This window comes from Streptomyces sp. NPDC040410, from assembly GCF_055595715.1.
In genome coordinates, this window is record NZ_JBVIVK010000017.1 from 1 (window position 1) to 57,671 (window position 57,671).

General features: G+C 70.8%; 30 protein-coding genes and 2 pseudogenes (1 of these 32 running past the window's edge). 21 read left to right on the forward strand and 11 right to left on the reverse strand.

Annotated elements, in window-relative coordinates:
- The 5 genes from ACZ562_RS28655 to ACZ562_RS28675 form a co-directional block, all read right to left on the reverse strand.
- A partial coding sequence (locus ACZ562_RS28655; RefSeq protein ID WP_471184833.1) for an amino acid adenylation domain-containing protein occupies positions 1 to 14,432 on the reverse strand: 14,432 nt, incomplete at its 3' end.
- Between the two features lie 334 nt (positions 14,433 to 14,766).
- Entirely contained in the window at positions 14,767 to 15,249 is a 483-nt protein-coding gene (locus ACZ562_RS28660; protein WP_471184835.1) for a hypothetical protein, read from the reverse strand.
- A 496-nt stretch (positions 15,250 to 15,745) separates the two neighbouring features.
- The gene (locus ACZ562_RS28665) at positions 15,746 to 16,939 is read right to left on the reverse strand and encodes an ABC transporter permease (protein WP_471184838.1); all 1,194 of its coding nucleotides are present in this window, start codon (positions 16,937 to 16,939) and stop codon (positions 15,746 to 15,748) included.
- Positions 16,936 to 17,703: an ABC transporter ATP-binding protein gene (locus tag ACZ562_RS28670; RefSeq protein WP_471184841.1), complete on the reverse strand. Its 768-nt coding sequence runs from the start codon at positions 17,701 to 17,703 to the stop codon at positions 16,936 to 16,938. The genes ACZ562_RS28665 and ACZ562_RS28670 overlap by 4 nt, the downstream gene beginning before the upstream one ends.
- Entirely contained in the window at positions 17,700 to 19,013 is a 1,314-nt protein-coding gene (locus ACZ562_RS28675) for a peptidoglycan-binding protein (protein WP_471184843.1), read from the reverse strand. The genes ACZ562_RS28670 and ACZ562_RS28675 overlap by 4 nt, the downstream gene beginning before the upstream one ends.
- Before the next feature lie 355 nt (positions 19,014 to 19,368).
- Here ACZ562_RS28675 and ACZ562_RS28680 point away from each other — a divergent pair, with 355 nt between their 5' ends.
- The 4 genes and pseudogenes from ACZ562_RS28680 to ACZ562_RS28695 all read left to right on the forward strand — a co-directional run.
- A complete protein-coding gene (locus ACZ562_RS28680; protein ID WP_471185105.1) occupies positions 19,369 to 21,339 on the forward strand; it encodes an ABC transporter ATP-binding protein in 1,971 nt (656 codons plus the stop codon).
- Position 21,340: 1 nt separating this feature from the next.
- The gene (locus tag ACZ562_RS28685) at positions 21,341 to 21,553 is read left to right on the forward strand and encodes an MbtH family protein (RefSeq protein ID WP_471184846.1); all 213 of its coding nucleotides are present in this window, start codon (positions 21,341 to 21,343) and stop codon (positions 21,551 to 21,553) included.
- Positions 21,554 to 21,555: 2 nt separating this feature from the next.
- Positions 21,556 to 22,503, forward strand: a complete 948-nt coding sequence (locus tag ACZ562_RS28690) for a TauD/TfdA family dioxygenase (RefSeq protein ID WP_471184848.1) — start codon at positions 21,556 to 21,558, stop codon at positions 22,501 to 22,503.
- An 88-nt stretch (positions 22,504 to 22,591) separates the two neighbouring features.
- A pseudogene (locus tag ACZ562_RS28695) lies at positions 22,592 to 22,849 on the forward strand (helix-turn-helix domain-containing protein); the annotation flags it as partial.
- Between the two features lie 74 nt (positions 22,850 to 22,923).
- Here the strand turns inward: ACZ562_RS28695 and ACZ562_RS28700 are convergent.
- Positions 22,924 to 24,002, reverse strand: a protein-coding gene (locus tag ACZ562_RS28700; protein WP_471184851.1) for an IS630 family transposase whose coding sequence is annotated in 2 segments (ribosomal slippage) — positions 22,924 to 23,522 and positions 23,522 to 24,002 — 1,080 coding nt in all. Because the reading frame shifts where the segments join, the coding sequence is not laid out codon by codon here.
- 690 nt (positions 24,003 to 24,692) lie between these two features.
- On the opposite strand from ACZ562_RS28700, the gene ACZ562_RS28705 reads away from it, so the two are divergent.
- From ACZ562_RS28705 to ACZ562_RS28730, 6 genes are all read left to right on the forward strand, one after another.
- Positions 24,693 to 25,169, forward strand: coding sequence for a VOC family protein (locus ACZ562_RS28705; protein ID WP_471184853.1), 477 nt, complete (start codon positions 24,693 to 24,695; stop codon positions 25,167 to 25,169).
- A gap of 194 nt (positions 25,170 to 25,363) precedes the next feature.
- Positions 25,364 to 25,723: a hypothetical protein gene (locus ACZ562_RS28710; protein ID WP_471184856.1), complete on the forward strand. Its 360-nt coding sequence runs from the start codon at positions 25,364 to 25,366 to the stop codon at positions 25,721 to 25,723.
- Between the two features lie 81 nt (positions 25,724 to 25,804).
- Positions 25,805 to 26,713, forward strand: a complete 909-nt coding sequence (locus tag ACZ562_RS28715; protein ID WP_471184859.1) for a pyridoxamine 5'-phosphate oxidase family protein — start codon at positions 25,805 to 25,807, stop codon at positions 26,711 to 26,713.
- 42 nt (positions 26,714 to 26,755) lie between these two features.
- Positions 26,756 to 26,947 carry a ferredoxin gene (locus ACZ562_RS28720; RefSeq protein WP_391692298.1) on the forward strand — a complete coding sequence of 64 codons (192 nt, stop codon included), beginning with the start codon at positions 26,756 to 26,758 and terminating at the stop codon, positions 26,945 to 26,947.
- The gene (locus ACZ562_RS28725) at positions 26,911 to 28,161 is read left to right on the forward strand and encodes an NAD(P)/FAD-dependent oxidoreductase (RefSeq protein WP_471184862.1); all 1,251 of its coding nucleotides are present in this window, start codon (positions 26,911 to 26,913) and stop codon (positions 28,159 to 28,161) included. Before ACZ562_RS28720 ends, ACZ562_RS28725 begins: the two co-directional genes overlap by 37 nt.
- 16 nt (positions 28,162 to 28,177) lie before the next feature.
- Positions 28,178 to 28,309, forward strand: a complete 132-nt coding sequence (locus ACZ562_RS28730) for a hypothetical protein (RefSeq protein WP_471184864.1) — start codon at positions 28,178 to 28,180, stop codon at positions 28,307 to 28,309.
- 42 nt (positions 28,310 to 28,351) lie between these two features.
- Here ACZ562_RS28730 and ACZ562_RS28735 read toward each other — a convergent pair whose 3' ends face one another.
- Positions 28,352 to 37,930 carry a non-ribosomal peptide synthetase gene (locus tag ACZ562_RS28735; RefSeq protein ID WP_471184867.1) on the reverse strand — a complete coding sequence of 3,193 codons (9,579 nt, stop codon included), beginning with the start codon at positions 37,928 to 37,930 and terminating at the stop codon, positions 28,352 to 28,354.
- 429 nt (positions 37,931 to 38,359) lie between these two features.
- On the opposite strand from ACZ562_RS28735, the gene ACZ562_RS28740 reads away from it, so the two are divergent.
- From ACZ562_RS28740 to ACZ562_RS28750, 3 genes are read left to right on the forward strand one after another with little or no spacing between them, the layout of a single operon-like run.
- Positions 38,360 to 39,667, forward strand: a complete 1,308-nt coding sequence (locus ACZ562_RS28740; RefSeq protein WP_471184868.1) for a cytochrome P450 — start codon at positions 38,360 to 38,362, stop codon at positions 39,665 to 39,667.
- Complete coding sequence (locus ACZ562_RS28745) at positions 39,657 to 41,384, forward strand: fatty acyl-AMP ligase (protein ID WP_471184871.1); 1,728 nt, start codon at positions 39,657 to 39,659, stop codon at positions 41,382 to 41,384. Before ACZ562_RS28740 ends, ACZ562_RS28745 begins: the two co-directional genes overlap by 11 nt.
- 37 nt (positions 41,385 to 41,421) lie before the next feature.
- Positions 41,422 to 41,712 (forward strand): acyl carrier protein, encoded by a 291-nt coding sequence (locus tag ACZ562_RS28750; protein WP_471184872.1) that lies wholly within the window; start codon positions 41,422 to 41,424, stop codon positions 41,710 to 41,712.
- A gap of 999 nt (positions 41,713 to 42,711) precedes the next feature.
- On the opposite strand, the gene ACZ562_RS28755 is transcribed toward ACZ562_RS28750, so the two are convergent.
- A complete protein-coding gene (locus ACZ562_RS28755; RefSeq protein ID WP_471184874.1) occupies positions 42,712 to 43,413 on the reverse strand; it encodes a TetR/AcrR family transcriptional regulator in 702 nt (233 codons plus the stop codon).
- A 200-nt stretch (positions 43,414 to 43,613) separates the two neighbouring features.
- On the opposite strand from ACZ562_RS28755, the gene ACZ562_RS28760 reads away from it, so the two are divergent.
- Complete coding sequence (locus tag ACZ562_RS28760; protein WP_471184875.1) at positions 43,614 to 45,089, forward strand: purine-cytosine permease family protein; 1,476 nt, start codon at positions 43,614 to 43,616, stop codon at positions 45,087 to 45,089.
- Positions 45,079 to 46,752, forward strand: a complete 1,674-nt coding sequence (locus tag ACZ562_RS28765; protein ID WP_471184878.1) for an amidohydrolase — start codon at positions 45,079 to 45,081, stop codon at positions 46,750 to 46,752. The genes ACZ562_RS28760 and ACZ562_RS28765 overlap by 11 nt, the downstream gene beginning before the upstream one ends.
- Positions 46,753 to 46,959: 207 nt before the next feature.
- On the opposite strand, the gene ACZ562_RS28770 is transcribed toward ACZ562_RS28765, so the two are convergent.
- Together ACZ562_RS28770 and ACZ562_RS28775 are read right to left on the reverse strand one after the other, a co-directional pair.
- The gene (locus ACZ562_RS28770) at positions 46,960 to 48,138 is read right to left on the reverse strand and encodes a hypothetical protein (protein WP_471184881.1); all 1,179 of its coding nucleotides are present in this window, start codon (positions 48,136 to 48,138) and stop codon (positions 46,960 to 46,962) included.
- A gap of 467 nt (positions 48,139 to 48,605) precedes the next feature.
- Positions 48,606 to 49,172: an O-methyltransferase gene (locus ACZ562_RS28775; protein WP_471185107.1), complete on the reverse strand. Its 567-nt coding sequence runs from the start codon at positions 49,170 to 49,172 to the stop codon at positions 48,606 to 48,608.
- An 876-nt stretch (positions 49,173 to 50,048) separates the two neighbouring features.
- Between ACZ562_RS28775 and ACZ562_RS28780 the strand changes: the two genes are divergently transcribed.
- The 4 genes from ACZ562_RS28780 to ACZ562_RS28795 all read left to right on the forward strand — a co-directional run bounded on the left by ACZ562_RS28780 (position 50,049) and on the right by ACZ562_RS28795 (position 53,867).
- The gene (locus ACZ562_RS28780) at positions 50,049 to 50,690 is read left to right on the forward strand and encodes a uridine kinase family protein (protein WP_471184883.1); all 642 of its coding nucleotides are present in this window, start codon (positions 50,049 to 50,051) and stop codon (positions 50,688 to 50,690) included.
- A gap of 238 nt (positions 50,691 to 50,928) precedes the next feature.
- Positions 50,929 to 51,099, forward strand: a complete 171-nt coding sequence (locus ACZ562_RS28785; protein WP_471184886.1) for a hypothetical protein — start codon at positions 50,929 to 50,931, stop codon at positions 51,097 to 51,099.
- A gap of 733 nt (positions 51,100 to 51,832) precedes the next feature.
- The gene (locus ACZ562_RS28790) at positions 51,833 to 52,243 is read left to right on the forward strand and encodes an Hpt domain-containing protein (protein ID WP_471184889.1); all 411 of its coding nucleotides are present in this window, start codon (positions 51,833 to 51,835) and stop codon (positions 52,241 to 52,243) included.
- Positions 52,244 to 52,283: 40 nt separating this feature from the next.
- Positions 52,284 to 53,867: a diguanylate cyclase domain-containing protein gene (locus tag ACZ562_RS28795; protein WP_471184891.1), complete on the forward strand. Its 1,584-nt coding sequence runs from the start codon at positions 52,284 to 52,286 to the stop codon at positions 53,865 to 53,867.
- 252 nt (positions 53,868 to 54,119) lie between these two features.
- Here the strand turns inward: ACZ562_RS28795 and ACZ562_RS28800 are convergent, their stop codons facing one another.
- A complete protein-coding gene (locus ACZ562_RS28800) occupies positions 54,120 to 56,246 on the reverse strand; it encodes an amylo-alpha-1,6-glucosidase (RefSeq protein WP_471184894.1) in 2,127 nt (708 codons plus the stop codon).
- 121 nt (positions 56,247 to 56,367) lie between these two features.
- Here ACZ562_RS28800 and ACZ562_RS28805 point away from each other — a divergent pair, with 121 nt between their 5' ends.
- Both ACZ562_RS28805 and ACZ562_RS28810 read left to right on the forward strand, forming a co-directional pair.
- Entirely contained in the window at positions 56,368 to 57,432 is a 1,065-nt protein-coding gene (locus ACZ562_RS28805; RefSeq protein WP_471184897.1) for a LacI family DNA-binding transcriptional regulator, read from the forward strand.
- Between the two features lie 149 nt (positions 57,433 to 57,581).
- A pseudogene (locus ACZ562_RS28810) lies at positions 57,582 to 57,671 on the forward strand (extracellular solute-binding protein) (its annotated part continues 309 nt past the right edge of the window); the annotation flags it as partial.

Here is a 57,671-nt window from a genome sequence, read left to right on the forward strand (position 1 = left end):
ACGACCACCCCCACACCCGCATCCGCGAGCATGAACTCGACCCGCTCAGCAGGAAGCCCCGCGTCCACCGGCACATAAGCCGCCCCGGCCTTCCAGACACCCAGAATCCCGACGACCATGCCCGCACCGCGCGGCAACCGCAGCCCCACCACCGACTCCGGCCCAACCCCCCGGCTCCGCAGATAGTGCGCCAGCCGATTCGCCGCCGCGTCCAGGTCGCCGTACGACACCTCGACGCCCTCACTCACCACCGCCACCGCATCCGGAGCCGACGCAGCCCACCGCTCGAACAGCTCCAGTACCGAGTCCTCGGTCGCCGGGGCCTCGGTGTCGTTCCACTCGACCAGCAGGCGGGACCGTTCACTCGGGTCAAGGACGGGTACGCGGTCGAGCGCTGTGTCCGGACCGCCGTCAGATGTGCCGGTGATGGCGCTGAGGACGTTCTCCGTCGTCGTCTGGAGCAGCCGTCCGACCTCGGTCGCGTCGATCGGGGCGGCGGCTTCGACGTTGAAGCTGACGCCGTCCGACCCGAGGTCGCTGACGGCGACCGTCAGCGGATAGTTGGTCCGGTCCCGTGCGGCGACGGTCTGGACGCCTTCCAGGAGCTGGGGCCGGCCGCCGTCCGTGCCGTTGCGGCTGCCGTGGTGCCAGTAGTTGAAGAGGGAGGTGAAGAGGGGGGTGTTTCCGGCGATTCCGCTGGCCTGCTGCGCGACCGCCAGGGGCGCGTGCTCATGCTCCAGCAGGGCCGCCAGCTGGTCCCGCATCCCGTTCACCGCGGCTCGCACACCGACTCCGCCGGTCCGTACCCGCACCGGCAGCGTGTTGATGAACGGGCCCAGCACCCGGTCCGCGCCCACACCCGCGTTCATCCGACCGAACAGCACGGTCCCGAACACCACGTCGTCCCGCCCGGAAAGTGCCGCCACCACCCGGGCCCACACCACATGGAGCACCGTCGCCGGGCTCACACCCAGTTGCCGGGCCACTCCTTGCAGCCGGTCAACGGCTTCCTCGGACAGGGGGAACGACCCGGTGGTCACACCGCTGCCGTCACGACGCACATCGAGCAGCCCGTACGGTGCCGTCGGCTCGGTGACATCGCCCAGCAGCCCGGCGAAGAACCGCTCGTGCTCGGCACGCGGCACCCGCCGGGTCTGCGCCACGAAGCTCCGGAACGGCATTGCCGGCGTCAGGTGCTCGGTCTCGCCGGTGAGCACCGCTCGCAGTTCGCGCAGCAGCACATCCTTGCCCAGGTGGTCCTGGAGCATGTGGTGCATGCGCACCAGGGCCAGCCAGCGGCCTTGCGGCAGTGGGGTGAGGTGGAGGTCCATCAGCGGGGCCCGGCCCAGGTCCATCGCCAGTCCCGCCGCGCTCAGCAGGGCGTCCGACGCGGCCGCGGAGTCGTGGTGGTCGATGTCGAGGATGTGCTCGACGGTCGGCAGTCCGGCGTGCCGCCAGACGACCTGGACGGGTTCCCGCAGGCCCTCCCACACCACGCCGGTCCGGTAGATGTCGTGCCGGTCCACCACCTGCTGGAGCGCCTGGATGAATTCGTCCAGTCGGGATCGTGAGTCGAACTCCATGGTCCGTGCGGTGACATAGACGTCCGCGCCGTCATCCGCCATGAGGTGGTGGAAGAGCATGCCCTCCTGTAACGGCGCCAGCGGATAGACGTCCGCCACGTTCGCCGCGCCGCCCTCGACCGAGGCCACCACCCGGTCGATCTCGGCCTGCTCCAGCTCCACCAGCGGCAGCATCTCGGGCGTGATGTGCTGCGCGTCCGCCGGGATCAGGTTCTCCGGCACCTCCACCGGGCCAGCCCCAACCGCGCGCGCCAGCCCAGCCGGAGTCGGTGACTCGAACAACGCCCGCACCGACACCGGCACACCACGGGCACGCAGCCGCTCCACCAACGACACCGCCAGCAGCGAATGCCCACCGAGCCGGAAGAAGTCGTCCTCCACCCCGACCGACTCCACGCCCAGCACCTCCGCGAACACCGCGCAGACGATCTCCTCCTGCACGGTGACCGGAGCCCGACCCGCACCCGTGGCGTACGCCGGCTCCGGAAGCGCCCGCCGGTCCAGCTTCCCGTTCACCGTCAGCGGCAGCTCATCCAGACTCACGAACGCCGCCGGCACCATGTACTCCGGCAACCGCGACGCCACCAGGTCCCGCAACCCGTCCACGTCCTGCCCCGACGGCACGACATAGGCCACCAGAACATCTTCGCGAGCCACCACCGCGACCTGGGTGACATCGGCATGCGTGAGCAGTACGGCCTCGATCTCACCCGGCTCGATCCGGAAGCCACGCATCTTGACCTGCTGGTCCGCCCGCCCGGCGAACATCAACTGCCCGTCCGACGTCCACCGCGCGAGGTCGCCGGTCCGGTACATCCGCCGGCTGGCATCGAACGGGGACGCCACGAACCGCTCGCCTGTCAGCCCCGGACGATTGACGTATCCGCGCGCCAGCCCGGCACCGGCCACATACAGCTCACCCGTCACGCCCACCGGCACCGGCTCAAGAGCGTCGTCCAGCACATACACACGCGTGTTGGCGATCGGCCGCCCGAACGGCACCGGGCCCGCACGCTCACCATCGACCTCCCCGATGGCCGCGATGACCGTGCTCTCGGTCGGCCCATACGCATGTACCAACCGCCGCCCCACCGACCAGTCCCGCGCCACCGCCTCACTGATCGCCTCTGAGCCGACCACCATCGGACCCACATGCGCCAGATCGGCCGGCTCCAGCACCCCCAGCAGCGACGGCACGACGCTCGCGGAACGGACACCCTCCAGCTCCGCCAACCGCCGCGGCTGCTCGCGCTGCTCATCGCTGGCGATCCACAACGCCGAACCCGACGACAACGCCACCGCCACATCCAGCACCGACGCATCGAAACTGAAGGAGGCGAACTGCAAGACACCCACACCCGGACCAGCACCCATCACCGGCCCGAACACCGACACCAGATTCGCCAGCGAGGCGTGCGACACCCCCACACCCTTCGGCGTCCCCGTCGAACCCGACGTATAGATCACATACGCCAAGTCCCCAGCCACACCGGGAGCCGCATCCGACTCCCCCGACTGCTCCAGCTCCTCCGGCCCGACGACCACACCCACGCCCGCATCCGCGAGCATGAACGCAATTCGCTCTGCGGGCAGTTGAGTGTCGATCGGCAGATATGCAGCCCCCGCCTTCCACACACCCAGAATCCCAGTGATCATCTCCGGGCCGCGCGGCAACCGCAGCCCCACCACGGACTCCGGCCCGACACCCCTGCCCCGCAGATAGTGCGCCAGCCGATTCGCCGCCGCGTCCAGGTCCCCGTACGACAGCTCCACACCCTCGCTGACCACCGCAGCCGCGTCCGGAGCCGTGACGGCCCACCGTTCGAACAGCTCCACCACCGAGGCGCCCGGCACCTCCGCCGCCGTGTCGTTCCACTCCAGCAGCAGGCGGTTCCGTTCGCGCGGGTCCAGTACGGGGACGCGGTCGAGTGCGGCGTCCGGGCCGGTGTTGAGGGCTTCCAGGACGTTTTCCGTGGTCGTCGCCAGCAGTCGTCCGACCTCGTTCGCGTCGATCGGCGCCACGGCCTCGACGGTGAAGCTGAAGCTGTCCGGTCCGAGGTCGTTGACCGCGACGGACAGGGGGTAGTTGGTCCGCTGGCGGACGAGGACGCTGCGGACGCCGTCGACGGATTGCTGTTCGGCCGTCTCGCCGCCACCCAGGCCGCGGTCCGCGTAGCGGTAGTTGAAGAGGGAGGTGAAGAGGGGGGTGTTGCCCGTGATGCCGCTGGCCTGCTGCGCGAGGGCCAGGGGTGCGTGCTCGTGTTCCAGCAGTGCGGCGAGTTGCTCCCGCATGGCCTGCACTGCGGCCCGTACGCCGATTCCGCCGGTTCGTACGCGGACCGGCAGGGTGTTGATGAACGGGCCGAGTGCCCGGTCGGCGCCTACGCCGGCGTTCATCCGGCCGAACAGCAGGGTGCCGAACACCACGTCGTCGCGGCCGGAGAGGACGGCCAGTACGCGGGCCCACACCACGTGCAGGACGGTCGCCGCGCCGACTCCCAGCTCGCGCGCCGATTCCCGTAGGCGTACCGCCACCTCGGGCGGGAGGGGGACGACTTTCCGCACCACACCGCTGCCGTCGCCGCGTACGTCGAGCACGTCGAAGGGCGCGGTCGGTTCGGTCACATCGCCCAGCAGCGCGGCGAAGAAGCGTTCCTGTTCCGGGCGGGAGACTCCTCGGGTCTGGGCCACGAAGTTGCGGAACGGCAGTGCCGGAGCCAGTTGTTCGGCCTGGCCGTCGAGTACCGCGCGCAGTTCGCGCAGCAGCAGGTGGGTGCCGAGGTGGTCCTGGAGCAGGTGGTGCATCCGCAGCAGCCCCAGGCAGCGGCCTTCGCCGACCTCCGCCACATGCAGATCCATGAGGGGGGCACGCCCGAGGTTCATCGCGGATCCGCCGGCGTCCACCAGGGCGTCGACCCATCGTGCGGGCTCGTCGGAGTCCACATCGAGGATGTGTTCGACGACTGACAGTTCGACGTGTCGCCACACGACCTGGACGGGCTGCGGCAGGCCCTCCCACACGACGGCGGTGCGGTAGATGTCGTGCCGGTCGACCACTCGCCGCAGTGCCTGGGCGAACTCGTCCAGCCGGGCACGGGACGCGAACTCCACGACCCGGACCGTGAGGTACACGTCCGTTCCGGAGCCGGCCACGAGGTGGTGGAAGAGCATGCCTTCCTGGAGCGGCGCGAGGGGGTACACGTCGGCGATGTTGGCGGCGCCGCCTTCGACGCTCGCGACAACCCGGTCGATGTCGGCCTGCGACAGTTCGACGAGGGGGAGCATGTCGGGCGTGATGTGCTGCGCGTCGGCCGGGATCAGGTTCTCCGGGACCTCCACCGAGCCGACGGCCGCCGCACGGGCGAGCCCGGCGGGCGTGGGCGACTCGAACAGGGCCCGTACCGACACCGAGACACCTCGGCCGCGCAGCCGCTCGACCAGGGACACCGCGAGCAGGGAGTGCCCGCCGAGGCGGAAGAAGTCGTCCTCCACGCCGACGGAGTCCAGGCCCAGTATGTCGGCGAAGGCGGCGCAGAGGATCTCCTCCTGCACGGTGGCGGGGCCGCGTCCCTCTCCCGCGGCGTACTCCGGGGCGGGGAGGGCCTTGCGGTCCAGCTTGCCGTTCGCGGTCAGCGGCAGTTCGGGCAGGACGGCGACGGCGGCCGGGATCATGTGGTCGGGGAGGTGGCCGCGCAGGTGGTGGCGGAGGGCGTCCGTGTCGAGGTCCGTGGTGTCGGTGGCGGGCACCACATAGGCGACGAGGCGTTTGTCTCCGGGGGTGTCCTCGCGTACGACGATCGCGGCCTGGGCGAGGTCGGGGTGGGTGAGGAGCGCGGTCTCGATCTCGCCGGGTTCGATGCGGAAGCCGCGTACCTTGACCTGGTCGTCCGCCCGGCCGTGGAAGACCAGTTGGCCGTCGGTGGTCCACTTGACCAGGTCGCCGGTGCGGTACATGCGCTGACCGGTGTCGAAGGGGCTGGCCACGAACCGCTCGCCGGTCAGTCCGGGGCGTCCGACATATCCGCGTGCCACTCCGGCGCCCGCGACGTACAGCTCGCCCGTGACGCCGACGGGGACCGGCTGGAGCGTCTGGTCCAGGGCGTACATACGGGTGTTGGCGAGGGGGGTGCCGATGGGGACGGCACCGTCGGTGACCGAGGTGGCCGTCAGTTCGGTGGTCGCGACGCCGACGGTCGTCTCGGTGGGGCCGTAGTGGTTGAAGACGCGGCGGCCCGCGGCCTCGGCGGCGGAGATCAGTTCGCGTACCCAGCCCGCGGCGGCGGCCTCGCCGCCCAGCACCACTGAGCCCGCGGGCAGCAGCGGTTCGTATCCGACGGCCGCCGTGAGGGCGGCCAGGTGCGACGGGACCACCTTGTAGGCGTCGATCGACCGTCCGGCGAGGGCGTCGGCGAGCGCCGCCGGGTCGGTCACCGTGTCCGCGTCCAGTACGTGGACCTGGCCGCCGGTGGCGAGGCCGGCGAAGACCACGGTGTTGCCGAGGTCCGTGACCTGGGCCTGGAGCAGCGCGTAGCGGGCTTCCGGGTCCGTCCAGCCGAGCCGGGTCGACACGGATGTCACATAGTTGGCCAGTGATCCCTGGGTGACTCCGACGCCCTTGGGCAGGCCGGTCGATCCGGAGGTGTAGACGACGTACGCGAGGCCGGCCGGGTCCGTCGCGGCTCCGGGCGGGGTGGCGGGGTGGTGGTCCAGGAGTGCGGCGGTCTCCGGGGCGTCCAGGGCGACGGTCGGCACGGGCAGGCCGGCCGGGGTCTGCCGGGTGCCGAGGACCAGGCGGGTGCCGCTGTCGTTCAGCAGGAACGCCGTGCGGTCCAGGGGCAGTTCGGGGTCGACAGGGAGATAGGCCGCGCCGGCCTTCCAGACCGCGAGGGTCGCGGTCACCATCTGTGTGCCGCGCGGCAGGGACAGCGCCACCACGGACTCCGGGCCCACGCCCAGTGCCCGCAGATGGTGGGCGAGGCGGTTGGCCGTCGTGTCCAGTTCGCCGTAGGAGATCTCGGTGCCGTGCGCGGTCAGGGCCGTGGTGTGGGGGTGGGCGGCTGCCTGCTGCTCGAACCGTTCGATCACGGTGGGGGCCGGGCTGTCGGTCGCGGTGTCGTTCCAGGTGTGCAGGACGCGGTGCCGTTCGTCGGCGTCGAGGACGTCCACGCCGGACAGGGGCGTGTCGGGGGTGGCGGTGACGGTGTCGAGTACCCGGGTGAACCAGTCGGCGAGCCGTCCGGCCGTCTGGGCGTCGAAGAGGTCGGCCGCGGCGTTCACGGTGCCGTGCAGGCCGGCCGGGTGGCCGTCGGCGTCGTAGGTCTCCCGGAGGTGGATGTCCAGGTCGAAGCGGGCGGCGTTGGCGGAGCCGTCGAGCGGTTCGGCCTGGATGCCGGGCAGTTCGAGGATGCCCGGTTCCTGGTTCCGCAGGGTCAGCATCACCTGGAACAACGGGTGCCTGACCAGGGAGCGTTCGGGTGCGAGGGCCTCGACGAGGCGTTCGAACGGTACGTCCTGGTGGGCGAACGCGCCGAGGCTCGCCTCCCGCACCCGGGCCAGCACCTGCCGGAACACGGGGTCTCCGGACAGATCGGTGCGGATGACGAGGGTGTTGACGAAGAAGCCGACCAGGTCGTCGAGGGCCTCGTCGGTGCGGCCGGCCACCGCCGTGCCGACCGGGATGTCCTGTCCCGCGCCGAGGCGGGAGAGGGTCACGGCCAGAGCGGCCTGGACGACCATGAAGGCGGTGGCGCCCTCGGCCCTGGCCAGCTCCGCGATCCGCCGGTGGGTCCCGGCCGGTACCCGTACGGGCATCAGGTGTCCGGTGTGGCTCGGGGCGGCCGGGCGGGAGCGGTCGGCGGGCAGGGTCAGCTCTTCCGGGGCGCCGGCCAGGGTGCGGCGCCAGTACTCCACCTGGGAGGACAGCGGGCTGGTCGGGTCGTTCTCGTCGCCGAGCAGTTCACGCTGCCAGAGCGCGTAGTCGGCGTACTGCACCGGCAGCGGCTCGAACGCGGGCTCCTCGCCGCGCGTCCGTGCCGCGTAGGCCGTGGACACGTCGCGGCCGAGGGGGGCGTGGGACCAGCCGTCGTTGGCGATGTGGTGGAGGACGAGGACCAGGGCGTGGTCGTCGGCGCCCAGTTCGAACAGCCAGGCGCGGACGGGTACCTCGGCCGACAGGTCGAACGCGTGGCGGGTGGCCTGTTCCACCGCCGCGGGGAGCGCCTCGGGCGTCACCTGGGACACCGTCAGGTCCCAGTCGAGGGCGTCCGCGTCGAGGATGTGCTGGTACGGGTGGCCGTCGACGGTGCGGTAGACCGTACGCAGGGGTTCGTGACGGGCGAGGACGTCACGCAGGGCCGCGGTCAGGGCCGTGGTGTCCAGTGCGCCGGTCAGTCGCAGGGCGACGGGCATGTTGTAGGTCGGGCTGGGCCCTTCCATCTGGCCGAGGAACCACAGGCGTTGCTGGGCGAACGACAGCGGCGGGAGCGCGGGGCGGGTCGTGGCGCGCAGCGGGAGGCGGGTCTCGTCCCGGGTCTCCTCGTGGCCGGGGCCGGTGAGGCGTGCGGCGAGTCCGGCCGGTGTGGGGGCCTCGAACAGGGTTCTGATGCGGACCTCCGCGCCGAGCCTGTTCCGGATCCGGGACAGCAGCCGGATCGCGAGCAGGGAGTGTCCGCCCTGGTCGAAGAAGCTGTCGTCGACACCGAATGTCTCCAGGCCGAGGACCTGCGCGAAGATCTCGCAGAGCGCGGTCTCGGTGGCGTCGGCGGGGGCGCGGCCCGCGCCGCCGGCGGTGGTGTCGTCGGGGTCGGGCAGTGCCTGGCGGTCGAGTTTGCCGTTCGGGGTGAGCGGGAGTGCGGGGAGGACGACCACGGTGGCGGGCACCATGTGGGCGGGCAGCCGCTGGGCCGTGAAGTCGCGGAGGTCACCGTCCGCGGCTTCGGTCGCGGTGAGGACGACGTAGGCGATGAGCCGGGCGTCGCCGCCGGCGGCTTCGGTGCGGGCGACGACCGCGGCGCGGGAGACGGCGGGGTGTTCCAGCAGGGCCGCCTCGACCTCGCCGGGTTCGACGCGGTAGCCGCGGATCTTGACCTGGGTGTCGGCGCGGCCGATGAACACCAGCTGCCCGTCGGAGGTCCATTTCACCAGGTCGCCGGTGCGGTACATCCGCTCGCCCGCGGAGCCGTAGGGGCAGGCCACGAACCGTTCTCCGGTCAGTGCGCGCCGGCCCGTGTAGCCGCGGGCGAGTCCGGTGCCGGAGACGTAGAGTTCGCCGGCCACGCCGGCCGGGACGGCGGTGAGTACGTCGTCGAGGACGTACAGGCGGGTGTTGGCGAGGGGTCTGCCGATCGGGACGACTCCGTTGGCGACGGTCGCCGGGGTCAGTTCGGCGGTGGCCACGCCGATGGTGGTCTCGGTGGGCCCGTAGTGGTTGAACACGCGCCGGCCGGCCGCGGCTGTGACGAGGTCGCGCAGCCACGTGACGGGTGCGGCCTCACCGCCGAGTACCAGGGAGCGGGCGGGCAGTACGGCGTCCTCTCCGGTGTCCGCGGACAGGGCGGCCAGGTGGGAGGGGACGGCCTTGACGTGGTCGATGTGCCGTTCGCGCAGATAGCCGGTCACCGCGGCCGGGTCGGTCACGGCGTCGGAGTCCAGGACGTGGAGCTGCCCGCCGGTGGCGAGGCTGATGAAGACGACGGTGTTGCCGAGGTCGGTCACCTGGGGCTGGAGCAGGGCGTAGCGGGCGCCCGCGCCGGTCCAGTCGAGGCGTTGCGACGCCGACGCCACATAGTCGGCGAGGGCCCCTTGGGTGACCATCACTCCCTTGGGGGTGCCGGTGGAACCGGAGGTGTACATCACGTAGGCCAGGCAGCCGGGGTCGACCTCGGCGGGTGGCACGGGGGTGGCTTCGGCCGGGCCGGTGAGGGCCTCGTCGATCCAGGCGACCGGCACGCCGGGGGAGCGGTCGGCGACGGCGCGCCCGGAGTCGCGGTCCGTCAGCAGGGCTCGGGCGCCGCTGTCGGCGAGCATGTAGGCGGCGCGCTCGGGCGGGAGGTCGCGGTCGATGGGCAGATAGGCGGCGCCGGTCTGCCAGACCGCGAGGATCGCCGTGATCATCTCGGCGCCGCGGGGCAGGCACAGGCCGACGACGGATTCGGCGCCGACGCCCAGTGCGCGCAGGGAGCGGGCGAGCCGGCCCGCGGACGCGTCGAGTTCGCGGTAGGTCGTCTCGATGCCGTCGGCGACCAGGGCGGTGGCGTCCGGGGTGGCTGCCACTTGGTCCCGGAACAGATGGACGACGGCCGGGGGGACGCCGGGGACGGTGGTGTCGTTCCACTGGTGGAGCACCTGGTCGCGTTCGGCGGGGTCGAGTACGTCGACGGCGTTGAGCCGGATGTCCGCGGTCGCGGTGACCGTGTCGAGCACGCGCAGGAACCAGTCGGCCATCCGGTGGGCGGTCTCCGCGTGGAACAGGTCGGCGGACAGGGTCACCTGGGCGCGGAGTCCCGCCGGGTGTCCTTCGTCGTCGAAGGTCTCGCCGAGGGTGAAGTGCAGGTCGTAGCGGGAGGGGGGTGCCGCCGCGGCGTCCAGGTCGGGCGTGGTGCCGGTGGCCGGGTGGGCACCGGGCAGGGTCAGTTCGGCGCGCTCGACGTTCTGCACGGTCAGCATCGTCTGGAACAGCGGGTGCCGGGCGAGGGTCCGGGTGACGGCGAGTTCTTCCACGAGCCGCTCGAACGGTACGTCCTGGTGGGCGAGCGCGCCGAGGCTGGCCGCCTTGACCTGCGCGAGGATCTCCCGGAAGTCCGGGTCGCGGGACAGGTCGGTGCGGATGACCAGGGTGTTGACGAACGATCCGACCAGGTCTTCGAGGGCCGCGTCGGCGCGTCCGGCGACGGGGATGCCGATGGTGATGTCAGGGCCTGCGCCGAGCCGGGACAGCAGTACCGCCAGGGCGGAATGGAGCGCCATGTACGGGGTGACGTTCTCGGCGCGGGCGAGCCGCAGCAGCCGCCGGTGGATCTCGGCCGGGACGTGGAACGGGACCCGGTGTCCGCGGTGGCTCGGCTCGGCGGGCCTGGGCAGGTCGACGGGCAGCGCCAGTTCCTCGGGCGCTCCGCCCAGGGTGCGGCGCCAGTACTCGACCTGGGCGGACAGCAGACTGCCGGGGTCGGAGGCGTCGCCGAGGAGGTCGCGCTGCCAGAGGGCGTAGTCGGTGTACTGCACCGGCAGCGGTGCGAACGCGGGTTCCTCGCCGCGCGACCGGGCCGTGTACGCGGCCGACAGGTCACGGCTCAGCGGTCCCATCGACCAGCCGTCGGAGGCGATGTGGTGCAGGACCACGACGAGGAGCCGTTCGTCCGCTCCGGCGTCGAACAGCCAGGCGCGGAGCGGGAGTTCGGCGGACAGGTCGAAGGTGTGCCGCATCGCCCGGCCCGCGGCGTCGGCCAGCCCGCCGGGCTCGACCGGTACGACGTTGAGGTCCCAGTCGAGGTCGTGCGGGTCGAGGATCTGCTGGTACGGCTCCCCGTCGACGGCCGGGAACACCGTCCGCAGCGATTCGTGCCGGGCGATCACATCGCGGAACGCGTCGGCGAGGAGCGCGGCGTCCGTGCCGGCGCCGAGACGGATCGGTGCGGAGATGTTGTAGGTGGAGCCGGTGCCTTCGAGCTGGGCGAGGAACCACAGCCGGCGCTGCGCGAACGACAGCGGGATGCGTGCGGGGCGCTGTGCCGTGCGCAGCGGGGTACGGGTGCGTCCGGCGCCGTCCGTGGCCAGCCGGGCGGCGAGCCCGGCCACCGTCGGTGCCTCGAACAGCAGCCGCAGCGGCAGCTCGGCCCCGAGTGCGGCACGGATGCGGGAGATCAGGCGGACCGCGAGCAGTGAGTGCCCGCCGAGCGCGAAGAAGCCGTCGTCGACGGCGACCGACTCGACGCCGAGGACCTCGGCGAAGGCCGCGCAGAGGCGCTCCTCTTCGACGGTGGCGGGCGCGCGTCCCGCTCCCGTGGTGTATTCGGGCGCCGGGAGGGCCTTGCGGTCGAGTTTGCCGTTGACGGTGAGCGGCAGGACGTCGAGGGCGACGAAGGCGGCGGGGACCATGTACTGCGGCAGCCGCGCGGCTGTGAAGGCCCGCAGGGCGTCGGGGTCGGTGTCGCCGTCGGGGACGAGGTAGGCGACCAGCCGCTGGTCGCCCGGGGTGTCCTCGCGGGCGATCACCGCGGCCCCGGTGATGTCCGGGTGGGTGAGCAGTACGGCCTCGATCTCACCGGGCTCGATGCGGAAGCCGCGGACCTTGACCTGGTCGTCGGCGCGGCCGAGGAAGGTCAGCCGGCCGTCGGTCGTCCACTTCACCAGGTCGCCGGTGCGGTACATGCGCTCGCCGCCGGTGCCGTAGGGGTTGGCGACGAAGCGTTCACCGGTCAGCGCGGGGCGGCCCAGGTAGCCGCGGGCCAGCTGGATGCCGGCCAGATAGAGTTCTCCGCCCACTCCGGGCGGCACGGGCGTCAGGTGCTCGTCGAGCACGAAGACACGGGTGTTGGCGACGGGTGCGCCGATGGGGACGGCTCCGTCGTCCTGGGCGGGGTCGCAGGCCCAGGCGGTGACGTCCACGGCGGCCTCGGTGGGCCCGTACAGGTTGTGCAGCCCGGCGCCGGGGAAGGCCGCGAAGAAGCGGGTCTGGGTGGCCAGGGAGAGTGCCTCGCCGCTGCACACCACGGTCCGCAGTCCGGGCAGGGGGCCCACGTCGGCTTGGAGGAACGCGTCCAGCATCGAGGGCACGAAGTGCGCCACACCGATGTCCTGGGCGCGGATCACATCGGCCACGTAGCCGGGGTCCCGGTGTCCGCCGGGCCGTGCCACCACCAGCGTCGCACCCCACACCAGGGTGCCGAGCAGTTCCCACACCGAGACGTCGAAGACGGCCGGTGTCTTGTGCAGCACCCGGTCCCCGGCGCCCAGCCCGTAGTGGTCCCGCATCCACACCAGCCGGTTGACGATGCTCCGGTGCGACACCAGCACGCCCTTGGGCCGTCCCGTCGACCCGGACGTGTAGATCACATAGGCCGCGCCGTCCGGGTGGGGCGCGGGCAGCGGATCCGCGCCCTGGGGGTCGTAGGCGCAGTCGGCCGCCACCTGTGCCACGGTCGGCGCGTCGTCCAGCACCACCGCGGGGGCGGCGTCCTCCAGCAGCAGCGCCACCCGCTCCGCCGGATACTCGGGGTCCACCGGCAGATACGCGGCCCCCGCCTTCAGTACGCCCCACAGCGCCACCAGCAGTTCCACACCGCGTTCCAGCACCACGGCGACGGTCGCTCCCTCGCCGGCGCCGCGCCCGGCGAGGTACCGGGCCACCCGCCCGGCCCGCGCGTCCAGGTCGCCGTAGGTCAGCCCCACCCCCTCGAAGATCACCGCGACCGCGTCCGGGGTCTGGCGCACCCGGGCCTCGAACAGCGCGGGCAGCGTCAGCGGCTCGACGGCGGTCGCCGTGTCGTTCCACTCCGTCAGCACCCGGTGCCGCTCGCCGGCGTCCAGGACGTCCACGGCGTGCAGCCGGAGGTCCGGATCGACGGCCACCGCCTCCAGCACCCGCTCGAACCGCCGGGCGATCCCCTCGGTCGTCGGGACGTCGAACAGGGAGTCGGCGGCGATGAGATGGCCGGTGAGGCCGTCGGGGCGGCCCTGCTCGTCGTACCGCTCCTCGATCATCGCTTCGAGGTCGAACCGGGCCACCGGCAGATTCGACGGCAGTGCCTCGACGGTGAGTCCGGGGAGGTCCAGTACGGCCTGGGCCGCGTTCTGCACGGTCAGCATGACCTGGAACAGCGGGTGCCGGTTCAGCGACCGCTCGACCGTCAGGTCCTCCACCAGCCGCTCGAACGGCACGTCCTGATGGGCGAACGCCCCGAGGCTCGCCTCCCGCACCCGGGCCAGCACCTGCCGGAACTCCGGATCGCCGGACAGGTCCGTGCGCATCACGAGCGTGTTGACGAAGAAGCCGATCAGATCGTCCAGCGCCTCGTCGGTCCGGCCCGCGACCGCCGACCCGATCGGGACGTCCGTCCCGGCACCGAGCCGGGACAGCGTCACGGCCAGCGCCGCCTGCATCACCATGAACGGGGTGACGCCCTCGGCGCGCGCCAGATCCGCCAGGAGCCGGTGGGTGTGCGCCGGCACCCGCACCGGCACACGATGCCCGGTCCGGTCCGCGGCGGTCCCGCGCGGCCGGTCCGCGGGCAGGGTGAGTTCCTGCGGGGCGCCCGCCAACGCCTGCCGCCAGTAGTCCAGTTGGGCGGACAACCGACTGGTCGGGTCGGACTCCTCGCCGAGCAGCTCCCGCTGCCACAGCGCGTAGTCCGCATACTGCACCGGCAGCGGCTCCCAGCCGGGTGCCTCGCCGCGCAGCCGGGCCGCGTACGCCTGGGACAGGTCGCGGCCCAGCGGGAGATGCGAGGAGGCGTCGGTGGCGATGTGGTGCAGCACCAGCAGCAGTACGTGCTCGTCCGGCGCCTGGGTGAGCAGCGCGGCACGGACCGGTACGTCGCGGGACAGGTCGAAGGGGGTGCGGGCCGCGGTCAGCGCGGCTCCGGCCACCTCTTCGGGCGCGGTGGGCCGTACCGCCAATTCCCAGTCGAGTTCCGCCGGATCGAGAATTCGCTGATACGGCTCGCCGGCCTCGGTGGGAAATACGGTGCGCAGGGATTCATGGCGTTCCAGTACGTCCCGTAGCGCCGCGGCCAATGCGGTGGTGTTCACCTCTCCGTGCAACGCCAGGGTGATGACGTTGTTGTAGGCGAGGCCCGAATTCTCCAGCTGGGAAAGGAACCAGAGCCGGCGTTGGGCGAACGACAACGGGATCATCAATGCCTCTCCTTTGTGCGTCGAACTCCACGCCAAGGCTCCGCATGGGCACCAATGTGCGCATTTCCGCGCTCCCCCGGCCCAGTCGGCCCGGTCATTTCAACGCATCTCCGGGCGGCGAACAAGGCTGAACAGGGGTGGTGACCGCAGTTGCGGCGGAGAAGGGAGGCATTGCAGAGGCAGCCTGTTCAACTGGGCGAATGCGGCGGTTGAACGGACCGGGGCGCGACACAGGGGCGCGAACGGGGCCGGCCGCCGCCTCACCGGAGGGATCCGGGAGGGCGGCGGCCGGGAGCCGTCATGGGCAGGGTCCCGAGAGGGCCCCGCGTCGCCGTCAGCCCCCTTGGTTGCTGGGGTACTTCGCGTTGCAGGTGGAGTAGGCGGCGACCAGGTCCTCCTGGGTGTCGGCGCCCTCCTTCAGGGTGATGCGGGTGGTGCCCGGCTCCGGGTCCTTGGCGCTGATGCCCTCCTGGCGCAGGCACTCCGCCTTCTTCACCGCGGTGTCGTAAGCCTCCTCGTCGACCTCCTCGGCGCCCTGCGGCGGGGCGAACCGGGCGCAGGCGGCCTGCGCCGCGTCGATCACCGCGGCCGATCCCTGGGCGGCCTCGAACTGCGGCTTCCCCCCTTCTTGCTCCTCCGGGGCATCGGGCACGTCCATGCCGTGCTCCCGCAGACACTTGATGAACTTCTGCTGGCGTCCCACGTCCTCCGGCGACGTGGGAGAGGCCGCGTTGGGCGTGTCGTCGCCGCCGCACGCGGTCATCCCGAAGATGGCGGCGGCCACGAGAGCCAGCGAGGCGAAAGCGTGTGTCTTCATGTCCACCAGAGTGGCTGCCGCGAGGTTTCCCCTCGGTGACCGCGGGCGTTAACCGGCCTCTTACACGCGCTGGTACTCGGAGAGGGGGTCCGCTCACGCGGGTGGGCGGACGGGGGCTGGGGGGCGGTACGCGGCTGCGCAGGTACGCGGATGCGGCCCGCGCAGGGGCGCAGGTACACGGACGCGGGCTACGCGGTCCGCAGGTACACGGACGCGGGCCCGCGCAGGGGCGCAGGTACGGCCCCGTCGGTGCGCTGGCAGGCCGATGCCGGCCGCGTCGGTACGCCGAAGCCGCTCGCGCCCGTACACGGCCTCGGGCGCGGGCTGTCCGGTGGCCGCGCCGGCGTCCGGGCTCGGGTACACCACGGCCGCCGCCGGCCTCCGTCACCCGCCCCACGCCCGGTCGCCGCGCGGGCCCACACAAGCGGGGTGCCCCCGCGTCCGCTCGGCCGGACGTGAGGGCACCCCTGGGTGACCGGTCGGGGGGGAAGACCGGTCAGCTGGTGGCCAGAGCCTCGGTGGGGGTGAGCTTCGCGGCCCGGCGGGCCGGATACACCCCCGCGAGTGCTCCGATGGCGAACGCCGCCAGCGCGCCGCCCACGATGGCCGTCCCGGGCAGGACCAGTGGCCAGTCCCGGTAGAAGGCGTAGCCGAGACACGTGGCCAGCCCGATCCCGACCCCGGCGATCCCGCCGAGCGCTGACAGGGTCACCGACTCGGTGAGGAACTGGAGCCTGATCTGCCCACGGGTCGCGCCCAGCGACCGGCGCAGCCCGATCTCCTGGCGTCGCTCCAGCACCGAGATCACCATGATGTTGGCGATGCCGACGCCTCCGGCGAGCAGCGCGATGGCGCCCAGACCGAAGAACAGCGAGTTGAAGGTGCGCTCCGCGGCGGCCTGCGCGGTCAGCGCGTCCGAGGGCCGGGAGACCATCACCTCGTCCGGGTGCTGGGGATTGACGGTGTACGAGAGCACCGCGCGCACCGCCTCCACCGAACTCTCGGTGGACCGCTCGTAGAGCGTGGTGACCCGGCCGTCGAAGCCCATCCGGGTGGCGTAGTCCCAGCCGATCAGGGCGGAGCGGTCGATCTCGGGGGCGAGCGCGACATCGTCGAGGACGCCGACGACCAGGAACCACTGCCCGTCGATGTAGACATGTCCGCCGGCCCGGTCGATCCCGAGCCGTTCGGAGGCGGTGGAGCCGAGGACCACCGCCGGGTACTGGCTGGTGGCGGCGTTGAGGAAGGCGCCGGAGGCCACCGTGCCGTTGAGCGTGCCCAGCAGATTGGTGCGGGTGGCCTGCACCGCGACACCGCTGGTCGTGTCCGAGTCGATCTTGTCGGTACGGCGGGCGGTGGCGTCCTCGACCATTCCGGTGGCGGAGACCCCTGTCACGCCGGGGACGCGGGAGACCATGCCCTCGGCGCCGGCGGGCAGCTTCGACTGCTTGCCGGTGAGGGTCGTGCCGGGTTCGACGGTCAGCAGGTTGGTGCCGAGCGCCTCGATCTCGGCCATCAGCGCGGCCCGGCTCACCGTGCTGATGCCCACGAGACCGATCATGGCGGCGACGCCGATGGCGATGCCGAGTGCCGACAGCACCGCGCGCAGCGGCCGGCCGCGCAGACCGTCGAGGCCGACGGCGGCCAGGTCGCCGGCCCGCAGCCGGGCCGGTTCCGGTAGGGCTTTCATGCCGGTACTCCCGTATCGGCCTGGATCCGGCCATCGCGGATCTCCAGGCGGCGCGGCAGTGACGCCGCGACATCGAGGTCATGGGTGATCACCACGATGGCGGTGCCGTCGCGGTTGAGTTCGCGGAGCAGTTTCAGCACCCCGGCGCCGGAGGCGGTGTCGAGGTTGCCGGTGGGCTCGTCGGCGAGCAGCAGCGGCGGGTTGCCGACCACAGCGCGGGCAATGGCGACGCGCTGCTTCTCACCGCCGGAGAGCTGGTGCGGACGGTGGTCGAGGCGGTGCCCGAGGCCGACCCGCCGCAGCGCCGCACGTGCTCGTCTGCGGCGCTCGCGCGGGGCGATGCCGTGGTAGAGGAGCCCGGTGGCGACGTTGTCCATCGCGGACAGGTGCGGGGTGAGGAAGAACTGCTGGAAGACGAATCCGATCCAGTGGGAGCGGACCGTGGCGAGCGTCCGGTCGGGCAGTTTCGCCGCGTCGTGCCCTTCGATGAGGACCCGGCCGGTGGTCGGCCTGTCAAGGGTCCCCATCATGTGCAGCAGGGTCGACTTGCCGGATCCGGACGGGCCGAGGATCGCGACGAGTTCGCCCGCGCGGACGGTGAGCGAGGCCCCGCGCAGGGCCTTCACACCGCCGGTGTACTCCTTGCTGACGTTGTCCACCTCGATGACGGGGCTCTCGGCCGGACCGAGGCCCCACGGGTGGTTCCGCGCGTCGCGGGACTGCTCGACGGTCGCCGCCCCGGCGGTGCTGGCGCGATCGGTCATGACTTGGGCACCTGCACCTTCATGCCGGCCTTCAGGTTGCCCTTCACCTCGACCTTGTCGCCCTCGAAGATGCCCAGCTTGACCGGCACCGAACGCACCGTGCCGTCGTCGTCGACGACCTTCACCTCGTACTTCCCCTCGGACGAGGCCAGCAGTGCGTTGATCGGTACCGCCAGCACGTCCTTGTGCTCCTTACTGGTGAACCCGACGGTCGCCGGTGCGCCGTCGAGGCTGCCCGCGCCGTCCTTCTTGTCGAGCGTGATGTAGACGGGGACAGTGGCGTTCTCGGTGCCCTCGCCGGTCTGCGACTCGGAGTTGGTGTCGCCGGCGGTGGCCACGGTGCCGATCGAGCCGACGGTTCCGGTGGTCTTCTCACCGCCGGGCAGTGTCACCTCGACCTTCGCGCCCTTCTTGGCGAGACCCTCGTCGGTGACGGGCAGATCGACGGTGATCCGCCGGGCGGTGCCGCTGACGGTGAGGACCGGGCCGGACGCCCGGCTGCCGAGCGTGGCCTCGACCTTGGTCACCCGGATCTCGTTGGACTGCATCACCACATCGCCGGGCTTGACGATGCCGGTCTCGGAGACGCCGAGGTCCTCCTGCCACTCCTTGACGGCTCTGGCGGTCGCGGCGGTGAACTCCTCGTTCAGGGTGAAGGAGCCGCCGTAGCCCAGCTCGGTGAGGTTGCGCTCCAGCTCCTCCACGTCCTCGCCGTCGGACATGCCGTACTCGAGGTTCCGCCAGAACGGGGTCGCCCCGTAGAACAGCGGCACATCGTGGCCGTCGACGCCGTACACCCGGTCACCGCGCTGGATCACATGGCCGGTGCGGGGCAGCGCGGTGATGCGCCCGGTGCTCTCGGCGAGCACCGAGCGGCTGCCGGAGTAGCCCAGCTCACCGTCCACCTGCGTGGTGTTGACCATGTCGGTGGTGACGACCTTGGCGGTGGGCAGCGTCGAGGTGTCCGTCGAGCCGCTGCTTTTGTCGTCCCGAGCCACGTACACGGCGCCCGTCGCACCGATGACCAGTACGGCGGCGCCGCCGACCCATGCCCACCACCGGCTGCGCCGGCGCCTGGGCGGCGGCTCGTCGTCCTCGGGGTCCTCGCGCTTCTCCAGATCCCGAACGGCATCGGACACCTCGCGCTCCTCGCGCTTCTCCAGGTCCCGTACGACATCGGCCACCTCGCGCTCCTCGCGCCTGGCCAACGCCCGCCCGGCCTCGGGCTCCTCCCCGGGCCGCTGCTCCGGCTCCTGCCCGGATTCCGCGTCCCGCTGCCGCACCGGGGGCGTGGCCTCAGACTCGATCATGGCTAAGCCTCCGTGTGTTTCCCCCGGCATCACAGCGGGCCGGACCGGAAATAAGGCCGCCGGTCGCCGGAGCCGTGGGAGTTGACAAAATCTGCATGCCTTCAGCGTGGACCGTCACAGGTTTCCCTGCGGTTACCGTGTCCCTTCACCCCCGCCTTATGGGGCGGATTACGGCGGCCGTTCAACTGTGCCGATGCCGAGGTTGAACAGCCCGCGGCGGGCCCGGCGAGGGCATCGTCCGGCATCTCGCGGCACCGTTACGGCTTATGGCCGCTGTGCACGCTTTCACAGCTTTCCCCTTCGCCGGTACGGTCGCTGACCGTCAGTCCCGGCCAGAAAGGAAGATTTCGTGGCCATGATGGGCGGCCCGCGCATGGGCCCGACGCCACTGGGCGTCGACAGCTCGATCACCAAACAGAGAATCAAGCCCGGCACAGTGCGTCGCATCGTTCCCTATGCCCTGCGCTACCGCTGGTCGTTGGCGGTGATCATGCTGATGACGGCCGTGAGCGCGACCATCACGGCATCCAGTCCGCTGCTGCTCAAGGTGATCATCGACGACGGGATCGCACAGCGCCGCGAGGGGCTGGTGGTGGCTCTCGCGCTGGCCATCGCCGGGCTCGCGCTGGTCGATGTGGCCGCCGTCTTCGTACAGACCTGGTTCTCCGGACGGGTGGGCCAGGGCATCGTCTACGACCTGCGCTGCCGGGTGTTCGAGCACGTCCAGCGGCAGCCGCTGGCGTTCTTCACCCGAGCGCAGACGGGCGCGCTGGTCAGCAGGCTCAACACCGATGTGGTGGGAGCGCAGCAGGCCATCACCACGCTGCTGTCGCAGGCGGTGTCGATGCTGCTGACCCTGGTCCTCGTCCTCGGCATGATGTTCTACCTGTCGTGGCAGATCACCCTTGCCGCGCTGGTGATGGTGCCGTTCTTCCTGCTGCCCGCGAAGCTGGTCGGCCGCAGGCTGCAGCGGCTCACCCGGCAGGGCATGGGCCTGAACGCCGACATGGGCTCGATGATGAACGAACGGTTCAATGTGTCCGGCGCGATGCTGGCGAAACTGTACGGCCGGCCGGAGGACGAGGCCGGGCGGTTCTCCGACAAGGCGGCGCAGGTGCGCGACGTGGCGATCACCACGGCCGTGTGGGGGCGCATGCTCTTCATCATCATGACGCTGATCACCGGGGTGACCACCGCGCTGGTCTACGGTCTCGGTGGGCTGCTGACCATCGACGGCGGCCTGCAGATCGGCGCCCTCGTGGCCATGGTCACCCTGCTGATGCGGCTGTACGGGCCCCTCAACCAGCTATCGAACATGCAGGTCAACGTGATGATCGCGCTGGTCAGCTTCGATCGGGTCTTCGAGGTCCTGGACCTCAAGCCGCTGGTCGACGAGAAGCCCACCGCCCGGTCGCTGCCCGCCGCCGATCACACCACCCCGGACATCGAGTTCGACACGGTGGCGTTCCGCTATCCGAGCGCCGACGAGGTGTCCCTGGCCTCGCTGGAGACCATCGCGCTGCCCGGCCCGGAGCGGCGCGACAGCGCCGTCGTCCTGGACGGGGTGACCTTCCGCGCGCCCTCCGGGAAACTGACGGCGCTGGTGGGCCCGTCGGGCGCGGGCAAGACCACGGTCACCCAGCTGGTCCCGCGGTTGTACGACCCGACGTCCGGGACGGTCCGTGTCGGCGGTCATGACGTCCGCGACCTGACCATGCGGTCCCTGAACGACACGGTCGGCATCGTCACGCAGGACGCGTATCTGTTCCATGACACGATCCGGGCGAACCTGCTGTACGCGCGGCCGGGCGCCCAGGACGCCGAGTTGATCGAGGCGTGTGAGGCGGCCAGGATCTGGCCGACGATCTCCTCGCTGCCCAACGGCCTCGACACTGTCGTAGGGGACCGCGGCTACCGGCTCTCCGGCGGTGAGAAGCAGCGGGTGGCACTCGCCCGGCTGCTGCTGAAGTCACCGCCGATCGTGATCCTCGACGAGGCAACCGCCCATCTGGACTCCGAGTCCGAGGCCGCGATCCAGCGGGCGTTGAAGACCGCCCTGTCGGGCCGTACGTCCCTGGTCATCGCCCACCGGCTGTCCACCATTCTGGAAGCCGACCAGATCCTGGTCCTGGAGAACGGCCGGATAAGGGAACGCGGCACCCACGGCGAACTCCTCGCCGCCGAAGGTCTCTACTCCGAGCTGTACCGCACTCAGTTCGCCGCGCAGGGCGTCAGCGCCGCCGCCGTACCGGGCGTGAACGGCCGGCCGAGGCGCCCCGAGCACCACCGCCCACGACCGAGAACTCCCGAGAGTGAAGGACACTGAGGTGCCGAATCCTTTCGAAGACCCGGAAGCGAACTATCTCGTCCTCGTCAACGACGAAGGCCAGCACTCGCTGTGGCCCGTGTTCGTGGCCGTGCCCGACGGCTGGACCTCCGTGTTCGGTGAGGCCGGGCGGCAGGACTGCCTCGACTACATCGAGAAGTCGTGGACCGACATGCGGCCCAAGAGCCTGATCGAGGCCATGAAGGAGAAGTGACCGTGGACACCGCGGACTCGGGCTCGGGCACCTGGCGGCCGTACGAGATCACTCCGGGCACGGCCGGCACCCCCGATCTCGCCGGCTGGCTCGACGAGGTGGGCACCCAGGCACTGACCGAGTTGCTCATCGAGCGCAAGGCGCTCGTCTTCAGGGACTTCGGTGTCGCACCGGACACCGTCGACCCGCTGTTCGCCCGGCTGGTGCCGGCCCGGCTGCCCTATGTGCACGGCAACTCGCCGCGCACCAAGGTCGGCGGCAATCTTTACACCTCGACGGAGTACCCCCAGCAGTACACGATCTCCATGCACAACGAACTCAGCTACGCCCACCGCTGGCCCACCCGTATCGCCTTCTACTGCGAACGGGCTCCGGAGAGCGGCGGCGCCACCCCGGTGCTGGACGGGGAGCTGTGGCTCGGCTCGCTCGACGCGGAGGTCCGCGACGCGTTCGCGGGCGGTATCCGCTACGTCCAGAACCTGCACGACGGGCTCGGCTTCGGTAAGAGCTGGCAGGACACCTTCGAGACCGACGACCGTACGGCGGTGGAGACGTTCCTGCGGGACTCGCGCGCCGAGTGGGAGTGGACGGAGGACGGCCTGCGTGTCATCCAGCTGCGTCCCGCCACCACCAAGCATCCGGTGACCGGCGCCGAGGTGTGGTTCAACCAGGCCGACCAGTGGCATCCGGCCGGCCTCGGCGACCAGGCGTCGGCGGAGCTGTACGACATCCTCCCGCCGGAGGAGTTCCCGCAGTACGTGACCTTCGCCGACGGCACCACAATCCCCGACTCCTACATCGAACAGATCCTCAACCGCGGCCTGGACGGCGCGGTGAACGTCGACTGGCGGGCCGGCGACGTCCTGCTCATCGACAATGTCCTGCTCGCCCACGGCCGCCGCCCGTTCACCGGGAACCGGCGGGTGCTGGTCGCCATGTCGGACATCTAGTGCCGCATCAGGCAACGTTTGCCCTGTTGTGATGTGACGCGCCGCCTCGGTGCTGTGCCGGGCGGCGCGGGTCCGTCACGCTGTCCGGGTGGCGGAACGAGTACGTGTACGCGAGATCGACGATGACGAGGGCAGACGGCTGCTTCGGATCATCCGCCGGGGCACCGGGTCGGTGGTGACCTGGCGGCGGGCCCAGATGATCCTGCTGTCCGCGCAGGGCATGCCGGTGGCGAAGATCGCCGAAGTGACGTTCACCAGCGATGACCAGGTCCGCGATGTGATCCACAACTTCAACACCGACGGCTTCGACTCCCTGTATCACCGCCCTGCGCTACTTCGCCCTCGACGGCACCGACCACGCCAGCCACAAGGAACAGGGCAGCATGATCCGCCGCTACATCATCTACTGACTTCCGCGTATTAGGGTCCGTCCGGTCTGTCGAGGGTGAGGCCCGTCCCGGCGAGGAATCCGCTGAGGATGCGGTGCCGGTATTGCAGTGCCTTGAGCCGTCTGCGGAGCAGTGTCTCCAGCTCGGTGAGCGTGCGGGCGGAGAGGTTGGCCAGGCTCCGTTTGATGTGGGCCCACAGGCCCTCAACGGGGTTGAGGTCGGGCGCATACCCGGGCAGCAGCACCACGGTGAGCCAGTCCCTCTCGGCCACGAGTGTCTTCATCGTCTTGGAGATGTGGGTGCTCAGCCGGTCCCACACCACGATCAGTGGTGCCTTCAGCAGTTGGTGGGCGCCGTCCAGCAGGCGGATGTAGTCCGTTTCGCCCAGCGAGCGGCGCTCGCCCTTGCGGCCGGTATGCCGACGCAGCCGGTAGCACAGGCGGGCGGGTAGGCCGGGCCTGTAACACAGCAGCCCGGCCACCGAGAGCCGTCCCCGGCTGCGGCCGGACACCTTGACCCTCGGGGTGATGCCCCGCCGGCTCCAGGTGCGGCCCTTGGGCGGACGGCCGGTCACACCGGCTTCGTCTTCGAAGCAGATGAACGCGCCGGTCGCCGCCCGGATGGTTTTACCTCCTGCCCGGTCGCCTCCCGCCATGCGGTGACCGCGTCCTCGTCGCGTTCGGCGGCGGGCCGGGCGGGCATCTGCACGCTGTAGCCCATCCTGTGCAGCAGCCGGGTCACCCCGGAGACGCTGTAGGAGAGGTGGAACTTCCGCCCGATCAGCGTGCGCACCCTTGCGGCGGTCCACACCTGGTCGTCGCTCCAGCCGTGTGCGGCCGGTCCCTCGTCCAGCCAGGCGGAGAGTTTGGCCTGCAGGTGAGGCCCGAGCCGGCAGTCGTAGCCCGGGGGCCCCTTGGAGCGCAGGGCCTTTCGCCCGCCCGCCTTCCAGGCACGGCGCCACTGGTAGACGGACTTCTCGCTCACCCGTAACTCCCGTGCGATGCACGGGACTTCCGCGCCCCCCTCGAAGAGGTCGACGGCCCGCATCCGTACCTCTTCGCGGCGCTTGCGCTGCTCGGCGGTCAGCCCGCCCCCATCTGGGTACCGCATGCCTCCGGCGTACCAGCCCAGACGGACCGCGTCACCGGTCCCGACACAGATCCAGACCCCGAAACGCCGAAGTCAGTAGGCTGGCTTCTTGGGGCACCGGCGAAACACCGTGACCTTGGCCGATCCACTTCTGAGCGGAGGTTGATTCCCGCGCTGTCGTAGATCGTTTCCCGCCTCGCGGCGGGTCATCGCAGCGCCGCCGCCACCAGCCTGCGGATCTCTGCGTCGGACACGCTTCCGCCACCGCGCACTTGGCCGGATTGCAACCGCTCGACGAGCGCCGGACTGCGCGGCGGCGAGCTACCTCCGCCGGGAGGTCACCAAGCGACGTTGCCCCGGTCGTGGACATGTGTCCGTCCAGCAGCACTCCGCGCATCCGGGGATCAGCAGCCGGATCGGCGACCCGCGCGGAGGGCATCGTGGCCGCATAGCCCGGCGGCACATGCCGCTGGCGTGCGTGGCGCCAACTTTCCGCCAACCATGCGGAAGGAAAGTAATCCACGACACGGCGGCCGCCGCACCGCCGCGGTCCATCACCCACCCGCGACTTTCGGGCGCGGCCTTCCGCTCGGCCGTCCGGCCCTCGGTCGCCGAGACGAATGACGGGGCAGGGCCGGTGCGTGCCCGGCTCACCCCACCTCGGGGTCGCTTGACCCGATCCCGTCCAGGATCCTTCTGCCAAGGAGAACCATGACCACGACCCAGCCCTCGCCAGGTCCGGTGACCGCAGCCGCCACCGGCCATGTCGGGCTCAACGTCACCGACGTGACCCGTTCGATCCATTTCTACCAGCAGGTCTTCGGCTTCGACCTGCTCGGCGAGAGCACCGAGGACGACCGCCGCTACGCCTTCCTCGGCCGTGGCGATCAACTCGTACTCACGCTGTGGCAGCAGAGTCGTGACGGCTTCGCCGCCGATCGGTCCGGACTGCACCATCTGGCGTTCAACGTGCCCACGCTGGACGACGTCAAAGCTGCTGTAGCCCATCTGCAGGAACTCGGCACGCCCCTGATCTACGACAGGATTCTGGCCCACATGCCCGGCCTGGCATCTGGCGGCATCTTCTTCACCGATCCAGACGGCATCCGCATCGAGATCTGCACCGCCTCCGGACTCGAGGACCTCCCCACCCTTGAGGACGGCGCACCCAGCTGTGGTTTCTTCTAATGCCACAGAACTACCACGAGGGTGAACTGGCGGTACAGGCACGGTCGAGCAGGCCGCGGCCATGGCCCGTACGTTCCGCACCAGCCTGCCTGCACCGTTGGTGAGATTCCTTGCCACGCAGCGCTGGATCATCGTGGGCGCCACAGACACCGCAGGCCGCGTATGGGCGTAGCCCGTAGTCGGCACCCGGCTTCGTGCGTGCCACCGACGAGACGACCGTACGGATCGACGCGCTCCCTGTGACCAGCGATCCCTTGCGGAACCTGGCAGACCGGCCGGCAGGACAACCGGCCGGCCTGCTGGCCATCGACCTCGGCCGTCGCAACCGGGCTCGCATCAACGGCACCCTCCGCCGTGACGCCTGCGGAGTGGTCATGAGCGTCGAGCGGGCTTACCCCAACTGCATGAAGTACATCCAGCGCCGAGAGGGCGCCGCCTCCGGCGGGATCTTCTTCTTCGACCCGGACGGCATCCGGCTGGAGATTTTCACCCCGACCGGTGCCGACGTCGCCCCCGCCCCCAGCGGAACTGCCCCCACCTGCGGCTTCTTCTAAGTCGGCTCTCCGAGCCGATCACTGTCGGGGTGCCCGTCCGGCGCCCCGCCCCACCAACACATGAGTAAGGGAAGGGCGAGAGTGACGATCTACCACCCTGGTGAGGTCGAGGTACAACGTCGGGCTGGCCTTGAGTCCGCAGCCTCCTCGTCCGGCCAGGCCATCAAAGACACGATCCCGCCCATTGCGGCCGAGTTCCTCGCCGCCCAGCCCATGGTGGTGATCGGCGGCACCGACCGCCACGGTCAGGTCTGGTCGTCCTTGCTCACTGGACCCGCTGGGTTCATGCGCGCGGCAGACGAGCACACTCTCGCCATTGAGGCTCTGCCCGGACCAGACGATCCGCTGGCCGAACTGCTCTCAGACCAGGCCCATGTGGGAATGATCGCGATCGAGCCGGCCACACGCCGCCGGATGCGGATGAACGGCACCGCAAGCCCCGAGGGCGGCGGCCTGCGGGTCAACCTCGACCAACTCTTGGCGAACTGCCCCAAGTACCTGCAGAAGCGCAAGCTCACGGTCCCCGCGACGGGGGCCGGACCCACAGGGGAGACCTCGGCGAGCAGGCAACCTGCCCTCACTGCAGCCCAGCAACTGCGGATCACCATGGCCGACACCTTCTTCGTGGCAACCGCCGACGAGCGCGGCAACGCCGACGCCTCGCACAGGGGCGGCAACCCCGGTTTCGTTGAGGTCCTCTCCCCCACCAAGCTGCGGTGGCCGGATTACGTCGGAAATGCCATGTTCATGACACTAGGCAACCTGCTGGTCAACCCCAAGGCCGGGCTGTTGATCCCGGACTGGGATTCCGGGTCCTTCCTCCACCTCACCGGCACTGCCTCGACCGACTGGAATCCGGAGCACGCAGCGCAGGTTCCCGGCGCGCAGCGCCTGGTGGAGTTCGAGATCACCGAGGTCGTCGAGGTTTCTGGAGCCAGCCCGCTGCGCTGGAGCGCGCCGGAGTACTCCCGCTTCAACCCGGCGCTTTGAGCCCTCATTCACCCTGAACTCCGCCCCGAAAGGAAGGCTGCTGTGAAAATCGAGATCGACATGGACCTGTGCGACAGTCACGGACAGTGCGTCTTCGCCGCGCCCGAGGTGTTCTCATTCGATGAGAACGACTACGTGGTCTACGACGCGACTCCGGACGACACCCAGCACGAAGCAGTCGCCAGAGCAATTGCGACATGCCCGGTGCGGGCGATCCGCATGGCCGACCACTGATGATGACGACGAGCCGTCAGCCTTCTCTCGGCATCATCGTGGTGGGCGCCTCGCTGGCCGGCCTGCGGGCCAGCGAGGCACTGCGCGCCCAGGGGTACCGAGGGCAGCTCACCTTGGTCGGCGACGAGCCCTACGCCCCATACGACCGCCCGCCGCTCTCCAAGGCGCTCCTCGCAGGAACTTCCGCCCCCGAGGCGCTCAGCTTCCCACTCGACCCGGACCTCGGTATCACGCTGCGCCTGGGAGTACCGGCAGTGCGCCTCGACCTGGACGCCCGGACCATCGAGCTCGCTGACTCCACGCGATTGCCCTTTGCCGGCCTAGTGATCGCCACCGGCGCCGCGGCGCGCCCGTGGCCAGACCGCACTCCACGCGGCGTGCACACTTTGCGCGGCCGGGACGATGCGCTCGCTTTGCGCTCCAAACTCGACACCGAGGCAAGGCTGCTGGTCGTCGGCGGCGGCTTCATCGGCAGCGAGGTGGCCGCGACCGCACGGGAACTAGGGGCCCACGTCACTTTGGTCGAGGCCGAGTCCCAGCCCCTGCGGCGTGCGATGGGGGAAGAGGCCGGCCGGTTCCTGGCCGAGATCCACAGGGCCGCCGGGGTCGACCTCAAGACCGGCACCTCGGTCAGCTCATTCGCCGGTCTGGACCAGCTCACCGGGGCGACACTCTCCGACGGAACCGACCTCGACGCAACTGTCGCTGTCGTCGCGCTCGGCGCGGTCCCCAACACAGACTGGCTCGCTGACTCAGGCCTGCTACTCGACCGCGGGGTCGTCTGCGACACCTACTGCCGCGCCTTGCTGTCCGACGGCAGCCCCGCGCCTGCCGTAGTGGCGGCCGGGGACGTGGCCAGATGGCCTCATCCCTGGGCTGGCGACAGCGCCGTCTCCCTTGGGCACTGGAGCAACGCCATCGAGCAGGCGGAGGCTGCAGCAGCAACACTCCTGGCAAAGGAAGGCGAGCTGAGTCCCTATCTGCCCGTGCCGTCGTTCTGGTCCGACCAATACGGCGTGAGGTTCCGCTCCGTAGGCATTCCGGCCCTGGGTGACGAGGCGGAGGTTGTTGAGAGCGACTCCATCGCTCGGCGCCTTGAGGTCGTTTACTACCGCCAGGGGAACATGGTCGGGGTATTGACCGCCAACCGGATCAGCCGGATCGCAGGCCACCGACGCCGCCTGGCCGCTGAACTGGCGGCCGGTATCGAGTAATCCGTACACGTTCGGCGTGAACGTCGCCAAGGTCGGCGCCTGCCGCAGGCGACGCGGCGGGCACGTCGTCGGGGACGAAGCCCAGCCAGGGCAGAGCGGACAGCTGCACGGCGGCGCCGAGCACGTTCTGGGATCGGCGGAACTTTGAAAGCCGGCCGGGCATGCCCGGCCGGCTTCCCGAGCGGCGGGCTCAGGCGCGCATCGGCCGCAGCCGCGGTCTGACCTGGGCAGCGTTCGCCGTGTTCTCGGCCATCCAGGCCGCGAGATCGGCCGGGGTGGGCCGGTCGAACAGGATGTGGATGGGGAGTTCCTCGCCGAGGGTCACCCGTACCCGGCTGACCAGTTTGGTCGCCAGGAGGGAGTGGCCACCGAGGACGAAGAAGTCGTCGTGCACACCGACCGCGGGCAGGGCGAGGATCTCGGCGAAGGCGGCGCACAGCGCCTCTTCGCGGGGGTCGGCGGGGCGTCGGCCCGAGCCCGCGGCGGCGGCCCGGTCGGGTGCCGGCAGGGCGGCGCGGTCCAGCTTGCCGTTGGCGGTCAGGGGCAGCGCGTCGAGGACGACGACGGCGGACGGCACCATGTGCGGCGGCAGTTCCTGCCGGGCCTGCCTGCGTATCGCCTCGGCGAGGGTGCCGCCGTCGGTACCGGCGCTCCGGTCGGCCGGGACGACGTAGGCGACGAGGTGTCTGTCGCCGGGGGCGTCCTCGCGGACGACGACCGCGGCGCCGGCCACGTCGGGATGGGCGGCGAGCACCGTGCGCACTTCGCCGGGCTCCACCCGGAACCCGCGGATCTTGACCTGGTCGTCGGCGCGTCCGAGGTACTCCAGGACGCCGTCGGCGTTCCGGCGTCCGCGGTCCCCGGTGCGGTACATCCGGGTGCCGTCGCCGAACGGGCTGGCCACGAACCGCTCCGCCGTCGTTCCGGGCCGGCCCACATAGCCGCGGGCGAGTTGCGTACCGGCCACGTACAGCTCTCCGGGGGCTCCGGACGGTACCGGCTGGAGGGCGTCGTCGAGGACGTACAGCGCGGTGTTGGCCACCGGGGTGCCGATCGGGACGCCCGTGGGGGTGACCGTCGTGGTGTCCAGGGGTCCGGTGGTGACGCCGATGGTGGTCTCGGTGGGGCCGTAGTGGTTGAACACCGCTTGTCCGTCGGCCGCTTGGAGGAGCTGTCCGACCCAGTCGGGCGGTGCGGCCTCGCCGCCGAGGACCAGTGTCCGGTGCGGGAGCAGCCAGCGCAGGTCGCCGGTGGCGCCGAGCGCGGCGAGGTGCGAGGGCACCATCTTGACGTGGTCGATGCGGTGCCGGGCCAGATAGCCGGTGACCGCGAGAGGGTCGGCCACGTCCGCCGCGTCCAGGATGTGCAGCTCGCCTCCGGTCGTCAGGGCGGCGAACAGGACGGTGTTGCCGAGGTCGGTGGTGATGGGCTGGAGCAGCGCGTACCGGGCTCCGGGGTCGCCGAGACCGACCCGTGGCGGTACATGGGTCACATAGTTGGCGAGTGCCGCGTGGGTGACGGCGACGCCCTTGGGTCGTCCGGTGGAGCCGGAGGTGTAGATGACGTACGCGAGGCTGCCGGGGTGTGTGCCGGGCTCGGGTGCGGTGGCCGGCTGGGCCTCCAGTGCGGCGGCCACGGCGGGGTCGTCGAGGGCGACGGTGGTCAGTCCGCCCATGACGGGCATGTCGTCCAGGATCTCGGTGGTGCCGATCAGGGCCACGGCCCGGCTGTCGGTGAGCATATGGCCGAGCCGGGGCGCGGGGTAGGCGGGGTCGAGCGGGAGATAGGCCGCTCCGGCCTGCCAGACTCCGAGGATCGCGGCGACCGCGTCGGCACCGCGCGGCAGGCACAGTCCTATGACGCTCTCCGGGCCGACGCCGAGGCCGCGCAGATGGTGTGCCAGACGCCGGGCGCGGATCTCCAGCTCCCGGTAGCCGATGCCGGCGCCGCCGTGGACCACGGCGGTGGCGTCGGGGGTGCGTGCCGTCTGCGCGGCGAGGAGTTCCGGCACGGTCAGCTGCGCCGCGGGCGCCTCGGTCCGGTTCCCCTCGTCGGCGAGGCGCAGGCGCTCGGCCCGGTCGAGTACGGCGACGGCGGTGAACGGGGTGTGCGGGGCGTCGGCGAGCACGGTGACGAGACGGGCCAGGCAGGTGTGGAGCAGCGCCTGGATCCCGGCGGGGTCGGCGGGTGCCACGGCGTCGACGGTCACGGAGAACCCGGATCCCATGTCCCGGACGATCAGGGTGACGGGGTAGTTGGTGCGTTCCTCGGCGTGGCGCACGGCGATGCCTTCGAGGCCGGTGCCGGTCTCGGTGAGGGGCAGGCCGTGCTGGTAGTTGAGGATGGACGTGAACAGCGGGCCGCCGGCCGGTACCGCGCTGGCCTTCTGGGCGAGGGCCAGCGGCGCGTGCTCGTGCTCCAGCAGTTCGGCGAGGCGCCCGCGCAGCCGGGCCAGGGCCGCGTCCGTGGCGTCGGCGTCGACGCGCAGCCGCAGCGGCAGGGTGTTGAGGAACAGGCCCGGTGCCCGGTCGGCGCCGACCCCGGCGTTCATGCGGCCGGTCAGGACGGTCCCGAACACCACGTCGTCGCGGCCGGACACGGCGGCGAGCACCCGCGCCCAGGCCAGGTGGAACAGGGTGGCCGGGCTGACGCCGAGCCCCCTTGCGACCTCGCGGACCCGTCCGGCGAGCTGTTCGTCGACGGCCCGGTCGGCGCGGGTGACGGTGGCGCCGTCGCCGCGCACGTCGAGCAGGCCGAACGCGGCGGTGGGCTCGGTGACATCGCCGAGCAGTCCGGCGAAGTAGCGCTCGTGGTCCTCGGCGGAGGTGCCGAGGCGGGCCTGTGCGACGAGGTCGCGGTAGGGCAGCGGCTCGGGCAGGTGCTCGCCCCGGCCGGCGAGGAACGCCCGGATCTCGTCGAGGAGCAGCCCGACTGTGGTGTGGTCGCCCATCATGTGGTGGACCCGCAGCAGGGCGAGGCGTGGCCCGTCGCCGGGCTCGGTGAGGACGTGGACGCGCAGCAGCGGTGCGCGGTCCAGTTCCATCCAGGTGCCACCGGCGGCGAGGAGTTGGGCGACGGGTTCCTGTTCCGGGTCGCGTGCGAGGTGCCGGACGGGCACCTGGGCCCGGCGCCAGACCACCTGGACGGGTTCGCGCAGTCCTTCGGAGAGCATCGCCGTGCGGTAGACGTCGTGCCGGTCCACGACCTGCTGGAGCGCGGCGAGGAAGGCGTCCAGTCGCCCGGGGGTGTCGAACTCCAGCACCACGGACCGCATGTAGACGTCCGTGTCACCGTCGGCGCGGGCCAGGTGGTGGAAGAGCATGCCTTCCTGGAGCGGCACCAGCGGGTACACGTCGGCCACATTGGCGGCGCCGCCGTCGACGCGGGCGGTGATCCGGTCGATCTCGTCCTCGTCGAGTGCGGTGAGCGGCAGCATGGCGGGGGTGAGCCGGGTCGCGCCGTCGGGGATCAGGTTCGGTGCGACCTCCACCTGTTCGGGTCCGGCGACGGTGGCGAGGCCGGCCGGGGTCGGGGTGAGGAACAGGGCACGGACGGACACGGACAGCCCCTGGGTGCGCAGGTCCTCCACGAGGGCCACGGCCACCAGCGAGTTCCCGCCGAGCGCGAAGAAGTCCTCCTCGGGGCCCACGACATCGAGCCCGAGGACCCGCGCGTACGCGTCGCACAGGATCTCTTCCCGTACGTTCTCGGGTCCGCGTCCGGCGCCGCCGCTCGCGGCCCGCTCGGGTTCCGGCAGGGCGGCCCGGTCGAGTTTCCCGCTCGGTGTCAGCGGCAGTTCGTCCACTACGACGACGGTGGCGGGCACCATGTGTTCGGGCAGCCGGTGTGCCAGGTGGCGCCGGGCGCGTTCGTCGAGGCCGTCGGTGTCGGCGCGGTCGGCGGGGACGAGGTAGGCGATCAGCCGGAGCCGGCCGGTGATGTCCTCGCGGGCGGTGACGGCGGCAGCGGCGATGTCGGGGTGGACGGCGAGCGCGGTCTCGATCTCACCGGGTTCGATCCGGAAGCCGCGGATCTTGACCTGGTCGTCGGCCCGGCCGGTGAACTCCAGCCGCCCGTCGACGCCCCAGCGTGCCCGGTCGCCGGTCCGGTACATGCGCTCGCCGGTGCCGAACGGGCAGGCCACGAAGCGTTCGCCGGTCAGTCCCGGCCTGTTCACATATCCGCGTGCGAGGCCCGCGCCCGCGAGGTACAGCTCTCCCGGGACGCCCGCGGGCACCGGTTGCAGCCAGGTGTCGAGGACGTAGGCGCGGACGCCGCCGAGGGGTCTGCCGATCGGGACGCGTCCGCTCGCGGTGTCGTGGGCGGTGAGGCGGGTGGTTGTGGCGCCGATGGTGGCTTCGGTGGGCCCGTAGTGGTTGTGGATCTCGCGGTCTCCGGCCGCCGCCAGCAGTTCGCCGACCCAGGCCGGTGACGCGGCCTCTCCGCCGAGCACCAGGGAGCGTGCGGGCAGTACGGCGTCGGGCCCGGCCTGCGCGGAGAGGGCCGCCAGGTGCGAGGGGACGGCCTTGATGTGGTCGATGCGGTGGTCGGCGAGATGGGCGGCCACGACGACCGGGTCGAGTACGGCGTCCCCGTCCAGGACATGCAGTTCGCCGCCGGTGGCGAGCGAGCCGAACAGCAGGGTGTTGCCGAGGTCGGTGACCTGTGGCTGAAGCAGCGCGTACCGGGTGCCGGTGCCGCCGAGGCCCAGCCGCTCGGGTGCGGACGCCAGGTAGTTCGCCAGCGCGCCGTGGGTGACGGCCACGCCCTTGGGGGTACCGGTGGAGCCGGAGGTGTAGATGACGTAGGCGAGGTGGCCGGGCAGTGCCTTCGGGTACGGCACGGTGGCGGCGGCCGGTGCGGTCATCGCGTCCAGCGTGACGATCCGTACCTGTCCGGCGGGCTGGTCGTCGACCAGGTCGTCGGTGGTGATGAGCAGCACCGCGCGGCTGTCGGCCAGCATGAACGCGGTCCGCTCGACGGGCTGCCGGGTGTCGAGCGGCAGATAGGCGGCACCGGCCCGCCAGACGCCCAGCAGCGCGGCGATCATGTCGGCGCCCGGGGGCAGGCAGAGGGCGACCACCGACTCGGGCCCGATCCCGGCTCCCGTCAGTTGGACCGCGACCGCCTCGGCCCGCTCCCGGAGCCGCGCGTACGACAGTGCCGTACCGCCCTGGTGCACGGCCACGGCGTCCGGTGTGCGCTCCGCCTGCGCCCAGAACCGTTCCGGGACGGTCGCCGCGGAGGTCGTCGTCGCGGTGTCGTTCCACTCGGTCAGGATGCGGGCGCGTTCGGCGTCGTCGAGGAGGCCGGCCTCGCTGAGCCGTAGCCGCGGGGTGTCCGTGACCGTCCGCAGCAGCCGCAGCAGCCGTTCGGTGAGGCCGTGCGCGAACGCGGGGTCGAACAGGTCGGCGGAGGCGGTCACCGAGCCGGTCAGTCCGGCGGGGCGGGCGTCCTCGTCGAAGTTCTCGTTGACCATGACATCGAGGTCGAACTTCACCCCGGGGCGGGCGCCCGGTACCGGCGCCACCTCCAGCCCGGGCAGCTCCAGCGCCACATCGGCGGTGTTCTGCATGGTGAGCACGGTCTGGAAGAGCGGGTTGCGAGCGACGGACCGCGCCGGGGCGAGTTCCTCCACCAGCCGTTCGAAGGGGACGTCCTGGTGGGCGAAGGCGCCCAGGGTCACCTCCCGGACCCGGTGCAGCACCTCGCGGAACTCGGGGTCGCCGGACAGGTCGGTGCGGATCACCACGGTGTTGACGAAGCAGCCGACGAGGTCGTCCAGCGCGTCGTCGGTGCGGCCGGCGACCGCCGAACCGATCGGGATGTCGGTGCCGGCCCCGAGCCGGGACAGCAGGACGGCGAGCGCGGCGTGCAGCACCATGAAGACGGTCACGCCCTCGGCCCGTGCCAGTTCGGTGATCCGCGCGTGCAGTTCGGCCGGCGCGTCGAGCGGTACGTCGTGGCCGCGGTGGCCGGCGACCGCGGGGCGGGGCCGGTCGAAGGGCAGGGCGAGTTCCTCGGGGATGCCGTCCAGCGCCTCGCGCCAGTAGGCGATCTGGGCGGACATCAGGCCGGCCGGGTCGTCGTCGCGGCCGAGGAGTTCCCGCTGCCAGAGCGTGTAGTCGGCGTACTGCACGGGCAGCGGCTGCCAGTCGGCGGCGCGGCCCTGACTGCGTGCCGTGTACGCGGTGGACAGGTCACGGGTGAGAGGGCCCATGGACCAGCCGTCGGCGGTGATGTGGTGCACGACGACCACCAGGACGTGGTCCTCGGCGCCGAGCGCGAACAGCCAGGCCCGTACGGGCGGTTCCCGCGTCAGGTCGAACGCGTGCCCGGCGGCGCGGGCCACCGCGTCGGAGAGGTCCTCGGGCGTGGTCGGTTCGATCTGCGGCTGTCCGCTCATCGCGTGGATGCCGACGACATGCTGGTGGTGCCTGCCGTCGGCCAAGGGGAACACGGTCCGCAGGGCTTCGTGCCGGGCGAGGACGTCGCGGAACGCGGCGCTGAGCGCGTCGCGGTCCAGCGGTCCGGAGAGCCGCAGCACGATGGGCGCGTTGTAGGTGGTGCCGCGGCCTTCGAGCTGTTCGAGGAAGAGCAGCCGGCGTTGCGCGAAGGACGGCGGGACGTGCTCGGGGCGGGCCTGCGGCACGAGCGCCGGCCGCCGCACGGGCGTGGCCGTGTCTGCGGCTGCGGACAGGTGTTCGGCGAGTCCGGCGGGCGTCGGGACGAGGAACAGGTCGCGCATCTCCAGGTCGACGCCGAGGGCGGCACGGATGCGGGAGATCAGCCGGGTGGCGAGGAGCGAGTGGCCGCCGAGTTCGAAGAAGCCCTCGTCGGGTCCGACCGCTTCGATGCCGAGGGTCTCGGCGAAGATCCCGCAGAGGATCTCCTCCTGCGGGGTCGCCGCGCGGCCCGTGCCGGTGCTCCGGCCGGGGGCCGGCAGCGCCTGCCGGTCGACCTTTCCGCTGTGCGTGAGCGGGAATTCGGGCAGGAGCACGAACGCCCCGGGCACCATGGGCGCGGGCAGCCGATTCGTGAGGAACTCGCGCAGCCGGCCGGGAAGATCACCGCCGGACCCCGGCTCACGACCGCCGCGGGCGTCGGCGACGTAGGCCACCAGCTGACGTTCACCGGAGTCGGACTCGCGGGCCATGACCACGGCCTGCGCGACATCCGGGTGGCCGCCGAGCGCGGCCTCGATCTCGGCGGGCTCGACCCGGTACCCGCGGATCTTGAGCTGTCCGTCGGCGCGGCCCACGAACACCAGATCCCCGCCGGCGGTCCAGCGCACCCGGTCGCCCGTGCGGTAGAGCCTGCCGCCGGTGCCGGCCGGGTCCGCCACGAACCGCTCCGCGGTCAGCGCGGTGTTCCCGGTGTAGCCGCGGGCGAGGCCCGGCCCGGCGACATACAGTTCGCCCGTCGCTCCGGCGGGCACGGGCTCCAGGAAGTCGTCCAGGACATGGACGCGGGCGCGGGCGACGGGGGTGCCGATGTCGGGTGCGGCGCCTGGCGCGAGCGGGGCGGACATGGTGGCGCAGATCGTCGTCTCGGTCGGGCCGTAGGCGTTGACCAGGTCACGGCCGGCGGCCCAACGCTCCACCAGGTCGGGGGTGAGGGCCTCGCCCGCCGACACCAGGGTGCGCAGCGAGGGGAGGTCCTCGGGGTCGAGGGCGGCGAGCACGGCGGGCGGCAGGGTGGCGTGGGTGACGCCGTGCCGGGACACCACGTCGGCGAGGCCGCTGCCGGGCAGCAGTTCGTCGGCCGGTGCGACCACGAGCGCGGCCCCGGTGCACAGTGCCATCAGCAGTTCCCAGGTCGCCGCGTCGAATCCGATCGACGCGAACTGGAGCACCCTGCTGCCGGGGCCGACGTCCAGCCGCGCGGCCTGGGTGGTGACCAGGGCGGCCACGCCCGCCTGGGTGAGGGCGACACCCTTGGGCCGGCCGGTCGACCCGGAGGTGTAGATGACATACGCCAGCTGGCCCGCCCGGGGCCGGTGCGGTGGCCGGGTCGCCGGCTGCGCATCGATCGCCGCGCGCACCCGGGGGCTGTCGACGGCGAGCGCCAGCAGTCCCTGCGCGGGCAGTTCGTCGAGCAGGTCGTCGGTGGTCAGCAGGGCCACGGCACCGCTGTCGGCGAGCATGTACGAGACGCGTTCCAGCGGCTGGCGGGGGTCGATCGGCAGATATCCGGCGCCGGTCTTCGCGACGGCGAGCAGGGTGGTGACGAGGTCGACACCACGGTTCAGCACGACCGCGACCACCGACTCGCCGCGCACCCCGAGCCCGGTCAGCTGATGGGCGAGCCGGTTGGCCCGCCCGTCGAGTTCCGCGTACGTCAGCAGCTGTCCGTCGGCGATCAGGGCGGGCGCGTCCGGCGCCAGGTCGGCCTGGACGTGGAACAGTTCGGGGGCGGTCAGCGCCGGTACCGGGAGGGTGTCGGCGGCGGGGGCGGGGTGTTCGTCCTCGTCGTAGAGGCGGACGCCGCCGATGGGTTCGTGCGGTGCGGCCGTGGCCATCCAGTCGAGGATCCGCCGGAAGTGGCGCAGCATGTCGTCGGCGGCGCCCGGTCGGTGGCGGTCGGGGTTGACGTCGACGTCGATGCGTACGGCGGTGTCCGCGGGCCGGTCGTAGACGTTGATCTGCCGGTCTTCGGTGGGGCCGTGGGTGAGGTTGTGCACGGTCGCGGTGGCGGTGCCGAACCGGGGCGGGTAGCCGTAGCCGAGGATGTTGACGTTGAGGTCGAACAGGGTGGCGCCGGACGGTGTCAGCTCGCGGGCCAGGTCCTCGTAGCGGTAGCGCTGGTGGCGCAGGCCCTCGCCGATCGCCGTGGCGGTGCGGCGGACGAGCTCGGCGACCGTCAGGGCGGGGGTGATCTCCAGACGGAGCGGCATGACGTTCGAGGTCATGCCGCTGATCCGCTGTTCCCGGCGGCCGATCCGGCCCAGGACGGGGACGCCGAGGACGATGTCGTGGGCGCCGCTGGTGCGGTGCTGGTATACGGCCGCGGCGGCGACCACGAAGGCGGCGAACCCGGTCCTGAGGTTCCGGGCGGCGGCCCGCATCCGGTCGGAGTCGTCGGCGGGGAGGTCGGCGGTGGCGCGGACCGGGGCCCCGGCGCTCGGTCCGCCTCCCTCGGACCGCTCCTCGGTGCCGGCCAGCGCGGCCAGCCAGAACGCGCGGTCGCGCGCGTGGGCGGGCGAGGCGCGGTAGGCGTGCTCGGAGTCGACGAGGACCGAGGTGGGGCCGGGCGGGTCCGGCTTGTGGTCGCGGCCTTCCAGGAGGGCGGCGTAGGCGTCGGCGACGCGGGCGGTGACCAGGGCGCCGCCGTGTCCGTCCATGATCAGGTGGTGGGCGCGGTGGTACCAGAGCAGCCGGCCCTCGCCGACGACGAGTACGGCGACGGCGAACAGCGGGCCGTCCAGCACATCGACCGGCCGGCTGAGTTCCGCGCGCATCCACGCCTCGGCCGCCGCCCGCGGGTCGGGTTCGGCGCGCACGTCGACGAGTTGCACCGGGACGCCGGCGCCGGGATCGGCGTACTGCCGTGGCTCCCCGTTCACCAGGACGAACCGGAGCCGGTAGGCGTCGACCTCGGCGAGCGCCTGCCGCAGCGCCCGTACGAACAGGTCCGGGTCCACGCCGCCGTCGATCTCCAGGTACTCGGCGACATTGAGCACGACATCGTCCCGCGCGAGCTGCTGCGCGTACCAGATGCCGAGCTGAGCGGAGGTCAGGTGCCACGGTGTGGCCTCGGCGGAGGTCATCGTCCCTCACCCGCCGACCGGAACCGAGACCCGCTTTCCGAAACGTCGATTGGAATCGGCACGGGCCGTCCTCCCGGGAAGGTGAATGCTGGCGAATGGTGCCGGGCGTAGCAATGCATACGGCCACGGCCGTGCGTATGTCCGGCAAGGAACGCCGCGGCGAGCCGCTGGACTTCCCTGAATAGTCAAGGTGAGAAAAGGGGGCCCGGGCCGCCGGGTACTGAGCCGTCGGCGCCATCTTCGCCAGGGGCCGTAGGTGCGTCAACCGGCACCCGTCGCCTCGGGGTTCAGGTGTTCAACCGCGGCGGGGCCACGGTTAAACAGCCGCCGACTGTGAATACGGACGGGTATTCGCGCAGACTTTCCGGGTCTTGGGGCCGCCGGTATCGTCGGCGGCGAGAGGAATCGACCGGGGGTGGATTTCTGGTGATGAACGGAACCGCCGGGGAAACCGCGGAGCGGGTTCCCCCGGATCGTCCGGCGCTGCCAGAGGAGATCGCGGAGCTGACCGATCCCGGTCATCGCGAGGATCCGTATCCTTATCTGGACAGACTACGTGCGCGCTCCCCCTACAAGCCGTTCGACGGGCTGGTCGTGGTGGGGCGGCACGCGCAGGTCTCGGCGCTGCTGCGCGATCCCGCGATGAGTTCGGCCCGGGATCTGGCCACGCTGGCGCCGACCCCGCACGGGCCGCGCACCCTCAACTTCATCCATCTCGATCCGCCGGAGCACACGCGGTACCGCCGGCTGGTGGCGGGCGCGTTCGCGCGCCGGCAGGTCGCGGGGCTCGAACCGCGGATCCGGGAGATCGTGACGGAGCTGATCGGGGCCGGCGCGGAGACCGGGACATTCGATGTGGTGGAGGGTCTCGCCTATCCGCTTCCGCTGCAGGTGATCTGCGAACTGCTGGGGGTTCCGTTCGAGGACCGGCAGCAGCTGCAGGACTGGACGGGGACACTGTCCGAGGAACTGGAGCCACCGCTCGGCGCGCCCCCGCAGCGGCCGACGACGCAGGCGGCGCGGGCGCGGGCCGGGTTGGTGGTGTACTTCCGCAAGCTGATCGAGGAGCGGCGGTCCCACCCCCGCGACGATCTGATCTCGCATCTCCTCCAGGTCGAGGAGCACGGGGAGCGGCTGGACGACCACGATGTGCTGGCGACGTGTGTGCTGCTGCTGAACGCGGGATACGAGACGACCGTCAATCTGATCGGCAACGCGGTTCTCGCGCTGCTGCGGCATCCGGAGCAGTTCGCGCGGCTGCGCGCGGCGCCCGAACAGACGGCTCCGGCGGTCGTGGAGGAGGTCCTGCGCTATGACGCGCCGGTCCAGATGACGACCCGGGTCGCACGCGAGGCCGGGGCGATCGGCGGGGCCGCGATGCGGCCCGGGGACACGGTGCTGCTGTTGCTGGGGGCCGCCAACCGGGATCCGGAGGTGTATCCGGACCCGGGCACGTTCGACATCGGCCGCTCCCCCGCCGCGCCGCATCTGACGTTCGCGGCGGGGCCGCACTTCTGTCTCGGGGCGGGACTGGCCCGGCTGGAGGCGGCGGTCGCCCTCGAACTGCTGGCCACGCTGCTGGTCCGGCCTCGGCTGCGCCCCGACGAGCTCGTCTACCGGCCCAATCTGAACCTGCGGGGCCCGGCCCGTCTCCCGATCGACCTGGACGGCGTCCGTCCCGGCCGGGTAGCCGGCGCCCGGTCCGCCGCCCCCGAAGGACGTTCTCATGACGCATGATCTGACCGATGCCCCGGACATGGTGACGCTGTTCCGCGAACGCGTGGCGGCCCACCCCGACGCCGAGGCCCTCACCTATCTCGCCGATCCCTCCGACTTCGACAGCGGTGCGCAGCGCTGGTCGTACGCCCGGCTCGACCAGGAGGCCCGTGGCCGCGCGGCCTGGCTGCACGCGCATGTGCCGCCGGGCGCACGGGTGCTGCTGCTGCATCCGACCGGGCTGGAGTTCGCGGCGGCGCTGTTCGGGTGTCTGTTCGCCGGGATGATCGCGGTGCCGGCGCCGCTCCCCGGCGGCCACCGCCACCACGGCCGACGGCTCGCGGCCATCGCGCGGGACTCGGGGGCCGCGGCCGTGCTGACCACGGCGGCGCACCTGACGGAGGTGAGCGAGTGGGCGGCGGATCTGCCGGACACCTCGCTCCAGGTGGTCGCCGGGGACCTGCTCGACGCCGACGACCCGGGCGAGTGGCGGCCGGTGCCGGTGGACCGGTCGACGATCGCCGTGCTCCAGTACACCTCGGGGTCGACCGGCGACCCGAAGGGCGTGGTCCTCCAGCACGAGCACATCCTCTTCAACACCGCCGTGGGCACGGCCAGGCTCGAATTCGGCGGACGGGTCGGCGGCTGGCTGCCGCTGTATCACGACATGGGGCTGTTCAGCCAGATCGTGTGGCCGCTGCTGCTGGGCGGGAGTTCCGTGCTGATGGCGCCGACCGCGTTCATCAGACGGCCGGCCCAGTGGCTGCGGATGATCGACGTCTTCGACCTCGGCCTCTCCTTCGCCCCGAACTTCGCGTTCGACCTGTGCACCCGCAAGGTCCGTGAGCAGGACCTCGCCGGCCTGGACCTGTCCCGCTGGCGGGTGGCCGGCTGCGGCTCGGAGCCGATCGACGCGCGGGTTCTGGCCGCCTTCACCGACCGGTTCGCCGCCGCGGGCCTGGACCCGCGCGCGGTGACCGCCTGCTACGGCATGGCGGAGACCGCCGTCTACATCTCGGTCGATGCCACCGGTCCACTCAAGACCCTCCAGGTGGACCTGGAGGCGCTGGCCCAGGGCGAGTTCACTCCGGCGGTGGCGGACCGCGCCTCCCGGGAGATCGTCGCCTGCGGCCGCCCGGACGCTTCGTACGACACCCTGATCGTCGATCCGGAGACCCGGGACGTCCTGCCGGACGGCCGGCTGGGCGAGATCTGGCTGCGCGGCCGGAGCGTCTCGTCCGGCTACTGGCGGCGCGACGACAACGCGGACGTCTTCGACGCGGCCACCGCGGACGGTGACGGCGGCTATCTGCGCACCGGGGACCTCGGAGTGTTCAGCGACGGCGAACTCTATGTCCACGGACGCCTCAAGGACCTGATCATCGTGCACGGCCGGAACGTCTATCCGCAGGACATCGAGCACGAACTCCGAGCCCAGCACCCGGAGTTGGGCCGCACGGGCGTGGTCTTCGCCGATCCTGGCGCCACCCCCGGCAACCACGACTCCTCCGTGGTCGTCACCCATGAGGTCGCGGGCATCCCGGCCGACCGGCTGCCCGCCCTCGCCGCCGAGATCCGGCACACGGTGGGACGCGAGTTCGGGATCGCCGTCGCCACCGTCGCCCTGGTGAAGCCGGGCACGGTCCCGCGGACCACGAGCGGCAAGGTCCGCCGCTCGGCGATGCGGGACCTCTTCCGCGAGGGCCGCCTGGTCTCCCTGCACCAGGACCCGCGTTAGGGCCTGCCCCCTGCCAGCCGCGCACCGAAGGAGTCCCATGCACCGTCCGACGACCGACCCCACGACGGAAGGCACCGAGGCAGAGCTGCGGGAGTGGCTCTGCGCCTACCTCGCCGAGGAGATGAGACTTCCGCCCGACGCGATCGACCCCGAACAGCCCATGTCCGTCTACGGTCTGGATTCGGTCAGGGCCATCACCTTGATCACGGAGGCCGAGGATCACATCGGCTGTGAACTCGACCCCAATGCCCTGTGGGAGTTCCCCACGGTGGCCTCGTTCGCCGGCCTGCTCGCCGAGCACGCGACCCGGCAGCGTACGGCGTCGTAACCCGCGGGGGCGGCCCTGGCTCTGACAGAGGAAGGCAGGCACCAGGGCCGGCCCTTGAGCGGAGGCGTGGCCGTAGGCATTCACCCGCTGTCAGCAGGAAGCGCGGTGTGGGATACCGGGAAGAGCTGGTTCCACTGCTCCGGGCCGAGGCTGTCCGGGAAGCGCCGGCACAGCTCCTCGTAGGTCGAGGCAGTCTCACGGACTACCAGGCGATGTCGCGACGCTCGCGCCTGGGCGCCTCGCCGCGGACCGGGCGCTTCTTGCCCGGCGCCCGGCAGCGGTACTGAGTCCGTCCGCCCGGTTCACCGTGCAGTGCCTGGGCCCGCGCTCCCCCACCCCCCACCGCCCCGGCTGCCGTGCACCTTGATCCACAAGCCGTGTCCCGGGGGCAACCTGCGTGCGGCTCTCGCCCCTGGTCCGCCGGCTTCGCTTCGACCGTCCGCCGGGGAGGGCGCCGTCAGCGCTCCGCACCCTCCCCGGCGGGCCGACCGCGCCTACCGCCGCCGGGTCCTAGCCGGCATGGAACTGCTCCTTCGACGGGTCCGGCGGCGGCTTCTTCCGGACCAACCGCCACCGTCGTCCAGCGCCGTACAGGCGCCCGCCTGCAGAGCCCCACGAGAGGGCGGCTGGTCTTGGCGAAGGGGAGGAGGCGCGCCCTGACGGACGGCCATGGTGGCCGAGGACCTGGTGACGGCGGTCCGGAAGGTCGTGACGTGCGCCTCGGTCCACGAGCATGCAGGTACCTACGTTGGCGTCGGGCGCGGGAGGGTCAGGTGGTTCGCCGGCCCATCCTTGCGGACTGCCGATTGTGTCCCTTGCGGCCGACCCGGGGCATCCGCGCGATGTGCACGCAGCGATGTGGCCGCCGATGGAGCCACACCCCGCCCACCACGCCATGATCGCTGGATCGATCAGCGCCCACCGCTCGCCCGCAGTGTCGATGCCTGGCCGCGACGCTCGCCCACCACGGCCGACAACGACACGAGGTTCGTCGCCTGCTCAGCCACGCTGGTCGTCACTGTAGGAGTCGGCGCGAGCCCTGATCGCCGCGATCAGAAGGTCCACCAGAAGCGCGAAGCTGCCGGGTGAGTCGACTGGGGGGATGTGGTCGATGGTGGCGGCGAGGTTCGGGTAGGCCTCGGCGGGCAGCTTGCGGTATTCGACGTGCCAGGAAAGCAGGTCGGCGTCGCGGGCGGGCGCCTCCAGGGCATGCAGTGCGGCGTCCATGCTGGAGTAGGCCAGTACCGCGTCGGCGAAGACCCGGTAGCAGCGGGCGGCCTCCCTCTCGTCGAGGCCGGCCCGGCGCATGCAGCCGAGAATGTGCTCGACGACCTCGAACTCGTGCTGCCGCCGCGCGGTGCGGGCGGCCACCAACTGGCCGACCTGGGAGTGGGTGAGGAAAACGTCGTGGATCCGGCCCGCGACGGCGCGCAGATCCGCGGCCCAGTCGTCGGTGACCGGAAGTCCGCCGGAGGTGACCCGGGCGTGCAGGGCGTCGATGAGGGCGAGCAGCACCTCGTCCTTGTCTCGGAAGTGGCGGTAGATCGCGGTTGGATGGGCCTGCAACTCGCGGCCCAGGGTCTCGAAGGTGAGCGCGTCCATTCCGTCCCGGTCGGCGATCCGCAGTGCGGCCTCGGCGATGACCTGCTGGTTGAGGCTGCCCCGTGGCCGTCGGGGTCTGCGCTGTGGCGTGATCGCCATCGAGAAGGGTCCTCTCCGTGTACGGGGCCGGTTCTCACCGGACCGGACTGAGCGCCCCATCAGGGTGCCACTGGCCGCCTGCCGTCCCCTGCCGTCCCAGATTACCTTTAGTCGATGCCATTGACTATCCGATTGACTTAATCCCACACTGAGGCTCCTCCGCCGGAAGCACCACCTCCGCCCTTGCCAGGAGGCCTCGTATGCCCGCATCCGCCCCAACCCCCGCCACGCCCGCGACCGACCAGGCCGAGCCCCCAGCCGCCACGGCGGCCTCCGGCATCGAGACCCACTCGATCGACTGGATCCCCGCCGCCGAGCGTCACGGCACCCCCGCGCATCTCGGCTCGCTGTGGTTCGTCGGCAACATCAACCTCACCGCGATGGCCACAGGTGTGACGGCGCTCAGCATCGGCGCCGGACTGACGTGGACGCTCATCGCCACGGCGCTCGGTTCGCTCTTCGGAACCTTCTTCATGGCCTTCCACTCCGCCCAGGGGCCACAGCTCGGCCTGCCCCAACTCGTACAGTCCAGACCACAGTTCGGCTATCTGGGCGCGGCGCTGACCGTGTGGGTCTTCGCCCTGGTCAACTATGTCGCGTACAACACCTCCGACGCGATCCTGTCCGGCGACGCCCTGCACACCCTGTTCGGCCTGCGCGAGGGCTACGGCTACTTCATCGCCGCCTCCGTGGCCGCGCTGATCGCGCTGTACGGCTACCGCTGGATCCACCGGGTGAGCCGCTGGCTGACCTGGCCGCTGGTCGCCGTGATGGCCGTGGTCACGGTCGCCGCCCTCGCCGACGAGGGTCTGACCGCGGACGCCTTCATGTTCGGCGATTTCAAGGCCGGTGCGTTCATGACCGTCTTCGTGATCGTCGCCGGCTTCCAGCTGGGCTGGGCCCCGTACGTGTCCGACTACTCCCGTTACCTGCCGGCCCAGGTCGGCGTGCGGGCCACGTTCTGGTGGACGTACCTGCCCAGCGCGCTGTCCGGGATCTGGGTCTTCGCCATCGGGGCGGTGGCCTCGGCCGCCTACCCGGACGCCACTCCCGTGGCCGCGTTCAAGGCGATGGCCGACGGCCTGGTCGGCGGGCTCGGCTGGTTCATGGTCGCGGCACTCCTGCTCGGCCTGCTGTCGGTGATGGCGATCAACCAGTACGGCGGCATGATGTCGATCATCTCCATCTGGGACAGCTTCAAGCCCGTGCGGCCGACCCGGACCATCCGAGCGGTCTGCATCGCGGTGATGTTCGTCCTGGTCTGGGGCGTAGCCCAGTTCGTCGGAGTGGACCGGTTCAACTCCTTCTACGGAAACGTGCTGATCTTCCTCGCGTACCTGTTCACACCCTGGACCGCGATCAACCTGGTGGACTACTTCTTCGTCCGCCGCGGCGCCTACTCGATCGGGGAGATCTTCAACCCCCGCGGCATCTACGGCCGCTGGGGATGGCGCGGCAACCTCGCGTATCTGATCGCCATCGCGGCGATGATCCCGTTCGTCGTCACCACCCCGTTCACCGGGTTCGCCGCCGCGGCGCTGCACGGCGTCGACTACTCCGTCTTCATCGGCCTGCCCGTGGCCGGCCTGTGCTACCTGGTGTTCTGCCGCTCGCTCGACCTCCCGGCAGAGCGGCGCATCGTCGAAGAGGAAGGTGTACTCGACCTTGCTCACTGAGACACCCGACCTTGTCATCACCGGTGCCCGGGCCCGCCTCTCGGCGGGCCGCTGGGCCTCCGCCGTGGCCGTACGGGACGGGCGGATCACCGCCCTCGGCGACGTCGCGGACGTCCTCGCGCTCGCCGGACCGGATACGGAACGGGTGCACGCCGCCGGCGGCCTGGTACTGCCCGGCTTCCAGGACGCCCATGTCCACGCCCCCTTCGCCGGGCGCAACCTGCTCCGCATCTGGCTCAACGACCTGGCGGGACGACAGTCCTACCTGGACGCCATCGCCGCCTACGCCCGGGCCAACCCCGACGAGGCGTGGATCGTCGGCGGCGGCTGGGCCATGGAGCACTTCCCCGGCGGCACCCCGCGCAAAGAGGACCTCGACGCGATCGTCCCGGACCGTCCCGTCTTCCTCTTCAACCGGGACGTGCACGGCGCCTGGGTCAACTCCCGTGCCCTGCAGATCGCAGGGATCGACCGCCATACCCCCGACCCCCCCGACGGCCGGATCGAACGCGACCCGGTCACCGGCGAACCCACCGGGACCCTGCACGAAGGCGCCGCGTACACGTTCAACGACACTCATGTCCCACTCCCCGGCCGGGCGGAGTGGGAAGCCGCGATCCTCACGGCCCAGAGCCACCTGCATGCCCTCGGCATCACCGGCTGGCAGGACGCCTGGGTCACCCCCGCCACCCAGCAGGCCTACGAGACCCTGGCCGCCGACGGACGCCTCACCGCCCGGGTGGTCGGCGCGCTGTGGTGGGACCGGCACCAGGGTCTGGGACAGATCGCCGACCTGCTGGCCCGGCGCGAGCGCGGACTGGCCGTCACACCCCCGCGCGCCCACCTGGGCTCGGGCTTCCACCCGACCACCGTGAAGATCATGACCGACGGGGTCCTGGAGAACCACACGGGCGCGCTCCTCGAACCGTACTGCGACGGCTGCGGCGGACACAGCGACAACCGCGGACTCTCCTACATCGACCGGGAACTGCTCGCCGCGGCCCTGGTCGAACTCGACCGCCACGGTTTCCAGGTGCACCAGCACGCCATCGGCGACCGAGCGGTCCGCAACGCTCTCGACGCCGTGGCCGCCGCCCGCGCCGCCAACGGCGCCGGCGACCGGCGCCACCACATCGCCCACCTGCAACTGGTCCACCCCGACGACATCAGGCGCTTTGCCGAACTCGACGTCATCGCCAACCTCCAGACCTACTGGGCCAAGAGCGAACCACAGATGGACGACCTGACGGTGCCTTTCATCGGCCCCGAACGGGCACGTCGGCAATACCCCTTCGCTCACCTGCTGGCCTGCGGCACCCGCCTTGCCATGGGCAGCGACTGGGCGGTCACCACCGCCGACCCGCTGCAGCAGCTGGAGGTCGCGATCACCCGGACCGACCCCGGCGCACGCGACGGTGCTGCCTTCCTGCCCGAGCAGCGGTTGACGCTCGACGACGCCCTGGACGCCTTCACGGCGGGCTCGGCCTACGTCAACCACGATGATCAGGGGGGCACCCTGGCAGTCGGCCGCCGCGCCGACCTGGTGCTCCTCGACCGCGATCTGTGCGCGCCCGGTTTCGCCACACCGGACGCGGCACCGCTGGCCGATGCACGAGCGGTGCTCACGGTCGCCGCCGGGCAGGTGGTGCACCGCGCCGAGTGAGCCGCTGCTGTCGCCCACGAACCGCGCCGGGTCGCCCAGAGGCGGACAGGGTGACCGCAACGGCGGAACGCGGCCGGCCGGGAGCCCCGGCGGCCTTGGTAGCCGATCCCCGGCCGGCACCTACTTGCGTTGCCCCGCGTGGATCTCCGTAGGCGGCCTCCTCAACGCGCTTTGATATCCGCCGGAGACTTCAAGATCGACTGACGCTCAGTCGTCATCATGGTTGCCGGTGGGGTGGACCCGGCTCAGACCGAATCGGGAGAGAACCCGATCGGCTTCCTCGTCGTCGGCGCCTTCGATGTCGATGACGTCGTTCACGTGCAGATCAAGATGGGCGAATCGTGGTGCCAGTTCAGCCAGTCCGGCCAGCGGATTACCCTCGCAGTCTCTCTGGCTGATCGTCAGGTTGCTGATGGACAGACGTTCGAGCTGAGGAAGGACCGAGGAGTCCGCGAGGGCGGAAAGTAGCTGATACGCGGTGGCATCGAACTCTGCCTTGCTGAGGTCAAGGTTTTTGAGACTAGGGTACTCAGAGGCCTTGAGTTCCTCGAGTTGCTCAGGCGGGCACACGCAGCCGAAAACGTCATCACCGAGTTCAACTTCCAATGACACCAGTCCGGGAGTCTGTCCAAGTTCGAAAATGGATCCGTCGGAGATGACGGGTCCCCGGACCCGCAGTCGGGTCAGTCTGTCGTGGTTCAAGGAGTGGAACAGGAACGCGCCTTCGAGTTCCAGTGTACGCAGGGCGGGAAGCGAGTCCCAGATATCGGCCTGAACAAGTCCTTGGTGAAGGTATTCCTCAGGATTGATTCGCTTACCCGTCGATCCCTCGCTGAGTTCAAACAGGTACTCGAAGCCGTAGCCGAAGTACATGCGTTCCAGCCGGGGGCGTTGTCGGTCGGCAAGTGAGACCGCGGAGTGCTCGGCAGAGTGGTGGTAGTCGGTGAGGTGCAGTTCGAGTGTGCGCAGTCGGTGGGTGGCGGGGTGGGAAAGGAGTGCGTCGATCAGGGCGCCTTCCCATTGTTCGGGGTCGGTCGGGTCGATGATTGCGGCGTGTGAGTGGTCTGTCAGGAGCCGTTCCACCAGTTCTCGGCGTTGCGGCTGGGTGTCCTTGGCCAGGCGGAAGCAGGCCTCGTCGATGAAGCCGCGGGACCACGTGAACTGCCAGGAGCCGTCCTCCCGCAACCCGTCCAGCCCCAGTTGCCGTTCCACTTCCTCATGGGCCGCGGCCAGCCGGGCATGGTCCCCGTCCCTGGTCTCACAGCGGTGCTCCAGCCGGATCGCCTCGCCCCGCGGGTCGCCCGCCCCAGTCAGCAGATCCGCGTAGGCGAGCCACGCCTCCCAGTCATCCGTCTTCGGAACATCTGCAGCATCGAAAGAGTGCACGTCATTCTCCAGGTCTTGGCGGCAAGCTCCAGATGGATCGGGGCACGCCATCGTCAACGGCACCATAAATGCAGCCTCTGACATAAGCGCCACATGGCCACCCCCACCGCACAGTTCAGTAGTCAGTTACGTGGTTCTACCTACCTCGCCCCACTCAGACCGAGGCCCATCGGTCTTGCCTCTGAGTCGCCGCCCTGTGTGCGGAGAGAGGCAAGGCGGGTGAGGCTGCGGGTCGCCGGGAGACGGCTCGGAGCCCCGCCTGCTCACCCCTGACGACGAGGACTTCGTCGTCCAGACGGCCACCACCCGCCCTACCAAGCCTGCGAGGGTGCGGCGCCAACGCCCGCCACCCCGACGTCCTCGCCGCACAACGCCGAGAGCGCGCCCGCATTCGCAGCGAGAAGGGCATCCGCTGGGACGGCAGACCAGCCCCGCGGCGTGATCAAGAACGGTTCACGCCTTCCTGACTAGAGGCGGCGTGCCGCAACAACTGCTGAACTGGCTGGTGTTGTGAGTATTTCAGTAGCGTCCAAGGCTGGATGAGTAAGGTAGAACAGGCGGAGCTCATCCACTTCGCCGCCGAAACGAGGCGGCCAATGGGGCGATGGGGTGAAGTCGTCCAGGATGAGAAGGCCACCAGGAGCAAGCAGCTCGACGACCCTCTCCGGGGCGTCACGCTTGCCTCCGCCGTCGCAGAAGAAGACATCGAAGGGGGCGTGCTGCTCAAGCAGCCGCCACTCCCCGGTGAGGACGCTGACGCGGTTGTCGTCCGCGAAGAGCCCGGCCGCTCGACCGGCCAGCTCCTCGTCACGCTCCACCGTGACCAGGCGGGCACCGGCGCCGAGCCCACTGTGCAGCCAGGCGGTACCCACGCCCGAGCCGGTGCCGCTCTCCGCAACGACTCCGTGGGGTTTCGCAGCAGCGGCCAGCCTGAGCAACCGGCCCACCTCAGGGATGCAACTCTTCTTGAAACCCGCCTCGGAGGCGACACGCTCCGCGGCCACCACGCGAGGCGGAACCGAACGCTCTGCCATGATCACGAATCCCCTTCACCGTGGACACGACGCTATCCGCCAGCAGAGGCGTCCGGTGCGAGTTTCGCCTGTCCAGACCCTGCAAACCTTCCGGTCAGGGCACAGAAACAGATTCGCCGACACGGGAGAACCCGCCGATCCCTGTGGGGTTCCGCGATCTCGCTGCCGCAAGGTGCCGTCGGGAAAGTTGCAGTGGAGCGGCAAGCCACCGTTTCACATACAACAGGACCCACGTGGCATCGGTATGGGTTTCCACCGCCTTGATGACGAGGCCCCAGCGGCTGTCGAAGAATTTGGAGACATCGAGATCGAGGGGCCCACTTCTTCTTCCAGCACCGCCGGCATATCTCAACCGCGTTCAGAGCCGACCTGCCCGGCGGTAGCCGTAGGAATCCGGGTGGAACACCAGCTCCACCTGCTTCTCCAGATGAGTGGCCGCCACTGCCTGGGCGTTTCTGTCCGCGACCGTGGGCACACCGAGCAAACGAACCCCGTCGCCATGCGGCTTCGGGATTCCCACACTTTTCACCGGAGGAGGAAGGTAGCTTTTCCGAGGACATCCGATTCCAGACCTTATAGAGGTTCCCTTTCAGATCCTTCTCGAACTCCTCGATCGTTGCAGCCATCCACCTCCGGAGCACCCTGCTTGGCCGTGGCGACGCGGCAGTCGTGGAGGGCCGCTCCACCTGGCGGTGGGGGTGGCTCCTGCCGGCCGAATGATGATCGGCTTCAGCCGGGAGGTCGCGGCCCTGGCCTTCGCTGAACCGGGCCGCGTTTCCCCACTTGCCATGGGCGATCACGCCGCCGTACATTCCCTGCACCCGGCTTGTCCGGCCGCTTCGTCTATCCCCTTTGAGCACATGAGGAGCGCCCGGTATGACGGGTGTAATGGCGGTCGCAGGCGGCACCGCATCCGGCAAGTCCACCCTTGCCGAAGCCCTGTCGCTGCAGTGTCCCGAGAGCATCGCACTGATCCATCTGGACGACTACTACGTGCCCGCGCACGACCCCCTGAGGGGTGTGTGGACGGTCAGCGCCGACGGGCACGCCGTCCTCGACTGGAACCATCCCGGGTCGATCGACGAGACAGCGGTGACGCACGCCATTGACGCGGCGCTGATGCGCCCCGGCGTGCTGCTGGTGGTGGTCGAGGGCCTGTTCGCGCTGTCACTGCCGTCCGTGGTCCCGCGGGCGGCGTGGCGGGTGTATGTCGACACCCCCGACGACATACGCCTGGCCCGCAAGATCCTCCGGAAGATCGAGGTGCAGCGGCAGGACCCCCGGCTGTCTCTGCACAACTATCTGCAGACCGGCAGGGACCGCCACGCAGCCCACGTCGCGCCCTCCCGGGCGGTGGCCGATCTGGTCGTGGACGGGACCGCGAGCGAGACGGAGATGCTGGCGGCCGTCATGCCGCTGATCGGGCCGGCCCTCGCACCGCCGCCCGCGGCGTCCTCGCGGGCACGGGGGGTGCGCGGTGTGACCCGTACTCCCGGGATCCCGGCGTTCGCGCTGTGACGTGCCCGGGGGGGGACCGGCCCAGGCGAGGGACGCCGCGTGATCACGCTTTTGGCGGCGGCTGCCGTACGATCCCGGCACACCGTCGTCGTGGCCGAGTACCCAGACCGAAGCCGGAACGCTCCCTGCCGCCGGGGATACGGGGTGGAGCGCTGCCGACGCCACTCGACGAGTTGGACGGACCCGAGCGCGGGCGCGTAGAGCTCCCGCGGGGACGGGACGGCCGACAATCAAACAGGTGAGCGATAGCAGGGTCGAGCCGGCCCAGGCGCGGCCCTGGAGTCCGGGCGATGGCACCGAGCCGGTGGTGCGGACCTGGCCGTACGGGGATCCGCCCGCGCTATGGGTGTGGTCCAAGGGCCAGTGGCGGTGGGCCACGGTGACGACCCGGCAGGACCCCGCGTGGTGAAGACGGTCACCTCGTGAGCGCTTGCCCCACGCCTGTTGGTCTAGAGCAGGAGAGCCGCCCGGCGCGTTCCAACATGCTGTTGAGCCGCCAGACGACGGCGATCGTGTAGAGGATGACGTCTCGATGGTTCAGCACGAGTAGGGCGTAGAACCAGCCTTTGCGCCGGGGGTCGGTGAAGGTTCTCGTCCACCTTCCGAACGCTGCCCGGTGGGTGGCGGAATCGACCGGCGGTCGACGGCTCGGTACCGCTCGCCGAAGTGAGAGGTGAGGGCATGAAGGCGGGCAACGAACTGTGAACGGTCACGGACAGCACGAGACCCCCGGGACCTGGCATTCTCACGGCCGCCGCACACCGTCGTGGTGAGGCCGCGGCCGACACCTCGAATTGCGATCTTCAGTGGTTCATTCTCTGCTGGAAGGGGCCGTTGACATTTTGGAGAGGATCGTTTGCTCTCCGTCATCGCCCCGTGGCCTGGGTAGGAAGGCGTCGATGGTGGCCAGAGGGGTGCCGATCACCCATACCAAGTGCGTTGATCGTCTCCAGGGTGGACGTCTCTCCCGCGTCCCACCCGATGAGCCCGCTGCGGTGCCTCGGAGTTCGACGTGGCGCGTCCGGGACCGGACACTGTTGATCACCCGCCGTCCGGCGAGGCCGTGCGGAAGCCGTCGCGGCCGCCCGCCAAAAGTCCTGGCCCGCCTTGTGACGCGGGCATGATCATGTGGAGGCGGAGCCATGGAGCCCGCAGACCGGCAGCAGCAGTGCGCGGCCGACGACGAGGGGCGGTTTCGGCTGCTGACGAAGGACTCGCCGGACAGCGACGGCACCCCGGCTGAGAACGAACTGGGGAACCGGCTGGTGGACCATTTCCTCACGCGAGCCCCGGAGATGACCAACGCTCTCTTCCACGGCCTCGGCCGCCACGAAACCGAGGAGATCGTCGAGCAGGTCCACAGCCTCAGGGGCGCCGCGGGCAACATGCGAGCCCACACCCTCGCCGCCTGCTGCCAGGAACTCGAACATCACGTCGGTGCCGGGGCGCCTGCCCCGGCACCGACGGCTCCCCGCTTCCAGGTGGAAATCGACCGCACCTGCCGCATCCTCGGGGTACTCCGCTCCCAACCTCCCGATTACGGACCCGGATGAGACCCGACCGGTTCATGCGTCCCGGTGGGAAGGAGGGTCTGTGAGCAAGGTTCACCTGCGTTTGCCCTCACGCCGTGATGCGGCGGCCTGGGTGTACGGGGCGGCAGGGACCGCGGTGATCGTCACCTATCTGATCACCTCCTCCCCAGCGCGCTACATGCTGGCCGCGCTGGTGTCCGCCTCGGTCGTTGTCGCGATCGTGGTGGGAGTGACCAGGCACAGTCCGCCCTCGGTCCTTCCGTGGTGCCTGTTAGCCGCGGGCATGGCACCCTACGCCGCGGCGGACACGATCTGGGGCCTCTACCAGGCTCGCGGCGCCGAGGTTCCGTTCCCGGGCGTGGCCGACATGCTCTACCTGGGCAGCTATCTGTTGTTCACCGCCGGTCTGGTGATGCTGGCCCGGCAGGAGGCGGGCCGCCTGCACTGGGCCGGGCTACTGGACGCGGGAATCGTCACGCTGGGGTTCGGCACCTTGTCGTGGGCGTTCATCATTGCCCCCTACCTGCGCAGCGAGATGACCGCGTGGCCGCTCGCGCTGTCCATCGCCTATCCCGCCACCGACCTGGTGCTGCTGTCCGTGGCCGCGCGGCTGATACTCACCACAGGCACGCGCACCCCGTCATTCCTTCTGTGCATCGGATGGCTGCTAGTCCTGCTCGCTGCCGACGGCCTCTACTACGGGACCCAGGCGACGACGGGCATCGCGATCGCGGAGGACGTGTCCGAAGTGGCGTGGATGGTCTCCTCCCTCCTGCTGGGTGCGGCGGCACTACACTCGTCCGTTTCCCGGCCGTCGCGGCTGGCGGAAGACCAGGGAAAGCTGCCCCCTCGGCGCCTGTCGACCCTGATCGCGCTGATCCTTATGGGGCCTCTGATCGTGCTGGCCAATGTCGGTGGCATCCGGGACCAACCCGGGGACGTCACCGTGATCGTCGGCATGATGGCGAGCCTTTCGCTGCTGCTCTTGGTGCGCGTCGCGTTCCTGGCCCAGTACGCCCAGGGCAGGGCCGCTGCCCTCGCCGCCTCACTGCGGGAACAGGCTGAGCTCCAAAAGCAGCTGAGCTATCAGGCGACCCACGACCCGTTGACGGGACTGGCCAACCGGGCACTGCTGAACGAACGCCTGGAGTCCGCGTTCGGCCGGTGCTCCGCTACGTCCTGCGCCGGACTACTGATGCTCGATCTCGACGGCTTCAAGGACGTCAACGACACACTGGGACACCCCGCCGGCGATGAACTGCTGGTCGACGTCGCGAGGCGGCTGACGAGCCGGGTCCGCGAGCAGGACCTGGTGGCCAGGCTCGGCGGGGACGAGTTCGCGCTCCTCGTGGAAGGCGTGGACCTGAGCACCCTGCACGACTACGTGACGCGGATCCTTGATGCCTTCCACGACCCCTTCCTCCTCGTCCATGGCGATTCCGTTGACGTGACCACCAGCATCGGAGCACGGAGCGTCAGCAGACCGACGTCGCCCGCGGAAGTGCTGCGGGACGCCGACACAGCCCTGTACAGGGCCAAGACCGCAGGCAAGAACCGGGGGGCGTTCTTCGAACCCCCGCTGCGGCCCGCCTCCCCAACGCCACAGGATGGCGCCAGCCGGAGCCGAGGACGCCAGAACCCCTGACGTTCGATGCCCCCAGCCTCCTCGCTAGCTCGACTTCGTTACGGCGGTTGCAATTCACCTTGTCGAATCCGACGCGATCTCAGATCCTCAAGATCTAGTGACTCGTATGCCCAAGATCAGGGTTCAAGCCCCTGGGCTGCCGAGCCGAAGTCATGGACAGGGTTCGCCCCGGTCCGCTGTCCACGGCTTCCAGCTGTCAGTGCCATCCCGCAGCGTGGTTTGGGCGCCGAGGGATGGCTCGGTGGCACGGCATCAGGACGTGACCACGGTCAGCCCTGCCGGAGCGGTCGCGTCCACCGTTCCGTCCGCTGTTACCGTGACGTCCAGCTGACCGCCGCCGACTTGGAGCCCCGTCACCGTGAGCGGTGCGCACGTCGAGGCGAAGTTGGGCGCCACGGTGACCGTGCCGCCGGGGACGTCAGCGTTCAGGCCGAGGGCTGCTTGGAGCACGAGGATCGCTGAGGTGGCCGCCCATGCCTGCGGTCGGCACGACGCCGGGTAGGGGGCGGGGTGCGGGCTCTGCCGGCTGCCGTGGCCGGCGAAGAGTTCGGGGAGGCGGGCGTCGAAAGCCGTTGACGCAGTCAGCAGGCCGGCTGCCAGCGAGGCGGCGGCGTCCGGGAATCCGGCCTTGACCAGGCCGTGTACGGCGATGGCCGTGTCGTGCGGCCAGATCGAGCCGACGTGGTAGCCGTAGGGGTTATAGCCCACTGCGTCGCTGCTCAGGGTGCGCAGGCCGTGGCCTGCGTCGAGGTCGGGTCCGGCGATGCGGGCCGCGAGCAGTGCACTCTCCTCGGCGTTGAGCAGGCCGGTGCCGAGGAGGTGGCCGAAGCCGGAGGTGACCGAGTCGACCGGCTTGCCGTCGCCGTCGAGCGCGACGGCCGGGTAAGGGCCGTGTTCGTCCGTCACCCAGAAGCGGTCGCGGAAGCGGACCGCGAGCCGCTCGGCCCATGCCTCCCAATCGTCGGCCCCCGGTCGGCCGAACGCGCGCAGCAGTGCCGCTCCGCCGAGGGCGGCCTCGTAGGCGTACGCCTGGACTTCGCACAGGGCGATCGGGGCGTGGGCGCGGCGGCCGTCGCGGTAGCGGATGGAGTCGTCGGAGTCCTTCCAGCCCTGGTTGGACAGGCCGTGTCCGGTCTGGTCGATGTACTGGAGGAAGCCGTCGCCGGCGTCTGCCTGGCGGCGCATCCAGGCGAGTGCGGACTCGGCGTGCGGCAGGAGCTGTTCGACCTCGGCCGGGTCGAGTCCCCAGCGCCAGGCGTCGTGGAGGAGGGTGATCCACAGGGGGGTGGCGTCGATCGTGCCGTAGTACACCGAGGGGAGGGAGAGCCGGTCCGCGATCGTGTGGGTCTCGCGGCGGACTTCGTGCAGGATCTTGCCCGGCTGTTCCTCTGTGGCCGGGTCGGTGACGGTCCCCTGGCGGCGGGCGAGTGTGCGCAGGGTGCCGGCCGCAAGGTCGGTGCCGAGCGGGAGCAGCATGCGGGCGGCCCACAGCGCGTCGCGGCCGAAGAGCGTCAGGAACCAGGGGGCGCCCGCCGCGAGGAACTGGTCCGGGGGGTTCTGCTGCGATTGCGGGTCGGTCAGGCGCAGGCGGTCCAGGTCGGCAAGGGACTGCTCCAGCCAGCGGTCCAGGTCGCGGTCCGCGCTGCGCAGCACGGGGGTGCGCCAGGGCACCTGGTGGTCCGTGGGCGCGGGCGGGAACTGGTCGCCGTCCGCGTAGGCGGCCGTACCGTGCAGCGTCATCGACCACGAGGCACCGGGGGCCAGTTCGACGTCGTACGACAGCCGTCCCGCTGGCACCTCCAGCGCGTCCGGAGCCGGCTCGCTGAAGAGTTGGGCAGTGAAGCCGTCACGGCTCCAGGACAGGCCGACAGAGTCGGTGTCCGCAGCCTGCGGCAGCACGTGCTCGCAAGCGTGTCCCGACTTGACCTTGTCCATCGTGGCGAGGTCCGTGCCGACGGTCACCGTCAGCCGGAAGCGGACCTGCCGGCTGCCCGCGTTAACGACCTCCAGGCACTCCTCGAACCGGCCTGCCGCCGTGCTACGGCGGCGGTGGAGGGCGACGGCCGGGTCGGGCGTGCTCTCACCGAGGCCGCGCAGCACGGCCCGGAACTCCGCGCGGTCCGCGCCTTGGAAGCCACCGGCGACCGGGGCGAGGGCGATGCCTTCGGCGGCGACGGTGAGGTGTGACAGTGCTCTGCGGTCGCCGTGGTAGAAGCCGTCCACACCCCCGTTGAGCTGCCCGTCCGCATGCGAGATGACGAGGCTGGGCGCGCGCAGCGTGACGACCGCGTCATGCAGGAACGGCTGCAGGCCCGCGCTCGCGGACAAATCTGCGGTGACCGAGCCGTTGGTGTCCTGGGTCTTGACAGTGGTGTCCAAGGAAGTACAACCTCTCATCATTCGAACGTTCCAAAGACAGTAAGTCACTCTTCAGAGTGCTGACAACGGCTTTGGAACGCTAAAAGCGAGTACACAACTCCTCTGCAAGTCGGAGAGCCGCATGCCCCGCTCCAGCAAGAACCCCTCGTCCAAGGGCGGGCCGGTGACCCTCGCCATGGTCGCCGCCCGGGCAGGGGTCTCGATGCAGACCGTGTCCAACGCGATCAACTCGCCGGACATGCTGCGGCCCGAGACCCTGGAGCGGGTCCGCCGCGCGATCGACGAGATGGGCTACCGGCCCAGCCGGGCGGCGCAGACGCTGCGCAGCGGTTCGAGCAAGCTCATCGGCTACGGCATCCAGCCCACTCCGCCCGGCACTGCGGGCGCGGTCATGGACCGCTTCCTGCATGCCCTGTCGGATGCCGCCGACGAGGCCGGGTACCGGATCCTGTTGTTCGCCTCCCCGCCCGACAGTCCGAGCCTGGAGGGCTACGAGGAACTGCTGGCTCAGCACGAGGTCGACGGCTTCGTGCTGAGCGGCACCGAGCGCGGCGACCCGCGCCAGGCATGGCTGACGAAGCGGGGCGTGCCGTTCGTCGGCTTCGGCCGGATGTGGTCGGGACGGCCCCTCGGTGACTGGGTCGACGTTGACGGCGCCTGCGGCACTGATGCGGCGGTCGAGCACTTGGTCGCCCTCGGACATCGCAAGATCGCCTTCCTCGGTTGGGCGCGCGGCACCTCCAGTGCGGGTGACGACCGTGCCGAGGGCTGGCAGCGGGCCATGCGGCGGCACGGACTTCCGACCCGCGGCCGGCGCGGGCAGAGCAGCGTGAACGACATCGAGGCGGCGCGTGCCGGGGCGGAACCGCTGCTGGACGGCGGCGCGACCGCGGTCGTCGCAGCGAGCGACGTGCTGGCCCTCGGCTGCTACCAGACGCTGCGCGAGCGTGGCCTCGCCCCGGGCCGTGACGTCGCCGTGGTCGGCTTCGACGACTCGCCGACCGCCGAGCTGCTCTCGCCCGGCCTGTCCTCCGTCGCCCAGCCGCTGGAGGAGGTCGGCCGGGAGTGCGTACGACTGCTGCTGGCCCGGATCACGGCCCCTGACTCCCCGCCCGAGCGGCTCCTGCTTGAGCCGTCCCTGATCGTGCGCGACAGCGCCGGCGCGCCACTGTCCGCCCAGGCGTAACTCCCGGCCGACCGGCCTGCCTTCCCCCTGCGCGGTCGGCCCCACCCCACCTCGAAACGTTTCTTCTCCTCCACCCCCACACCCCTGGCCCACGCCTTCGTGTGCCCGGGAGGAGCCGCATGTACCACCCGCAACCCTCGGAGGAAGCAATGCCCAACCGTACGGCCGTCGCGGCCCTCGTCACCTGCGCGGCGCTCCTTGCCGCCACCGGCTGCTCGTCGAGTTTCGGCAGCGACAAG

Coding starts and splice junctions, on each gene's coding strand:
- ACZ562_RS28660 (WP_471184835.1), bottom strand. CDS start 15,249: ATGAAGACACACGCTTTCGCCTCGCTGGCTCTCGTGGCCGCCGCCATC.
- ACZ562_RS28780 (WP_471184883.1), top strand. CDS start 50,049: ATGACGGGTGTAATGGCGGTCGCAGGCGGCACCGCATCCGGCAAGTCC.
- ACZ562_RS28740 (WP_471184868.1), top strand. CDS start 38,360: ATGAACGGAACCGCCGGGGAAACCGCGGAGCGGGTTCCCCCGGATCGT.
- ACZ562_RS28680 (WP_471185105.1), top strand. CDS start 19,369: ATGATGGGCGGCCCGCGCATGGGCCCGACGCCACTGGGCGTCGACAGC.
- ACZ562_RS28745 (WP_471184871.1), top strand. CDS start 39,657: ATGACGCATGATCTGACCGATGCCCCGGACATGGTGACGCTGTTCCGC.
- ACZ562_RS28775 (WP_471185107.1), bottom strand. CDS start 49,172: ATGGCAGAGCGTTCGGTTCCGCCTCGCGTGGTGGCCGCGGAGCGTGTC.
- ACZ562_RS28805 (WP_471184897.1), top strand. CDS start 56,368: ATGCCCCGCTCCAGCAAGAACCCCTCGTCCAAGGGCGGGCCGGTGACC.
- ACZ562_RS28735 (WP_471184867.1), bottom strand. CDS start 37,930: ATGACCTCCGCCGAGGCCACACCGTGGCACCTGACCTCCGCTCAGCTC.
- ACZ562_RS28670 (WP_471184841.1), bottom strand. CDS start 17,703: ATGACCGATCGCGCCAGCACCGCCGGGGCGGCGACCGTCGAGCAGTCC.
- ACZ562_RS28755 (WP_471184874.1), bottom strand. CDS start 43,413: ATGGCGATCACGCCACAGCGCAGACCCCGACGGCCACGGGGCAGCCTC.
- ACZ562_RS28760 (WP_471184875.1), top strand. CDS start 43,614: ATGCCCGCATCCGCCCCAACCCCCGCCACGCCCGCGACCGACCAGGCC.
- ACZ562_RS28790 (WP_471184889.1), top strand. CDS start 51,833: ATGGAGCCCGCAGACCGGCAGCAGCAGTGCGCGGCCGACGACGAGGGG.
- ACZ562_RS28750 (WP_471184872.1), top strand. CDS start 41,422: ATGCACCGTCCGACGACCGACCCCACGACGGAAGGCACCGAGGCAGAG.
- ACZ562_RS28725 (WP_471184862.1), top strand. CDS start 26,911: ATGCCCGGTGCGGGCGATCCGCATGGCCGACCACTGATGATGACGACG.
- ACZ562_RS28705 (WP_471184853.1), top strand. CDS start 24,693: ATGACCACGACCCAGCCCTCGCCAGGTCCGGTGACCGCAGCCGCCACC.
- ACZ562_RS28675 (WP_471184843.1), bottom strand. CDS start 19,013: ATGATCGAGTCTGAGGCCACGCCCCCGGTGCGGCAGCGGGACGCGGAA.
- ACZ562_RS28665 (WP_471184838.1), bottom strand. CDS start 16,939: ATGAAAGCCCTACCGGAACCGGCCCGGCTGCGGGCCGGCGACCTGGCC.